This is a genomic window from Hallella faecis (genome assembly GCF_018789675.1).
GTDB lineage: Bacteria > Bacteroidota > Bacteroidia > Bacteroidales > Bacteroidaceae > Prevotella > Prevotella faecis.
The window spans coordinates 1-57,671 of the sequence record NZ_JAHKBE010000012.1 but is presented as its reverse complement, the minus strand read 5'-3'; the positions used below and the strand labels follow the sequence as shown (position 1 = coordinate 57,671).

Genomic DNA, 57,671 nt, shown 5'->3' with positions numbered 1-57,671 from the left:
GTGGTGCTCTTCCTCTACGCATTGTGCATTGTATGGGTGCAACCCCGCTCCATCACCGGCTGGCTGCTGACGCTCGCCGGCGCCCTGCTGCTCTTCGACGTTTACATCACCAAGAAGATACGCTGGCAGTGGTGGAAGACTGCCGAAGGCCCTGTGCGCTTCATCATGAGTTGGGTAGACGCCCTCGTGTTCTCACTGGTGGCCGTCTACTTCATTAACCTCTTCCTCTTCCAAAACTATGTCATCCCTTCGAGCTCGCTTGAGAAGTCGTTGCTGACGGGCGACTACCTCTTCGTTTCGAAGGTGAGCTACGGACCACGCATCCCGCAGACGCCGCTCACCATGCCGCTGACACAGCACACCCTGCCCCTCATACAGGCCAAGAGTTACATTGAGTGGCCCCATTGGGACTACCGACGCATGAAGGGATTGGGAAAGGTGCAGCTCAACGACATCGTGGTGTTCAACTATCCCGCCGGCGACACCATCGTGACAGAGCCGGCCTACCAGTCGTTCGACTACTACGGCATGGTGTACAGCCTGGGCCAACAGATCTACGAGCAAAACTTCGCCGACACGGTCAGCCCTGCCAACCTAAACCGACAGGAGCAGTACGACTACTTTAAGATGATCTACAACCTGGGCCGCAACTACATTGCCAACAACCCCAACACCTACGGTTCCATCGACTCGCGACCCACCGATCGCCGCGAGAACTATGTGAAACGATGCGTGGGACTGCCTGGACAGACGTTGCAGATCAAGAACCGCATCATCTATCTCAACGGCAAGGCCAACAAGGAGCCCGACAATGTGCAATACACCTACTACGTGAAGCTCAAGGGCAACCTGCCCGACGACTTCATGCACGACCTCGGCATCTCAATGGAGGACCTGACAAGCCTCAACCAAAACGGCTACCTGCCGCTCACCAAGAAGGCCGCCAAGGCGCTCAGCGCACGCAAGGACCTCGTGGCAAGTGTTCGCCTGAACACCGACCAGTATGTGGGCGACCTCTATCCGCTCAACGCCGTGACGGGATGGACACGCGACAACTATGGTCCGGTATGGATTCCGCAGAAGGGCAAGAGCATTCGCCTGACCATGGACAACATCGCCGTTTATGAGCGCCCGATACGCATCTACGAGGGCAACGACCTCGAAGTGAAGAACGGACACATCTACATCAACGGCAAAATCGCCAATAGTTATACTTTCAAGATGGACTACTACTGGATGATGGGCGACAACCGCCACAACTCTGCCGACTCGCGCTACTGGGGCTTCGTGCCCGAGGACCACATCGTTGGCAAACCCATCTTCATCTGGTGGAGTTCAGATCCCGACAGAAAGGGCTTCGAAGGCGTACGCTGGAGCAGGCTCTTCAGATGGGTTGACAACATCAAATGAGGCAACTCGCCAAGTTTATCGTAGCATTGGGCGCCTTCACGGTCATCCTATTGGCCGTGCGCGCCTTCGCCTTCGCCATCTACAGCGTCCCCATGGATGTCGCGCCGACACTCCACAAGGGCGACCGTGTGGTGGTGAACAAGGTGTCGCATGCCACGTTCAAACGAGGCGACCTCATGGTTTTCAACCAGCCTGGACGACTTATTGGCGCTGTAGAGGCCGTGCCGGGCGATACCATCACGGTAGACAGCGCAACTTATCGCATTCCCTACCGATGCTGCAGGCGCTGCACATGCCGCAACTGTAAGCTCTATCTTGTCAACACGGGCCAAAGCCGCGTCTTGGTGCACTTGCACCAGGTGGAGGGAAAGGCCACAAGACTCTATCATCTGCCATGGTGACCATCGCACAACACGAGGCTGCAAACAATTCGGTAGCCCTGCTTTCGTCTACTTATTTTGGGCCGGTGCAATGGTACCAAAAGCTGAACCGCTACGGCCTTTGCCTGCTGGAGCGGCACGACCATTTCGTGAAACAGACCTACCGCAACCGTTGCCTTATCGCCACGGAGGCGGGACAACAGGCACTCACGGTGCCAACGGAGCATGGAGAGAGCTCAAAGTGCGCCATGGCCAACATGCGCGTAAGCGACCATGGCAACTGGCGCCACCTGCATTGGAACGCCTTGCAGTCGGCCTATGGCGAGAGTCCGTTCTTCGAGTATTACGCCGACGACATCAAGCCTTTCTTCCAACAGCGTTGGGACAACCTGTTCGATTTCAACCTGGCCATCACGCTCAAACTTTGCGAGTTGCTCGACATCAGGCCCAACCTGCAGCTTACCGACCAGTATGCCGACGCCGACAAGCTACAGGCCGACGACTTCCGCGATGCCATTCGCCCGAAGAAACCGTTGCCCGACCCTTCGTTCGTAGCCACTCCTTACTATCAGGTGTATCAGCAGAAGCACGGCTTCCAGCCCAACCTCTCCATCCTCGACCTATTGTTCAACGAGGGCAATGAGGCCATTTTTTTCCTTTAACCCAATGGATCGTTAGACCGAAAGGGAAGATTGTTAGAAGGTTATTGGTTCAGCTTCCACCCATTTCATCGGTGATTTGCATCTTCATAGCGCCCTTATCGCACATTTCATCGCGACAAGGGGGTGAGACTTCGGCATGCACACTACGAAGCTATTATCTCGCGAAAGCCGCCAAGGCGTCCTTACGCCACGCAAAAAACCTCGAAGGGGGCTCGGGGCAAGTGGCGGCCAAGGGGCTACCGCTTGCGTGAAGCACGCCTTCGAGGGCTTTTAACTCAAATGATTCTGTGTATTATTTGTCTGACGCGGAACGGAACGTCACGGGCGTGACGTTGTCGTTCTTCAGCACATCGAAGATGTCTTGGGGCTTGGTTGTCACCGGACCACGCATGAAGATGGTTACGTTGTAGCTCTTCATGAACTGGTGGTAGAAGTCGGGATCGCGCTGCGGCACCACAAAAGCCTTTGAGGGCTTGCCGTCTTTGTCGATGTGGGCGATGTAGGGACGGGTGTAGACGCCATCGTCGCGGCGGGTTGAGAAGATGATCCAGCGACCGTTGGACGACCACTCATGGTAGCTCTCCACGTTGTTGGAGTTGGCCGCCGTGAGCGGACGACTCTCAAGAGTGGTGAGGTCGGTGACCCAAAGGTCGGCGTCGCGGTGCCAGATATGGAAACATCCCCATCCGCCCAAGCTATAAAGCAGGAATCGACCATCGGGCGACACACGAGGGAACGTGGCGCTCTTGCCCATCCCGGCGGCGTCGAACACCATCTCGCGAGAACCGAACGTGCGTGTCTTCTCGTCGAAAGGCAGGCGGTAAATGCTATATTTTATTTCCTTGGCACGGGCTATGGCCTCCTTGTCGTGGTCCACCGTGTCGCGGTATTCGAAATGGGCGCTCGAATAATAAAGGTACTTGCCATCGGGCGACCAGCAGGGGAACACCTCAAACTCGTTGGGATCGTTGAGAATGGTCGACACCTCGTTCTTGTCGGGATCGAAGAGGATGAGGTCGCTCTGCGAGTCGAGCACCTCAATCTTGTTGATGTCGCGCGTATGGAAACTCTGCATGGTCTTGTTGGTGGAATAGGCCAAGAGCTTCAGCGTAGGGTGCCAAGCGGGATAAACACCGGCTGAAAGGATGCTGTCGCTCTTCATGTTCACCTTCTGCATCTTGCCATCATACTCGATGAACGTACCGCCATGGTACTGGCGAGCATGGAACTGATAGCGGTCGGGGTTGTAGTTTTGTACGTTGTGGCAGTTGATACACTGTCCGTCGCTGTCGTTGGCCGCAAGCATGTTGTTGTAGATCACCGATTCGTCGAAGTTCTCCAAGCAACGCTGGTTGATGGTGAGCTCCTCGTAGGTGACGTAAGATGGTGCAATGAGACGATAGGAAATATACGGGTCGATGCTGTCGGGACTGACGCTAATGGCGAAGGGCTTGTAGTGGGTCCACTGCCCTTGGTTCTGGGCGTAGATGTCCACGCGGATATCGTGGCCCTTGGCTGCGGCTGCCAAAGCCTTCCATTCGTCGAGATCGGGCTGTGCCTTCAGTCCACCACAAAGGATCTCCTGGTCGCCGAAGCTATAGCGCGTAACCATGTCCTCGGCAGGTGTGGTGAGCTCCATGGTGAGCGGTGCGATGTTCACCGGCACCGTCACGTTGGTGTAATCGGGGTAAACGGCTGGCAACTTAGCGGTCTCGCTATACTGCGCGGGCACCTCCACCTTGCTGCATGAGGCGAGGAAGAGCGACAAAATGAGTAACAGTGTGAGGGCGGCGCGATGGTGAAGGCGCAAGCCCATGGGATATGTTGTCTTTCTGAGTTTCATTTCTTCAGTGTTGATGTTGTGTAAATCCATTGCGAAGTGGTCGCGTCACGAGCATCAATAGCTCTTCAGACCACGGATGAGGAAGTACTCGTAGTAGAACGTTCCGCCAAATCGGGGATAGAGCAAGGGCTTCATCTGCTCCTCGGTCATTTCGCCCATCTCCTGCGCTGCGGCCATGAAATCGTCATAGTTCTTCTTCACCTCCTCATCGAAAGGCATGTGACTGATGTCTATCTTGTTCTCCAAATGGCCATAAAGGTAGGCGGCCTCCTGGTAGTGTATGGGCATACGCTGGCCATTGTGCAGGTTGGCATACTTAGAGAACTGGGTCCAGAACACGGGTATCTGCTTCGACTGCAAGGCTGCCTGTAGACACGCCTCCTGGTAGACGGGGTCGTTGGAGTTGTCGTTCGAGAAGTTGTTGATGAGGTAGAGCTCCACAAGCGAGTTGTCGGAAGTGAGCTCATCGGGGCCGCTCAGGAAATGGAGGATGGGCTTCATCTCCACATCGTTCTTCACAAGACTGCGATTGGTGAGGTAAGGCTCATAGTGTTCCGCATAATCCTTATAGTATTTTGTCGACTTGAGCAGGTCGATATACTTCTTGGCCACCTTCATCTCGCCATTGAGGATGGAGCATTTGAGCATGTATTTCAGGTAGTCGACGCACCAGCCATACTCCACACCGTCCTCCAAGCACCAACGGTAACAGAAGTTGAGCTTGCCGTAATGATAATAGATGAGCTTGGCACCCGTCTGCGAAAGGCGCACCTGGAACGGCGCATCAGGGGCGGCGCTGCCGTTCTTGTAGTGGTACATGTTGTCGCCGGCGGTGCCTTGGCGGAAGAGGGCGAGGTTTTTCAGCATCCACATCATGCGGGTGGGCTCCTCGTTCTCGCCAAGGGTCTGATAGGTTTGTAGCACCTTATCCCAGTCAAGGTCTTCCACGGCGTGGGTCATGATGAGCTCGCGGCGGAAGTTGTTGTCCTTATACCAACCCATCCAGGCACCCACCACGAGGATAGCAAGCACGGCAATATTGCCCAAAACAACGTAGCTACGGCGTACCGTTTTGCGCCACGAACCATAGGCAAGCGCAAAGAGGGCGAGCACAAGTGTGAGCAACTCGAAGGGCAGATAATAACTATTGTGTTCGCCATAAAAAGTATAGATAGGTAGGGCGGTGGTGTAAATACCGCTCTCTGGTGTCTGACAATACACGTAACGATAGCACACAAGAGGCACAAAGATGATGGCCACAACGGCCACAATGGTGGCTACAACCTTGCTGAGGAGCTGGTCACGCAAACCATTTCCCATTCGCCAAGCCAACAAGGCCATGAGACCTGTGGCCATCAAGCCGTAGTAGCCCAGCAGGGGATAGGCCACCACTGTGCTGAGAAGCATGAACAGGTTGCGCAATTGGAAACGGCCCGAAAGGACGCGATAGAGCCAAACCAATCCGACGGCTACAGTGGTGCCGATGGTGGCGGCAAACACGTGTCCGCGAAGCTTCAGGTAGAAAATCCAGTAACCCATGTCGACCACGGTGATGAGCAGCATCACCACGGGCACCAAGAGCAGGGCCGACGCATAGGCAGGCAGGCGAAACGCTCGCTTGGTGAACCACATGAGCAACATCCACCACAGGCTCAGCAACGCAACACCAAGCCAAGGATGGTAGAAATACTGTGTGAGATAAGTGCCCAACCAGGTGAGGAAGCCTCCCGAAACCACCATCTGTTGCTCAAAGAACAGCGGGGTGTAGAGAAACAGGTTGAGCTCTTGCACTCGGAACAAGAAGTCGGAGTCGTAAGCAAGGAGGGCTACGGCAATAGCCACTAATCCCAATACGGGGAGCACCCAACCGATCACGGTGCGCGTCAAGGGCGACAAGCCACTCTGCGCGACAGGTGCTGACGAGGCCGAACGGCCGTGGTGAGAGGTCGATAGGTGGGTAGCAGCGTCGTGAGCCTTGACTGATTTGTCTTTCTTTAGTTTCTTATCATTCATTTCATTCAGGTCATTTGAACCGTACAAAAGTACTAAATAAATGTGAAAAGTATGTAGATTTCAGTAAAAAACAAGTATAAGCACAAGTAAATTAGCGCGAATCAAATAATCAACAAGGCACACCTATGGTCGCAATCCACCTAAGCAACGCATGGCGCTCGTCTGAGAGGAGCCTATATAATAAGGTGTGTTTTCTCACGTCTGGTGTGAGACGAGCCATCTCATTATGCCCATTGCGCCAACCCTGCGAGCGACTTATCGCTTTGCTTCTTCCCAGCAAGCCGCTCTCCCACCCTCCATTGCGCCAACCCAGCGGGCGGCGTAACATAAAAAGCCCGGCTGCATAACACATGCGGCCGGGCCTTATGGGGTTATGTGGTGGGCAACAAGATGTTGTGCCCATCACCTTGGGGCAACTTACTCTGCTGCCTCGTTGTTCTCCTGATGGTTGTTGTGGCGGGGCTGACGCTCACGACCGCCCTCACGGCGAGGACGACGCTCGCCACCCTCACGACGGGGACGGCGCTCACGCTCCACGTAACCCTCGGGCTTCTCCACCAACACACGGTGAGAGAGCTTGTACTTGCCAGTCTTAGGATCGATCTCAAGGAGCTTCACCTGGATGTGGTCGCCCTCCTTGATACCAGCCTCCTCAACGGTCTCCAAGCGCTTCCAAGCAATCTCAGAGATGTGGAGCAGACCCTCCTTGCCAGGCATAATCTCTACGAAGCAGCCGTAAGGCATGACGCTCTTCACAACGCCGTCGTACACCTCGCCCACCTCAGGGATGGCCACGATGGCACGAATCTTCTGGATGGCAGCGTCGATCGACTCCTTGTTGGGAGCGCTCACCTGCACGTGGCCTACGCCATCAGCCTCATCGATGGTGATGGTTGAGCCGGTATCCTCCTGCATCTGCTGGATGATCTTACCGCCAGGGCCAATCACGGCACCAATGAACTCCTTAGGAATATCGAAGGCCTCAATACGCGGAACCTGAGGCTTCATCTCAGCGCGAGGCTCAGAGATGGTCTTCATCATCTCGGCCATGATGTGCTCACGGCCAGCCTTGGCCTGCATCAGAGCGCGCTCAATAACCTCGAACGACAAACCATCGCACTTGATATCCATCTGAGTGGCGGTCAGACCGTTCTTCGTACCAGTGGTCTTGAAGTCCATATCACCCAGGTGATCCTCGTCGCCGAGAATATCAGAAAGGATGGCGAACTTGTCCTCACCAGGGTTGTGGATGAGACCCATGGCAATACCTGCCACAGGATTCTTGATGGGCACACCGGCGTCCATCAAGGCGAGAGTACCGCCGCAGACGCTGGCCATTGATGAAGAACCGTTCGACTCGAGGATGTCGCTCACCACACGAACCGTGTAGGGGAAGCCCTCGGGAATCTGACCCTTCAGAGCACGCCATGCCAAGTGGCCGTGGCCAATCTCGCGACGGCCGGGACCGCGCTGGCTCTTTGCCTCTCCTGTTGAGAAGGGAGGGAAGTTATAGTGGAGCAAGAAGCGCTGATAAGCACGTGTCACAGCACCATCAACGAGCTTCTCGTCGAGCTTTGTGCCCAAAGTAACGGTGGCCAGAGACATGGTCTCACCACGCTGGAAGTAGGCTGATCCATGAGGCATGGGCAGCGGAGACACCTCGCACCAGATGGGGCGAACCTCATCGGTCTTACGGCCGTCCATACGCAGGCCCTCGTCAAGGATGCAACGGCGCATGGCGTCGCGCATGGTGTCGCCCCAATAGCGACCTGCCTCAGCGTGCTTCTCCTCGAGCTCCTCCTCTGAGAGGTCGGTGTGGGCAGCGTCGTACTTCTCCAGGAAGTCGGCGATAGTCTTGTCGAAAGCATCGTTGCGCTCCTGCTTCGGAAGCGTCTGATGGATGATGTCGTAAGCGGGCTGGTACAACTCGGCGTGGATCTGCTTGCGCAGGTCCTCATCGTTGATCTCGTCGTTGTACTCGCGCTTCACATTTGTGCCGAGCTCCTTGGCCAGCTCATCCTGCAGGTCGCACATCGGCTTGATAGCCTCCTGGGCAGCCTTCAGAGCGCCAATCAGGTCTTGCTCCGACACCTCGCTCATCTCACCCTCAACCATCATCAGGTTGTCCTTGGTGCAACCAACCATGATATCGAGGTCGGCGTCCTTCATCTGGTCGAATGTCGGATTGATGACATACTCGCCATTGATGCGAGCCACACGGCACTCAGAGATGGTGTGCTCAAAAGGTATGGTGGAGCAGGCCATGGCAGCAGAAGCTGCAAAGCCAGCGAGCGCATCGGGCTGATCCTTGCCGTCGCTAGAGAGCAACCAGATCTGCACGAATACCTCACAGTGGAAATCAGAGGGGAACAAGGGGCGCAAGGCACGGTCCACAAGGCGTGAGACGAGGATCTCTTCGTCGCTGGCCTTACTTTCGCGCTTGGTGAAGCCGCCAGGGAAACGGCCTGTGGCATAATACTTCTCCCTGTAGTCTACTGTCACCGGCATGAAATCGGTGCCGGGAACTGCTTCTTTGGCTGCCGTAACGGTGGCGAGCAGCACGGTGTTGTTCATGCGGAGAACAACGGCACCGTCGGCTTGCTTGGCAACCTTTCCGGTCTCAATTGAGATGGTCCTTCCATCTGGCAATTGAACGGTCTTTGTAATTACGTTCATCGAAAATCTTAAAAAAATCTTATTGTTTTGACTAACATCTAAAAAATCTGCGGACAAAGATACCTATTAAAAATGAAACTGACGAAGAAAACAATACTAAAATTTACCCAAGAAGGCGTTTTTAGTTTTTTTACGATATTTATTAGGGTAAACGTTTGCGTCAGTCTAAACTTTTTCTTACTTTTGCACCCTGTAACTACTATCTAACTTTCACAAGCTTATGAGAAAATTTTACAAGCATCTACTGATTGGATTGCTTCTCTGTTCTGCTACGGTTACGCAAGCAGCGACAATGAGTTTCACTACCAACAAGGCAGTGGGCGAAACCTTCGCCATCGCCATGAACCCCGGACTGACGGTCACCGTCACATGGGCAAACGGAGAAAAGGAGACCTTTGTCACCGATGGATCGATGCAAACACTAACGTTGGCGTCGTCTGCGTTCACCTTGGAGACCGACACAGAAGTGACCTCTCTTTATGTTGCTGGTAACGGCCTGACAAACATGGACCTTACCAACATTAGCAGTTCGTTGAAGAAGCTCTATTGCGGCAACAACGAATTGGTAACCCTGAACCTCACTAACTTCAAGAACCTCGCTGAGATCGACGCCCAAGGCAACAAGCTGACCACCTTCAAGGTCTACGGCCCTCAGATTGTCAATGGTTCCGACAACCAGTTGGCCACCTTCGCCGTCTCACTGCTTCCCCGCCTGAAGCAAGTCTATTTGGCCGACAACCAGCTGAAAGGCCTTGGCGTTAGCTCGATGACGGGAGTGGAGCAGCTCTTTTTGCAGCGCAATGCCATAAAGACGCTGAAGCTCAACAAGTGCACATCGCTCAAGGTGCTTTCGGTTTCCAACAACGACCTGACCGCCTTAGACACCAAGGGCCTGAACAACCTGACAGACATTTGGGCCGGCGACAACGAGCTCAAGCAGCTCGATGTTACATCGTGCGGCAGCCTGCAGAGCCTCGTGGTGCCCAACAGCGGCCTGACCACTGTGACTTGGAACGAGGATTGCAAGAAGACATTGTCGCTCGTCGACCTGAGCAACAACAGCCTGTTCTACAACTCTTTCCCCACCACTCGTAACAACAAGGTGCTCACCACCGCCATTCTCGCTCCCCAGAACCCCTACCCCCTGGTAGAGGAAGGATATGTTTACACCAATGAGGAGTACAACTGGGGCAACGGGAAATACGAGCCCATGTCGACCAACGGTTGGGGCCAGTCGTCAGCTCCGATGATCAGCATCATCGACAGCAACAACAACGAGCTGACCGAGAGCAAGACCGCCGAGGGTGGCGACTACAAGAACTACATTCGCCGCATCACATTCTGGGATTCAGCCTTTGGCAAGACCGTCAGCATCAAGGCCACATCGTCCTATTATCCCGATATTGTCTTGACCACCACTCCGTTCCTCGTAACCACACCTACGGGCATCAACGGCGTTACCACCGACAACAACCAGGAGAAGCCTGCAGTTTACTACAACCTCAACGGACAGCGTGTTGACAAGCCTACTCACGGCATCTACATCGCGAACGGCAAGAAAGTCATTATCCGATAAACAGAATCACCATGAACAAACATAAGATTTTTGCTACCGCCGCTGCTGTCCTTTTGTCACTGACAGCCAGTGCGCAAACCAAGCTTAATAACACCACCAACGCCGCCAAGATCATGCTTCCTGGCGACACCATCACCTTGGGCTACAACAACGACTTCGCCGTTGTGCCCATCAACGCCACTTGCGACTACACGGTCAACTCGCCCGAGACATGGGTGAAGGTGCAGAAGGACGCCAACGGCAACCTCGCCATGTTCTCAGAGTTTAACGTCAGCGGTGTGGACCGTTACGCCACCGTGACCCTGACCAGCATCGACAGCTCCTACACCGCCCAGTTTGTCATCGACCAGCAGCCCAACACCATGGAGGGCGCCGCATCGAGAAGCACCGACCGAAAGATCAACATCGGCTCGGCCACCGACAACCAGCACATGGACGGCTATGGCATCGAGAATTCGTACGACAGCAACCCTAACACGTTCTACCACTCACCTTGGGGCGGCACATCGACCAAGTTCCCCGTGGTGCTCACCTATCGCCTGTCGATTCCCGGCCATGTAGACTACGCCGTCTACACTCCGCGCCAAGACGGCAACAGCAACGGTAACTGGGGTAACGTCACTATCGAGTACCAGCTGTCCGACAGCACATGGGTAACCCTTGGCAACTACAACTTCGGCCAGGTGGGAACCGACACGAAAGTGAAGTTTGGCGATGAGGGCATCGATAACATTTGCGCTGTGCGTTACACCATCTCCGACGGTGGCGCCGGCTTTGCCAGCTGCGCCGAGATGGCCTTCTACCAGCGCGACAACTCTACCACCGAGTACCTCCGCCAGTTCTTCGCCGACGACCTCTGCACCACGCTGAAGCCGGGCATCAACAAGGAGACCGCCGTTAAGATCAAGGACCAGTTTGTCAAGCGCTTGGTTTACACACTGCTCGACGGCAACTACTCTACCAAGTTCCGCGTGGGCGAGTTCCGCGCCTACAAGCCCGTATCTTCATTGCAGCAGGAGCTGAAGACCTCTCATAGCTATTGCAACCACGAGAACCCTACTGGTATCTTCGTAGAAAAGGGTGAGCGCATCGCCGTCATCGTCGAGGGCATCACCGACTACGCTGTGGGCATGAAGGTTCGCAACTTCGGTCCTACCGTGTTCGCCGAGAGCAACTACACCCTGTCGAACGGTGTGAACATCATCACCGTGAACAACAGGGGTAACATCTACGTGAACTATTACACCAACGACTATGCCAAGGCTCCGAAGGTGAAGATCCACTTCGCCATGTGCACAGAGCATGGTTACTTCGACCTCACAAAGGGCATGACCAATGAGGACTACAACGCCATCATCAACAACACCAACGGCGATTGCACCGACCTGCTGGGCTACCACTGCCAGATCAACTTCCCCACTCAGACCCTGAAGCAGAACTGTAAGGATGCCGTGTGGCTCGTCAACACCTACGACAGCATCGTATCGTCTGAGTTCACCATGATGGGTCTCTACAAGTACAACCGCGTCTACGGCAACCACCAGACCGTGATCTGCGTAGCTAAGTCGGCCGGTCTCTACCACGCCAGCAACGACGGCATGTGCGTTCCTGTCAACGCGCTCAGCCAGCCTTCCTCATCTAATCCCGACTACTTCGACTACTGGGGTGCCGGCCACGAGCTGGGTCACAACAACCAGACCGACGGTGTGATTTGGATTGGTCTCACCGAGGTAACCAACAACCTCCTGGCCGCCTTCGCACAGGACCGCACCCAGGAAAGCGGCTTCCACCGCATGGAGAACGAGGGCAATGGCGATAAGGCTTACGGCTTTGTGAACAACATCATCAAGCCCAACATGATCAACCCGAACAGCACCTTCCATCAGAGCCACAACGTATGGTCGACAATGATGGCCTTCTGGGGCATCCATTGCTACACCTACGGAGCAGGCGTCGACTCAACCGCTTATCCGAGAATCTTCGAGAGAATGCGCACCATGGATCTTCCCAGCAAGAACAACGGCATCGGCCAGAACGCCGACTACACCGCCGACGGTGAGCAACAGCTCAACTTCGTAAAGCAGGTTTGCGACATTACCAAGACCGACTACACCGAATACTTCCGTCTCTGCGGCATGATGATGCCTCACAACGAGATTATCGGCGACTACGCCAACCGTCGTCTGCAAATCACACAGGCCATGGTCGACGAGCTTCAGAGCTACATCGACAGCAAGCATTACCCGAAGGCTCCCGCCGGTTTGTACCTGATCAACATCTACAACACCAAGCCTTTCCGTGAGAAGCTCACCGTTCCCGAGGGCATCGCCGTTGGCACCGGTTGCAGCGTTGCAAGTGGCAAGATCACCATCAAGCACTCAGCATGGCCCAACGTCATCGGCTTCAAGGCTTACGACGCCAACGGCAAGCTGGTTGAGATCTACAGCTACGGTATCGGTTACGTAGGCAGCAACAAGAACTACCGTCCGTCATACACAAGCGTTACACTGGGCAGCAACGTGGCCTACATCAACGCTGTGAGCTACGATGGTAGCGAGACGCTCTGCTACAAGAAGTAATCAGCACCACAATCCTTGGGCGTTCAAGGCGCAAACCCTAACGCCCAAGGATTGACCAACCACCACGAGGGTTACCCACCATGGCGCTCGCCATTCCAAATTGGCGCACACCCCCTATCCAAGTAACCCGCGACCCATTAAACCCCAATCGGTCTTTAGACCGAAATCTAACGACCGATTGGAGTTAAATAGGGGAGGCTTTGCACCACATGGCAAAGCCTCCCCTATTGGTTTTTAACCCAAAAATCCTATGGATGCTCCATTCATCACACAATAATCCCCCCACTGGGTTAGCCCTTCTGCTGACTGTTGGTCACAATCCAAGCGCTCAGCAGCACCAAAGCCAACGACACAGGCTTGTCCCAACTCAACAGGTCCTGGCCAATGGCGATAGCCACAAACGACGCCACAATGGGTTGCAGGTTGGTATAAACCGACACAGTGGTGGTCTTCAGATAGCGCAAGGCGAACGGGATGGCGAAGAAACCGGCCACCGTGGCAAACACCACAATAAAGGCCATCTCGGCCACACCGCTCCACGCCCATTGGCTTGAATAGAGCCGCGAGGCTTGCAAGTCGGTCCATGAGAAGGGCAACACGGCGAGGGTCGACACCAAAAACACCCATTTCATCTGCGTCACGGCCGTGTATTTCACCGACACCTTTCGCGTAATGATGAGGTACACAGCCCACGTCAACAGCGAGAGCACCGCCAGCCCTATGCCCAACAGGTCGTTCATTCCCGAGCCACCCTGCCAGCCCACCATCACCATGAGCAGCGCGCCCACCACACCGATCGCCACTCCCAAGGCACCACGCAGGCTAAGGCGCTCGCCAATGAGCAAGGCTGCGCATACCATGGTGGCCACAGGCGTGAGTGTGGCGATGATGCTAAAATATACAGGGGTGGTAAAATGCAAGGCCCATGCGGTGAGCGTTTGCGAGACCACGAAGCCCAACAAGCCCCCACCCATGATGACCAGGAGGTCGCGACGCTCCACACGCTCGCGTGGCATGAAGAGCGAGATGAGCCAAAATATGGCGGCGGCGCCCATGCAGCGCGTGGCCATATAAGCCATGGGCGACACCCATTCGTCGAGAAGCAACTTGGTCACGGGCACTCCGAGACCGAAAATCACATTGGCCAACAACACGGCAGAGTGGCCTTCTATCTTATGTTTGTCCATCATGCGTGCAAAGTTAACGCTTTCGTCAGAAACAGAAACACCCCACCGACAATAAGATTCCCTTCTACCAAGTTTATCGACATTTTGTCGCCCTAAGCGTTCCAAGGACCGCATTTTCCATCCATTTGCGAACACCTGCGAACCCAACCCCCATATTGCGCACAATTGCAAACCCCATTTCTTGCTTTCTTAGCATAATTCAACTATCTTTGCCAGCGTAAAAACCAAAAAACAAATGCCGCATGACGAGTTACGACCTACTTCCCTTCGCACCCTTCACCACCCGCGAGTGGTTTCTGGTGGGCATCTTCCTGGTTACCTACGCCGCCCTGTTGGTGGTAACCATACAAAACAGCCGGCGCAAGATGCAGATACTCAGAGACCGCCTCGACAAGGCCCGACAGATACAAGCCGACCAGCAGGCCATGAGCCAACAGAGCCTTGAGGCCAACCACAAGCGAGTGGCCGAACTGGAAGAGCTCATCCAAAAGCTCGACGATGAGAACGACGTACTGCGCCTGGAGCTGGAGGAGAAGAAAGCGCGACTCGACTACAACAACAAGGTTGCGGTCATCGAGAACGAGAAACGCAGCAAAGCCGACCACATCATCTTCTCATCACCAGTCTACATCCGCCTGCAAGACCTGCTCGACCGGGGCGAGAGCATGAGCAACGAGGAACAGTCGCAGCTCGACAAAGTAATCAACTCGGTCTATACGGGCTTCACCTCACAACTCTATGGCCTCTACCGCATGACCTCACAAGAGTATGCCGTGTGCTTGCTCATCAAGGCTCGCTTCGCCCCAAAGGACATAGCCACCCTCACGGCCCATAGCAAGGAGAGCGTGGCCAGCACGCGCAGCCGCCTTTTCCACAAGGTGTTTCAGCGCAAGGGAACCACCAAGGAGTGGGACGACTTCGTGCTCTCCCTCTGACCCTCACACACACCTCACCATTCCACACCGATCATACCAAACAGAACATCATAACCCATACCACTATGTTAGACTACATCACATCCAACCTTTGGCAGCTCTGGACGGTCCTCGCCGTCGGTTGTCTTATCATGGAACTTGTCTCTGGCGGTTTCTTCATCATCTGCTTCTCGGTAGGAGCAGTGGCCGCTGCCCTCACCACCCTTATCGGCGGACTGGGCCTGCAAGTGTTTGCCTTCGTTGTGTTCTCGGCTCTCAGCATCTTCTTGGTGCGCCCCTTCGCGCTCAAATACTTGCACGACGACAAACCTGCGCCCGTGAGCAACGCCGACGCCATCATCGGGCGCATAGGCCGCGTCAGCGAGACCATCACCGCCGGACATTTCGGACGTGTGGCCATCGATGGCGACGACTGGAAGGCGCAAGCCTCAACCACCAAGCACGACATCAGCGTCGGACAACTGGTCAAGGTGGTAGGACGCGAGAGCATCATCATCGACGTGGTGCCCGCAACCACCCCCAACCCCACCAACAAACCCGCGTAACAATCAGCTTATTTACAAACCTCTAACACATAACTACCATGTCTTACGTACTTATTGCACTCGTGGTGTGCGTGTTGATCTTCGCCAAGATGGCGTTGGTCATCATACCACAATCGGAAACCAAGATCGTTGAGCGTCTCGGCCGTTACTACGCCACGCTCAACCCCGGCATCAATGTCATCATTCCCTTCATCGACCGCGCCAAGGAGATCGTCACCATGGCCAACGGCCGCTACCTCTACACCAGTCGCATCGACCTCCGCGAGCAGGTGTTCGACTTCGCCCGCCAGAACGTTATCACCAAGGATAACATCCAGATGGAAATCAACGCCCTGCTCTATTTCCAGATTGTCGACCCCTTCAAGGCCGTCTACGAAATCAACAACCTGCCCAACGCCATCGAGAAGCTGACGCAAACCACCCTGCGTAACATCATTGGCGACATGGAGCTCGACCAAACACTCACCTCGCGCGACATCATCAACACGAAACTTCGCGCCGTCCTCGACGACGCCACCAACAAATGGGGCATCAAGGTAAACCGTGTGGAGCTGCAAGACATCATCCCACCCGCAAGCGTGCTGCAGGCCATGGAGAAGCAGATGCAGGCCGAGCGCGACAAGCGCGCCACCATCCTCAACTCGGAGGGCACGAAGCAGGCCCAAATCCTTCAGTCGGAGGGTGAGAAGCAAGCCAAGATCAACCGTGCCGAGGCCGAGAAACAACAGGCCATTCTCTTGGCCGAGGGTGAGGCGCAGGCCCGCATCCGCAAGGCCGAGGCCGAGGCGCAAGCCATCGATCGCATCACCGAGGCCGTAGGAAAGACCACCAACCCCGCCAACTATCTGTTGGCCAAGAACTACATCGCCATGATGAAGGAGGTGGCCTCAGGCGACAAGGCGAAGACCGTCTTCCTGCCTTACGAGGCGTCTAACCTCATGGGAAGCCTGGGCGGCATCAAGGAACTGTTCAATCAGTAGGAAGCCATCAGCAATCCATACATTTTCTCTTAATCATAATGAGGCGCAAACCCGGGAGCAACTCCTCCCAAGGGCTTGCGCCTTTTCGTTTTCGTCCCATCACAACTAATAATCCCCAATCGGTCATTAGACCGAAATAAGGAAAATAGTAGGATGTTATGGTTTCTTTCCAACTCTTGTCAGCGTTTCTTTCGGCATCTTGCTTCCATTCTCGTTTCGCCATAGCCCGCTATGGCTTCAACGAGAATGTCGCAACCTGCTCGAAACAAACACTAACAACAATTGAAATCTAACGACCGATTTGGGATAATCCTTTACAAAACGTCAACTTAAAAGTATTGGCGTAAAATATGGGACATAATCTTACGATTTGAAAGCAATAAAGAAATGTTAGATTCTAACTTTGTTGTTTTTTTTAGATAGATTGCAACATCTGCAAGTGTTCAAAACGAAAGTAAAATGTTATTTTTGCAACCACTTTGATAGGAAAAGTTATTGTTTTACTGATTAATTGTAATTTCTATGGGGAAAGGATTGTATAATGCAGCCTACGAGCACGACGCTTGTGGTGTGGGCATGGTCGTGAACATCCACGGCAACAAGAGCCACGATCTCGTCGACAACGCGTTGAAGGTTCTCGAGAACCTACGCCACCGTGGTGCCGAGGGCGCCGACGGCAAGACGGGCGATGGTGCTGGCATCTTGCTGCAAATACCACACGAGTTCATCTTGCTTCAAGGCATTCCGGTGCCCGAGAAGGGAAAGTATGGCACCGGCTTAGTGTTCCTTCCGAAGGAAGCCAACTGCCAACAGCTCATTCTCTCAATCATGATCGAGGAGATCGAGCGCGAGGGCCTGTCGCTCACCCACCTGCGCACGGTGCCCACCAACCCGGGCTGTCTGGGCGAGGCTGCCCTGGCTACCGAGCCCGACATCAAACAGGTGTTCATCACCGGCGTCACCGACGACAAGGTGCCGACATTCGAGCGCACATTATACATCATCCGCAAGAAGATCGAGAACCGCGTGGCCCAGTTGGGCGCCCAGCATCCCGAGATGCCCATCAACGACTTCTACGTATGCTCCCTGTCGAGCAAGAGCATCATCTACAAGGGTATGCTCTCCAGCTTGCAACTGCGGCAGTACTATCCCGACCTCACCAACAACTACTTCACCAGTGGCCTGGCCATTGTCCACAGTCGCTTCTCCACCAACACATTCCCCACGTGGAGTCTGGCGCAACCCTTCCGCATGGTGGCCCACAACGGTGAGATCAACACCATCCGAGGCAACCGTGGATGGATGAAGGCGCGCGAGTCAGTGCTGTCGAGCGAAACGCTGGGCGACATCCGCAACATCTCACCCATCATACAGCCGGGCATGAGCGACTCGGCGAGCCTCGACAACGTGTTCGAGTTCTTCGTCATGAGCGGTTTGTCGCTTCCCCATGCCATGTCGATCATGATTCCCGAGAGCTTCAACGACAAGAACCCCATATCCGAAGACCTGAAGGCCTTCTATGAGTACCATTCCATCCTCATGGAGCCTTGGGATGGCCCCGCCGCGCTGCTCTTCTCCGACGGACGCTTCGCCGGCGGCATGCTCGACCGCAACGGTCTGCGCCCAGCGCGTTACACCATCACCAAGAACGACACGATGGTGGTGGCGTCGGAGGTCGGCGTCATGGACTTCGACCCCACGGAGATTGCCGAGAAGGGTCGTTTGCAACCCGGAAAGATTCTGCTCATCGACACCCAGGAGGGCAAGATCTACTACGATGGCGAGATTCGCGAACGATTGGCCAACGAGCATCCTTACCGCCAATGGCTCAACACCAACCGCATCCAGCTCGAGAAGATACGCAGCGGACGCAAGGTGAGCAACGCCGTCGACAACCTCCAGAGCAAATGTGTGGAGTTTGGCTTCGGTCGTGAAGACATCGAAGACACCATCGTTCCCATGGCCGTGAAGGGCCAGGAGCCCACAGCCTCGATGGGCAACGACACACCGCTTGCCGTGCTCAGCGACCGCCCGCAGATCTTCTTCAACTATTTCCGCCAGCAGTTCGCGCAGGTTACCAACCCCGCCATCGACTCCATCCGCGAGAATCTCGTCATGAGCCTCACCGAGTACATCGGTCGCGTGGGAACGGGAATCCTCAATCCCAACGAGTCGAACTGCAAGATGGTGCGCCTTCCCCACCCCATCCTCACCAACACCCAGCTCGACATTCTGTGCAACATTCGCTACAAGGGTTTCAACACCATCAAGTTGCCCATGGTCTTTGAGGCCAAACAAGGTGAGAGTGGTTTGCGCGACGCGCTCGACCGCCTTTGCCACGACGCCGAGAAGAGTGTCGACGAAGGCTACAACTACATCATCCTCACCGACCGCGACGTCGACACCACGCATGTCGCCATCCCATCGTTGCTGGCGGTGAGCGCCGTCCACCATTACCTCATCTCCGTGGGAAAGCGCGTACAGACGGCCCTTATCGTCGAGTCGGGCGAGATACGCGAGGTGATGCACGCCGCCCTTCTCCTGGGCTATGGCGCGTCGGCTCTCTGCCCCTACATGACCTACGCCATCCTCGACGACCTCGTGAAGCAGCGCAAGATACAAGAAGACTATCCCACGGCCGAGGCCAACTACATCAAGGCCGTGAAGAAGGGCCTGTTCAAAATCATGGCCAAGATGGGCATATCCACCATCCGCAGCTATCGGGGAGCTAAGATATTCGAGGCCATCGGCTTGTCCGAGTCGCTGCTGAAGACCTATTTCGGCACCGACCACAGTTCCATCGGTGGCGTGGGCCTGAAGACCATCGCCCACGACGCCATAGCCCTTCACGACGAAGCGTTCCGCGAAGAGGAGGCGAGCATGAAGCCTTCCTACATAGAGAAGCCCCTTCCCACGCTCGGACAGTTCCATTGGCGCCGCGACGGCATTCGCCACGCCTGGAACCCCGACACCATCGCCACGTTGCAACTGGCCACCCGCCGCGGCGACTATCCTCTGTTTAAGAAGTACACCCAGATGGCCGACGACAAGGAAGAGCCCATCTTCATTCGCGACTTTTTCGACTTCAAGCGCGCCGCCACGCCCATCGACGTGGCCGAGGTGGAGCCGGTAGAGTCTATCGTCAAGCATTTCGTCACCGGCGCCATGTCGTTCGGCGCCCTGAGCAAGGAGGCCCACGAAGCCTTGGCCCTGGCCATGAACAAGCTCGGCGCACGCTCCAACACGGGCGAGGGCGGCGAGGATGAGGAGCGCTTCCATACCTCGGTCGATGGCATCTCGCTGTCGAGCAAGACCAAGCAGGTGGCCTCCGGCCGCTTCGGTGTCACCACCGAGTATCTCGTCAACGCCGAGGAGATACAGATCAAGGTGGCCCAAGGTGCCAAGCCGGGCGAGGGCGGCCAACTCCCAGGCTTCAAGGTCAACGAGATCATCGCCAAGACCCGCCACTCCATTCCAGGCATTTCGCTCATCTCGCCCCCACCTCACCACGACATCTACTCCATCGAAGACCTGAAGCAACTGATCTTCGACTTGAAGAACGTCAATCCCCGCGCAGCCATATCCGTGAAGTTGGTGGCCGAGAGCGGTGTGGGAACCATCGCCGCCGGTGTGGTGAAGGCCAAGGCCGACCTCATCGTCATATCGGGCGCTGAGGGCGGAACGGGCGCCAGCCCTGCCTCCAGCATGCGTTTTGCCGGTATCTCTCCCGAGATCGGACTGGCCGAGACGCAACAGACATTGGTTAAGAACGGTCTCCGTTCGCTCGTTCGCCTGCAGGTGGATGGCCAGCTCAAGACCGGTCGCGACGTCATCATGACGGCCCTGCTCGGCGCCGAGGAGTATGCCTTTGGCACAGCAGCGCTCATCACCTTGGGATGTGTCATGATGCGCAAGTGCTCGCAAAACACCTGTCCCATGGGTGTTGCCACCCAAGACCCGAGGTTGCGCGCCCATTTCATGGGCACCTACCAGCACGTGGTCAACTTCTTCACCTTCCTCGCCGAGGAGGTGCGCGAGTATCTGGCACAGATGGGCTACCGTCGCCTCGACGACATCATCGGCCACACGGAGCTCATCGTGCGCAAGCCGTTGGAGGCCAAGGCCGCCACACCGCTTGCCGCCGACAAGGCCAAGGCGGCTGCCGTCACACGCAAGTGGAACGCTCTCGACTTTACCCGCCTGCTGCACCAGGAGCATGGCGACACCTCGTTCTACTGCACCAAGGCGCAGGAGCACGACCTCGAAGGGGTGCTCGACGAGCAGATGATCAAGGCCGCCGCCAACACCATTGAGACGGGTGGCGAGATCGACCTCGACTATAGCATACGCAACACCAACCGCGCCGTGGGTGCCATGCTCTCGGGCTACATGGAGCATCAGCGCACCGAGAAGATCGAGCGTGAGATGCACGCCACGGGCGAGAGCGTGAGCGCCGTGGTCGAACGGATGGCAAAGGCCCGCAGGGCGCAAATCAACGTGAAGTTCAAGGGGTCGGCCGGACAGAGCTTCGGCGCATTCCTCGTCAGCGGCGTCGACTTCAAGCTCGAGGGCGACACCAACGACTACTTCGCCAAGGGCCTCTCAGGCGGTCGCGTATCGATACTGCCGCCCATCCGTTCCAACTTCGCCGCCGAGGACAACATAATCGCCGGAAACACCGGCCTCTACGGAGCCACCAGCGGAGAGCTCTATGTCAACGGCAAGGTGGGTGAGCGGTTCGGTGTGCGCAACTCGGGCGCCATTGCCGTCGTGGAAGGCGCAGGCGACCACTGCTGCGAGTATATGACCGGCGGACGCGTGGTGGTGCTCGGCGAGACGGGCCGCAACTTCGCAGCCGGCATGAGCGGTGGCGTGGCCTACGTGTGGGACAAGAACCACAACTTCGACTACTTCTGCAACATGGACATGGTGGAGATCAACCTCGTGGAGGAGAGCAGCTACCGCAAGGAACTGCACGAACTCATCCGCCAACACTACCTCTACACTGGGTCGAAATTGGCCCGTACCATGCTCGACGACTGGAACCGCTACATCGAGGACTTCATCCAGGTGGTGCCTATCGAGTACAAGCGTGTGCTGCAAGAGGAGCAGGTGCGCAAGCTGCAGCAGAAGATCGCCGACATGCAGAGAGACTATTGAGGCCACATGGCCGAAGGCCATAACGCCACATGCGGCACACCTCATTCAACGCAGCCGAAGGCGACAAAGCTTCACGCCACATTGCCGAAGGCGACAACCCAACATTCAACCATCAACAATCAACATTTGGAATCATGGGAAATCCAAAAGCATTTCTTACAATAGACCGCAAAGAGGCCGGCTACCGGCCCATACACGATAGAATACACGACTATGGCGAGGTGGAGCAAACCCTCAACTCGCACGACCGCCAGTTGCAGGCGAGCCGCTGCATGGACTGCGGCGTGCCCTTCTGCCACAGCGCCTGCCCGTTGGGCAACAAGCCACCCGAGTGGAACGACGCCCTCTACAAAGGCGACTGGCGACTGGCTTACGAGTTGCTCAACGCCACCAACGACTTCCCCGAGTTTACGGGCCGCATCTGCCCGGCCCTCTGCGAGAAGGCGTGTGTGCTCAACCTCATCGAGCACCAGCCCACCACCAACCGCGAGGACGAGGCCGCCATCACCGAGCATGCCTGGGAGGAAGACTACATACGCCCCGTCGTTCCCGAGCGCAACGGCAAGAAAGTGGCGGTCGTAGGCGCTGGTCCCGCTGGTCTGGTGGCCGCTAACCGCCTCAACCGCATGGGCTACAAGGTAACCGTTTACGAAGCTCGCGAGAACGCCGGCGGCCTGCTGCGCTACGGCATCCCCAACTTCAAGCTCAACAAGGAGGTCATAGACCGCCGCCTACGCCTACTGCGCGAGGAGGGCATCGAGTTTGTGTTTGGCGTGCATGTGGTGAGCGACAAGAAGGCTGTGGGCGACATTCAGAACGACCCCACGCTGAGCGCCGACAAAGTGATGACATTCGACGAGCTCTCCACTGCGTTCGACGCCGTTGTGGTGAGCACCGGAACACCGCAGGCACGCGACCTCAAGATCCCAGGACGCGACCTCAAGGGTGTGTATTTCGCCCTCGAGATGCTGGCCCAGCAAAACCGTGTGCTGGCCGGCGAGGAGATCAAGAAAGACCAGCTTGTCAACACTAAGGACAAGGATGTGCTGGTCATCGGCGGTGGCGACACCGGTTCCGACTGCATCGGCACGGCCCACCGACAGGGCGCCCGCAGCGTTACGCAGATCGAGATCATGCCCAAGCCGCCCGTGGGTCCCGACGACCCGAAGAACCCCTGGCCCAACTGGCCACGCACGCTGAAGACCACCTCGTCGCACGAGGAGGGTTGCGTGAGGCGTTGGAACATCAATTCGCTGGAGTTCCTGGGCAAGGATGGCAAGCTCACGGGGGTGCGCGTGCAGCCCATCGACTGGAAGCCCAACCCTGAGGGGGGCCGTCCCATCATGGTGGAGGCTGGCAAGCCCGAGGTCATCAAGGCACAGGTCGTGCTACTGGCCATGGGCTTCCTGCGGCCTGAGCAACCACAATTAGCAAGCAATGTTTTTGTCGCCGGCGACGCGGCCAGTGGCGCAAGCCTCGTGGTGCGCGCCATGGCCAGTGGTCGCGACGCAGCCAAGAAGGTCGATGTTTTCCTAAGCCCAAAAGAATAGTATTCAGGCCATAACAATAGACGGTAACGATTTTCCTATCATTACTTGTTCGGGGCATTCCTCCAAGGTCAGTTGTGACACAGGGGAATGCCCATTTTTTGTCGCCACACCACGCCAGTAAGAAATCAATGGCCACAAAACAATAATTGGCACCACACCGACGTTTAGATAACATGCAGTGGACTGACAGAATACGACAGGTGAAAATCATCCTTGTTGTCGCGGCCATCTTGATCGCCGTAGGCTCACTCGTCGTGTCGAATTTTCTGACACACGACCTCGAACAACAAGAACGCTCGCGCATGGAGGTGTGGGCCGAGGCCATGCGCTCGCTCAACAACGCCGATGAGAACACCGACCTCGGACTGGTGCTCACCGTGCTCAACGAGAACAACACCATTCCCGTTATCGTCATCGACTCGCATGGCAAGGTAACCGACTTCCGCAACGTGGACATACAGACCGACAACTACGCCGACAGTCTCGCACGCGCCACCCAGGAGGGCCACCGCCTACTGGCCGCACACCGCAACATACGCATCACGCTCGACGAGCACACGCACGACTATATCGACGTTTGCTACGACGACTCGCTGGTGCTGAAACGACTGGCCCTCTACCCCTACGCCCAACTGGGTGTGGTGCTGCTCTTCGTGGTGGTGGCCATCTTCGCCCTGCTCACCTCCAAGCGCGCCGAGCAAAACAAGGTGTGGGTGGGCCTATCCAAGGAAACGGCACACCAACTGGGCACACCCATCAGCAGTCTTATGGCTTGGGTGGAGATTCTGAAGGAGCAATATCCCGCCGACGACCTCATACCCGAGCTCGACAAGGACGTGAAGCGCCTGCAACTCATAGCCGACCGCTTCTCGAAGATAGGATCGCTGCCCGAGCCCGTACCCACGAGCCTCAACGAGGTGATGGATCATGTTATCGACTACATGGACCGCCGCACGAGCAAGCGGGTGAAGATGGTGAAGCAGTTTCCCGACCACGACATCACGGTGAACCTCAACGCCTCGCTCTTCGAGTGGGTCATTGAGAACCTCTCGAAAAACGCCGTCGACGCCATGGGAGGCGAGGCGGGCACCATTACGCTCCACGTAGAGGAAACGCCCACCAAAGCCATCATCGAGGTGAGCGACACCGGCAAGGGCATACGAAAGAAAGACTTGAGCAACGTGTTCAAGCCCGGATTTACCACCAAGAAGCGTGGATGGGGACTCGGCCTGAGCCTCGCCAAGCGCATCGTGGAGGAGTACCACAAGGGGCGCATCTGGGTGAAGAGCTCCGAGGTGGGCCACGGCACCACATTCCGCATAGAACTCAAAAAGTAACGTTCCGCCTTGGGACACACGCCACGTGTGGCAGAACGGAAATGAAAAACCCTGTGTAAATTCGCAACAATCTACATATCAATCTACACACTTCTTTTCCACGACGAAAATATTTGGCCGAAATACGCCATTCTCAGCGCATTTACGCAATTGCCTTACATTCAGCGCCTTACATTCAAAAACAAACATTTCACACCCCTCATTCCACCTGACGCCTTGCGAAAGATGGCCTTTCGCACCGCGAAACATGCCCGATCGCACCGCCAAACATGCCCGATCGAGCCAAGGTTAGGCATCTTCCGCAACTCGAAACATGCCCGATGGCAAAACCAACGGGCTGTTTCGACGATGAAATGGGGAAAAAACGGCGGTTTCATACGCTGGTTCATCAAAAATCCCGAACCAACTTTTTTACCAAAATACCCAACAAACCAGGGTTTTCATCCCAATCCAACTTCAATAAGTTACACTCTTTTGACTTGAAAGAAAGAACATACAGAAAAAACAACTACCTTTGCACAAAGACAACCACGCGCTACTTCAAGCAGCACTGTGGCTCCACGCCGAAGCACTATTTGCAACAGGTGCTGCCGGTGCCGACCCCATCATCAAAGAATAAACACACTAACAACCTAAATAGATCATGAACAAGATGATTTGCATGGTGGCGACCCTCGTGTCGCTTACCTGCGCCACCAACGCCACGGCGCAATCGAAGAGATTGCAGGAAAAGGTGAAAGGCTTCTTCCTACAGTCGTTGACCACACAACAGAAAACGCTCGAGAACGACGGCCGAGAGGCTTTCGTGAGAAACCATCCGACCGACACCCAACTGCAAACGCCGATAGAGGGCAACAATGTGGCCAACTACCAAGCGATGGTTTGGACGGCTTGGTGTGAGGCAAACAAGGGGCTACAGGAGGAAAAACTCATAGCGCCCGACGACCTCCAACAGGAGAAGCACAGCGCATGGAACCTGCCCACCTGCCTGGAACCCAACGCCACGATGCCTTATTACTACGGCCGCAAGGGTGCTTCGGCAGAGAACGGGGCAACCACAAAGGCTCCGCTCTTCCTCTATCTGCATGGGTCGGGACCCAAGCAAACGGAATGGGCCAATGGCATCAAACTGGGCCAACGGTTCCAAGACGCACCTTCCATCTATTTCATCCCACAGATTCCCAACGAGGGCGAGTATTATCGCTGGTGGCAACTGGCCAAGCAGTATGCGTGGGAAAAACTGATTCGGCAGGCCTTGGCAAGCGGTGAGGTCGACGCCAACCGGCTCTACGTGTTCGGTATCAGTGAGGGCGGATATGGCAGTCAGCGCCTGGCGTCGTTCTACGCCGACTATTGGGCGGCAGCGGGTCCTATGGCGGGCGGTGAGCCACTGAAGAACGCGCCTGTGGAAAACTGCGCCAACATCGGTTTCTCGTTCCTCACGGGCGCCGACGACAGGGGGTTCTACCGCAACCAACTCACCTGGTACACGCAAGTGGCGTTCGATTCCTTGCAGTTGGCCCGGCCGCTGTCGGCAGACAAGCAGCCGCTCTTCCGGCATCGCATACAGCTCCTTCCTGAAATGCAACATTACGTTCCCTACGGTCTCACCACTCCGTGGCTCAAACAATTTGTGCGCAATCCCTACCCCAAGACGGTGCTATGGGAGGACTATGAGATGGACGGACGCCACCGCTCAGGCTTCTACAACTTGCAGGTTTTGGAGCGCCCGTCGGAGGCAAGAACCTTTTACGAGATGAACATCGACAACAACCGCGTCGACATCAACGTGAGCAACGTGGAATACGTCACCACGCAGAAGGACAAGCAGTGGGGCATCGAGATGAAGTTTAACCGCAACTACACGCCCGCCACAGGCGGCAAACTGAGGGTTTACCTCAACCATGAGCTGGTGAACCTCAATGAGCCCATCACCCTTACCATCAACGGCAAGCAGGTGTTTCAGGGCATGGCCAAGCCCAACCTGCAGGCAATGGTCAACAGTTGCGCCGAATACTTCGATCCCTGCCGCATCTTCCCCGTGGCCATCGACGCCATCTACTAAGCCCAAACAACCACAACAACCAAAAGCGGAGCGTGATTTCACAACCACGCTCCGCATCACTTAAACAACCAATAAAAGAAATAGATTGTCTGTTTCTTTTAGTCTTATATTTAATTATTGCCTTTTGGCTTATCTCACGAACAACAGTTCGCGATACTTAGGCAAGCTCCAAAGCTCATCGGCCACTACCAACTCGAGCTTATCGATCTGGTAACGGATGGGCTGGAAGAACGTCTCCACGGTGTCGTGGTAGGCAATAGCCTTCTCGCGCTCATTCTGAATCTTGTTGGCTACCTTGCGGGCCTCAACCATTGCCTCCACATTCTCCTCAATGACGGCAGTGCGCTCGGAAATCTGCTCGATAATGTTCATGATGCGCTCCGACAGTTTCTTACCCTTCTCGGCTCCGTAGATGACCATAAGGTTCTGCACATCCTTGGCAATCATCGACTGGTAGTGGGTGGCCACAGGGATGATGTGGTTGAGCGAGAGGTCGCCCAGCACACGTGCCTCAATCTGGATCTTCTTGGTGTAGGTCTCCCATTTCACCTCGTTGCGGGCCTCCAGCTCGTTCTTCTTCATCACACCGGTCGACTCAAACATCTTGATGGTCTCGGGGTCGAGATAACGATCGAAGATGACGGGGGCCGACTTCTCGGTGTCGAGACCGCGCTTGGCAGCCTCCTCAACCCACTCGTCGGAATATCCGTTGCCATCGAAGTGGATGGGCGCGCAGGTCTTGATGTCGTCGCGAACCACGCTGAGGATGGCGGCAAACTTATCCTCGCCCTCGGCAATGAGCTTGTCCACACGGGCCTTGAAGTCGTTGAGTGCCTCGGCCACAGCGGTATTGAGCACGATCTGGGCGCTGGCGCAGTTGGCGCTTGAACCCACAGCACGGAACTCAAAGCGGTTGCCGGTGAAGGCGAACGGACTGGTGCGGTTGCGGTCGGTGTTGTCGCGCATGATGTCGGGAATCTCGGGGATGTCGATCTGCACACCTTCCTTACCCGTGATGACAAGCGCATCCTTGTCGGCCTGCATGATATGCTTCAGCACATCGCTCACCGTGCGACCCAGGAATGAGGAGATAATGGCGGGAGGAGCCTCGTTGGCGCCCAGTCGATGGGCATTGCCGGCATCCATGATAGAGGCCTTCAGCAGGCCGTTATGACGATATACGCCCATCAGGGTCTCCACAGTGAACACCACGAAGCGCAGGTTGTCCTCGGGGGTCTTGCCTGTTCCATGGAGCAAGATGCCTGTATCGGTAGAGAGCGACCAGTTGTTGTGCTTTCCCGAACCATTGATGCCATCAAACGGTTTCTCGTGGAGCAGCACCTCAAAGCCGTGCTTGTGGGCCACGCGCTTCATGAGGCTCATGAGCAACATGTTATGGTCGACAGCCAGATTGGTCTCCTCGAAGATCGGGGCACACTCAAACTGGTTGGGGGCCACCTCGTTGTGGCGGGTCTTAACGGGGATGCCCAACTCCAGGGCCTGTATCTCCAGGTCTTTCATGAAAGCCACCACACGCTCAGGGATGGTACCGAAATAGTGGTCGTCCATCTGCTGGTTCTTGGCACTCTCGTGACCCATCAGCGTGCGACCGGTAAGGATGAGGTCGGGACGGGCGGCATACAGATCCTCGTCGACGAGGAAATACTCCTGCTCCCAACCCAGGTTGCAGGTAACCTTCTTCACATCAGGATAGAAGTAATGGCACACATCCGTAGCGGCCACGTTCACAGCGTGGAGGGCACGGAGCAACGGAGCCTTGTAGTCGAGGGCCTCACCCGTGTAGGAAATGAAGATGGTGGGGATACAAAGCGTGTCGTCGATGATAAACACAGGCGACGTAGGGTCCCAAGCCGAGTAGCCGCGAGCCTCAAAAGTGGAGCGGATACCACCTGAGGGGAAGCTCGAAGCGTCGGGCTCCTGCTGCACCAGCAACTTGCCAGAGAATTCCTCGATCATGCCGCCCTTGCCGTCGTGCTCCACAAAGGAGTCGTGTTTCTCGGCCGTTCCCTCGGTCAGCGGCTGGAACCAGTGGGTGTAATGGGTCACGCCATTCTCGTCGGCCCACTGCTTCATGCCCTTCGCCACCTCGTCGGCGATGCTGCGATCGAGCTGTGCGCCATTGTCGATCACGTCGATGAGCTTGCTGTAAACATCGGCGGGAAGATACTTATACATCTTCTGGCGGTTAAACACTTTCTTAGCGAAATACTCCGATGGTCTCTCTACTGGAGTCATCACGGACACAGGCTTCTTCTTGGAAGCGTCGGCTACTGCCTGAAATCTTTGATTTTCCATACTTACTTGATATTTCTTTTGCTTGTTCGTTATTCTCTGTTACTTGTTCATCCACTTACGGATTCGCTCCATGGCCTCTATGCAGTTGGCACGATCGCCAAAGCTGGTGAGTCGCACAAAGCCCTCGCCCGATGGACCGAAGCCCACGCCCGGCGTGCAAACGATCTGCGCTCCGTAGAGCAATTCCTCGAAGAACTGCCAGGAGGGGGTGTTGCCAGGGGTCTTCACCCAGAGGTAAGGAGCGTCGGTTCCACCATAGACCTTGAAGCCCAACTGGCTCAACGCCTCATGCATGATGCGGGCGTTCTCCATGTAATAGTTGATGGTTGCTTGCGTTTGTCGCTTACCCTCGGGTGTGTAGATGGCCTCTGCGGCGCGCTGCGATATGTAGCTGGTGCCGTTGAACTTGGTGGATTGGCGGCGCAACCAGAAGGGATTGAGCGGCAGACGGTTGCCGTCCATGGTGGCTGCGGTGAGCTCCTTGGGCACAACGGTGTAACCGCAACGCACTCCAGTGAAACCGGCTGTTTTCGAATAGCTATGGAATTCGATGGCCACCTTGCGGGCGCCACGGATCTCGTAGATCGAATGGGGTATGTTCTCATCGCGGATGAAAGCCTCGTAGGCTGCATCGTAAAAGATGATGGAATCGTTGTGGATGGCATAATTGACCCACTTGCGCAACTCCTCGCGAGTGATGACCATGCCTGTGGGATTGTTGGGATAGCACAGGTAGATCATGTCGACACGATGGTCGGGAATGACCGGGACGAAGTTGTTGTCCTCGGTGCAGGGCATATACGTGACGTTGCTCCAATGTCCGTTCTCAAAATAGCCCGACCTTCCGTTCATCACATTTGAGTCTACGTAAACTGGATAGATAGGATCGGTTACGGCCATGGAGTTGTCCCACCGCACCAACTCACCGATATTTCCCGTGTCGCTCTTAGCTCCGTCGTTCACAAAGATCTCGTCGGGGTCGAGGTGCACGCCTCGCGGCAAGAAGTCGTTCTTCACAATGGCCTCACGAAGCCAGAGGTAACCCTGCTCGGGACCATAGCCATGAAATGTATCCTTGTGCGCCATGTCGTCGACAGCCTTATGCATCGCCTCAATGACGGCGGGACAAAGCGGCTGCGTAACATCACCAATGCCCAGGCTGATAACATCGGCCTTCGGGTGGGTAGCCTTGAAAGCATTCACCTTCTTGGCTATGTCGGCAAAGAGATAGTTCTTCTGTAGCTTTAAGAAATGCTCGTTGATTAATGCCATATTACCTATTCCTTTTATGTTGTTGTAAGTCTGTGTTGTCGTTGTCCTGATGGTTTGCCACGACGGCGTGAGATTTCTGCCATTGCAACCTGCGACTTCCGCCATTACTTCTTGCTACTTCCGCCATTGCAACCTGCGACTTCCGCCATTGTGGCGAGCAAGCTATTCCTGCGAGGCAAGCGTTCTACCGACCGCGCCTTCTGGCCAATCAGCCCATTGGGATGTCGCCTTCGAAGACAAATGCGGCCGGGCCTGTCATATAGATATGGTCGTCGTTGGCCGACCATCGGATGTCGAGCGTACCACCATCCATGAGGACGGCGGGATGGCGCGAAGCCAAACCGAGGCTTGCCGCGGCGGCTGCCGTGGCGCAAGCGCCCGTGCCACAAGCCTGAGTGATGCCGCTGCCACGCTCCCAAACCCTTGTGCGGATCTGGTCGTTGCCCACAAGCTGCGCAAACTCAATGTTGCAACGCTCGGGGAACGCCTCGTCTCTCTCTAACAATTTGCCGGCTCGGGCAATATCGAGTCCTTCCATTCTGTCCACAAATATCACGTAGTGGGGATTGCCCATCGACACAAACTTGGCCGCGACAACATGTCCGTCGAAGTCGGCCGGCAGTTTGATTTCAGCTCCAGTGTACTGCTCGGACTGCTCGAACCGCGGCTCCAGCATGTCGACTGTAACACTCTCCACCTTGTCGTCAGCCGTGAGGTGCAGTTGCAAGACCTTAACTCCCGAGAGTGTTTGCAGCCTGATGACAGGCTTATGAAACACGCCCTTCTCGTATAAGTACTTGCCTATGCAGCGACTGGCGTTGCCGCACATCATCGCCTCCGAACCGTCGGCGTTGAAGATGCGCATCGAAAAATCTGCTTGTGTGTTGTCGTGAGGTCGGCCGATCAATACCAATCCGTCACTTCCGATGCCCGTATGGGGACGGCTCCAAGCTATGGATTGGGCTGCGGGATTGGGCACATCATATAAAGAGGTGTCAACGTAAATATAGTCGTTACCCGCGCCATGCATCTTTGTGAAGTGAACTAACTGTGTCATTTTGCGTCAAATTATAACGTTTCAATCAACCTTTTGTCTGAAATACGTTGCAAAGGTAAAACAAAAAGTTAGGATATTCGTTACGCAAACACAGTTTTCTACCTTTTATTTTAGTTAAAATACGAATTTGAAAGCATCAGCCGTTGCTTTGCAAGCAATCTGTAAGGCTACAATCTCCAAATGCTTACACTTTGGCGAAAAACACAAAATCAAACTTTCAAATAGTAGCTATTGTTAATATAATATTGACAAAACGTCGTACTTTTGCGCCTACAATATAACAAAAAGAAAGCAATATTGCGTATTAACTCACAACTTTAACAACCATGTGCGGAATAGTAGGAATATTCAATATCCAGGAGCAGACCCCTGGTTTGAGACAGAAAGCATTGCGAATGAGCCAGAAAATCAGGCACCGCGGACCTGACTGGAGCGGCATCTACACGGGCGGATCGGCCATCCTTTGCCACGAACGCCTGAGCATTGTGGACCCCGAGTCGGGACGTCAACCGTTGTTCTCGCCCGACAAAAAGCAGGTATTGGCCGTCAATGGCGAGATTTACAACCACCAAGCGCTGCGCGCTGAGTTTGCCGATTACCAGTTTCAGACCGGTTCCGACTGCGAGGTGATCCTGCCCTTGATGCGTAAGGGCGACATCGTGGATGGCTTAAACCGCCTCTCGGGCATCTTTGCCTTCGCGTTTTACGACCGCAACGACGACTCGTTCCTCATCGCCCGCGACCCGATAGGCGTCATCCCACTTTATATAGGCTACGACAACGACGGCACGGTCTATGTGGCTTCTGAGTTGAAAGCCCTCGAAGGACAGTGCGATCGCTACGAGCCTTTCCTGCCTGGGCATTACTATTGGAGCAAGGACCCTGGCATGAAGCCCTACTACAGCTTCACTGGCGAAGGCGGCGCACAAGGTTTCAAGGATGTGGAATTTGAAGGAAAGCCCGTGTCGGAACTGAGCTACAACGATAGCGTGCGAGCCGTGCGCAAGGGCCTCATGGACGCCGTGAAGCGCCAGTTGATGAGCGATGTGCCCTACGGCGTGCTGCTTTCGGGCGGTCTCGACTCGAGCGTCATCTCAGCCATCGCCGAGAAATACTCGGCCAAACGCATTGAGAACGATGGAGAGACGGCCGCTTACTGGCCACGCCTCCACTCGTTTGCCGTGGGCCTGAAAGGCGCTCCCGACTTGGCCAAGGCCCGTTTGGTAGCCGATCACATTGGAACCGTGCACCACGAGATCAACTATACCATCCAGGAAGGTCTCGACGCCATCCGCGATGTCATCTATTTCATCGAGACCTACGACGTCACCACAGTGCGCGCCTCTACCCCCATGTACCTGCTGGCGCGCGTCATCAAGTCGATGGGCATCAAGATGGTGCTCTCGGGAGAGGGCGCCGACGAGATCTTCGGCGGATACCTTTATTTCCACCGCGCGCCCAACGCCACCGAGTTTCATAAGGAGACGTTGCGCAAGCTCTCCAAGCTCCACCTCTACGACTGCCTTCGCGCCAACAAGAGCTTGTCGGCATGGGGCGTGGAAGGGCGCGTTCCGTTCCTCGACCGCGAGTTTCTCGACGTGGCGATGAGCCTCAACCCCGAGTACAAGTTGTGCCCCGGCCACACCATTGAGAAGAAGATTGTGCGCGACGCGTTTGCCGACCTGTTGCCCGAAGAGGTGGCATGGCGACAAAAAGAGCAATTCTCCGACGGAGTGGGCTACTCGTGGATCGACACGCTGAAGCAGATCGCCGCGAGCAGTGTGAGCGACGAGCAGATGGCGCACGCCGCCGAACGGTTCCCCATCAACCCACCCCGCAACAAGGAGGAATACTGCTATCGCTCCATCTTCGCTGAGCATTTCCCGAGCGACTCAGCCGCCCGTTCAGTGCCAAGCGTGCCAAGCGTAGCGTGCTCCACAGCCGAAGCCTTGGCTTGGGACGCCTCGTTCAAAAACCTGAACGACCCCAGCGGTCGCGCCGTGAAGGGCGTGCACGAGCAAGCTTACTAATCCAACAACAATACAACCAATTGCCTTTTACCCAAAAACCAGACGAGTCGGTCAGTCACCATAGGCTCACTCGTCAAACAACGCAAGGCACCCTTAGCGGCCATTCATGGTAGCAAGGGTGCCTTCGCATGACAGCAGGGACCAACATAGGTGGCAACAAGAGAGCCTTCGCATGACAGCAGGAACCAACATAGGTGGCGCATACATAAATCATTTCCAAAATATTGTAACACGAAAGACGCTTTTGCATTGTAAATTTGCAACCGCAAACACAAATAAGCCATGAGTGGCGTAACGGCCTTTCGCGCCCCACGCCACCCCAAACATCATGACAACATGACACACAACATCCGCAAATTACACACTGCCGCCATCTGCATGCTGGTTCCCGCCTACGCCATGGCGCAAGCGCCCAACACCAACCATGCCACGCCTGCCGACACCCTTGGGCACGCCACACAGCTCCACGAGGTCGTCGTAAGCAAAGGAATGATGACCTCACGCCGCCTGTCGGGAGCAGAAAACTCACTTTACATCGGTCGCGACGAACTGTTCAAGGCAGCTTGCTGTAACCTTGGCGAGAGCTTCGTCACCAATCCCAGCGTCGACGTGAACTACAGCGACGCCACCACAGGCGCCCAACAGATCAAGCTCCTCGGCCTGAGTGGCACCTACGTGCAGCTCCTCACCGAGGCGCAACCCGCCTACCGGGGCGCCGCCCTGCCCTACCAGCTCAGCTACATACCAGGCAATTGGATGAAGAGCATACAGGTGTCGAAAGGCAACTCGTCGGTGAAAAACGGCTATGAGGCCATGACCGGGCAAATCAATGTGGAGTATCTAAAGCCTGAGGAAGACACCGGCGCCGACCTCAGCGTTTACGGCAATACGATGACCCGCCTCGTTACCGACGCCGACGCCAACTTCCACATCCGAGGAAACAAGAACCTCAGCACCGAACTGCTGGGCCATTTCGAGAACAACTGGAGCCACCACGACGGCAATGGCGACGGTTTCCAGGATGAGCCCAACGTGCGACAATACAACCTGCAAAACCGTTGGTACGCCAAGGCGGGCCGCTACCTGTTCCACGGCGGCGTGGAAATGATCCACGAGAAACGGTCGAGCGGTCAGGTGGAAGGCCACGCACAAGCCATGGAGGACATGGGGCTGTACCACATCGGCGTGGAGAACAACCACTATGGCGCCTACATGAAGCACGCCTTCATCACCGACGCGGCCCACGGCGGCAACCTTGCGCTCATGGGGCGCATGTCGATGCACCAGCAAGATGCGGACTACGGTCTACGGACCTACAACGTTAACGAGAAGAACGCCAACGCCCAACTGATGTACGAGACAGGCATCGGATCCGACCATAACCTGTCGGCCGGACTGAGCCTGAACTACGACTATCTTCACCAAGACTACAACCTCGGCGACGCGCCCGCCCGCTTAATCGTGAGCGAGACCACCCCCGGCGGTTACGCCCAGTACACCTTCAACCACCACAACCGCCTCATCGCCATGGCCGGCCTGCGTGTGGACCACAGCAATGTGTACGGCACGTTTCTCACACCGCGTTTCCACCTGAAATGGCAAGTCAACAACGTTCTCACCCTTCGGCTGAGCGCCGGCAAGGGTTACCGCTCGCCCCACCCTCTTGCAGAGAACAACTACCTGTTGGCAAGCGGTCGGCAGATAGTCGTGGACGAGCCTCAGCAGGAAGCCGCATGGAACTATGGCACCACCATTGCGCTCTATGTGCCCGTGGCCGGCAACACCCTGAAGATCAATGCGGAATATTACTACACCCACTTCACCCGCCAACTCGTTATCGACTACGACAGCGATCCCCACACGTTGCACCTCACCAACCTCAATGGGCGCAGCTATTCGCACACCATCCAAGTGGACGCCTCCTACCCCGTGGCCCAAGGGTTGGACGTTACAGCGGCCTACCGCTACAACCTCGTGAAGTCGACGTATGGCGGCCAACGCCTGTGGAAACCGCTGCAGAGCCGCTACAAGGCCCTGGTGAGCGCCTCCTACCACGACCCGTTGGAACTCTGGCAACTGGACGCCACCTTCGCCCTCAACGGCGGCGGCCGCCTGCCCCGCCCCTACACCACCAGCGACGGCACGCCCTCGTGGGGCACCCACTTCAGGGCCTACGAGAACCTGACCGCCCAGGTGACGCGCCACTTCCGCCATTTCTCGCTCTACATAGGCGGCGAGAACCTCACCAACCACAAGCAGAAACAGCCCATCATTGGCGCCGACAACCCCTGGGCCCACACCTTCGAGCCCACACTGGTCTACGCTCCCATCACGGGCATCACTGGATATATAGGCATAAGAATTAACATAGGACACAGATTATGAGAAAAGTTATCATGACGCTGGCCATCACCCTGATGGGTGTGGCAGCACAAGCAAAAGACATCAAGACCGTCATCTTCACCACCCAGCCACAAATGCACTGCGCCAGCTGCGAGAAGAAGATCAAGGGCAACCTCCGCTACGAGAAGGGCGTGAAGCGCATCGACACCAGCGTGGAGCAGCAGAAGGTCACGGTGAAGTATGACGCCGACAAGACCTCAGCCGAGAAGTTGCAGAAAGCATTCAAGAAGTTTGGCTACGAGGCTCGCCAGGTGAAGGCCAACGAGAAGGTGAAGCGCGACAACACCCAGAGTTGCAGCAACATGTAAGTCAAGCACATAAGCACTTCACACACGACAAAAGGGCGGAATATCCTTCAACGGAACATTCCGCCCTTTTGTCGTTGGAAAAAGAAAAATGAAAAAAAAGTGCTTGTTTTCATGTCACAATCCACCTACCTTTGCGTATTATAAGCGAACAAAAGAAAGAAATGACGCCCGAAGAATTCCAAAACGAAGCAGCCCACCTGCGCCAGAGCCTGGTAAGCGAAGCCATGCAATATGTCCGCCGCGCCGACGTGGCCGAGGACATTGTGCAAGACTGCCTGGTGCGCCTGTGGGACATGCACGGCGACCTGCGCTCCCCCATGGCTGCGTTGGCGAGGATTGTAACCCGCAACCTCTGCCTCGACTTCGTTCGCCGCACGCCCCACACCGAGGACGTGGCGCAGCTCCCCCAGGTCGACGAGGCCGACGGAACCGCCGAGCGCCACGAGGCCGTCGACCGCATGATGGACATCGTTACGGAGCTGCCCTTGGTGCAACAAACGGTGCTGCGCATGCGCCACATCGAAGGGCGCGACATGGCCTACATAGCCCACACACTGGGCATGAACGAGGCCACGGCCCGCAAAGCGCTCAGCCGGGCGCGCATGGCCGTAAGAAACGAATATGTGAAACGCTATCAAGAAAAAGCAATATGAATGAGACTAAAGCAACACAGCTGATCGATAAGTTCTTCGAGGGTGCCACCACGCTCAGCGAGGAGCAACAGTTGTACGACTATTTCACGTCGCCCAACGTCGGCCCCGAGCTCATGCCTGTGCGGCAGATGTTTCTCGACATGTGCCAGTTGCAAGGTTGCGAGCCCACGCCCAAGGCCCAGGTGGCCACGCTCAAGCCCCGCCGCCGTTGGCGTCGCATCGCCGCAGCCGCCGCCCTCGTGGCCACGGCGGGCATCATCGCCACGCTATGGTTCAGCCAGCGCAACACCAGCGACTATGAGATTGTGGCCTACGGCGTGCGCCAGACCGACCGCGAGACGGTGATGAACGAGGTGGAACGCACCCTCGGCGACGCCAAAAGCGCCGCACCCAATGTAGGGGCTGAACTGAAAGACGCATTCGGACAATACTAAAAATACCATATATCATGAAACTCAAATTCGTCATATCGCTATTGCTAACCCTGTCGGTGACCCTGGGCCACGCCCAATCGGCCAACCTGAAGGTGAACCAAATATTCGACGGCAGGGTTGTTCCCAAGGAGCGCATGGTGCTTACCAGGGTGAAGGGACGGTCGCTCAGCAAGTATGGCCTCACCTACTATCGCAGCGCGCGCTTCGTGGCCACGCGATGGGAGCGCGACCAGTGTATCGCCATCGTGGAGAACGACATGGCCAACAACAGGCTTGGCTCATCCACGAAACGGTCGGAAAAGCACACGTCGATCACCCTCATGCTCAAGCCCAAAGGCACCACCAACCGCTTCATTAGCTTCGTTTGCTCCAAGGAGAGCAACAACCAGTACAACACCATCGTCATCTACATGGAGGGAACGGTGAAGAACATCGCCGAACTCAAGAAGAGAATAAACAATTAAAACGCAACATAAAAATGAAAACAATGATTCTCATGGCAGCCCTGCTGACCGCCTCGATTGCACAAGCCGCAGAACCCGAAGACACCGTAACGGTATACAACGCCCATAAGGTAACCGTTGTGAGCAACGACTCACTGCTCCAAGTGGAGGTCGACGGCACCGACCGACAGCCCGACTACCACTACCAGACCACACTTCGCAACACCGACGGCAACTACGAGAGCACGTCTGTCACGGGCGACCTCTTCAGTTTCGGGTTTGGCAACAAGTTTAGCAAGAAGCGCGCACGCCGCCCATTGTACGACTCTGAGTTCCACATGTTCCTCGGTTTCAACGGCGCCACAGGCAACAACGATGTGGTGAAGACCAACCTTTGGGGCGGCGCCAACATCGGCATGTACGTAGACTGGGGCATACACCCTTGGCGCGACGGCAACCGTTTCTCCTTCGGCTGTGGTGTGGAATGGAGCAACTGGCGCATGACCAACCGCAACCAGTTTGTGAAGGCCAACGACGGAACGGTATCGGTGGTGCCACTGCCCGAGGGCGCCGACCCCAAATTCTCGCGCGTGAAGACCTTCAGCCTCATCTTCCCCATCATGTACAGCTACTCGAAAAAAGACTGGGGCTTCTCGCTGGGTCCGGTCATCAACTGCACCAGCCACTCGTCTGTCAAGACGCGCTATCGCCTCGACGGTGAGAAACACAAGGACAAGTACAAGGACCTTCACCACAACCCGGTCACCATCGACCTCATGGGAACCATCACCACGCCCGTTGTCAACTTCTACGTGAAGTACAACCCTTGCAACATCCTCGACACCGAGTATGCGCCCAAGTTCCAAAGCGTGTCGTTGGGATTCATGATTTAACCCCAATCGGTCATTAGACCGAAATAGGTAAAATTGTAGGTTGTTATTGATTCTTTCCAACTCTTGTCAGCGTTTCTTTCGGCATCTTGCTTCCATTCGCGTTTCGACATAGCCCGCTATGCCTTCTACGCGACTGTCGCAACCTGCTCGAAACAAACACTAACAAGAATTGAAATCTAATGACCGATTTGGGGTTAACCCACCACAAACACACCATTTCTCCACATTCTCTCTTCCCTGCCACCTCCTCGGCGCCCCCATCGGCGCCAAACCAAGGACTTGGCAGGGATTTTTTTGTGTCGACGAAAGGGTTGGCAAGCACAAACAAGCACTGGAATCTAATGAGCTATTTGGGATAAACGGCAGGTGACAAAAAAAATTAAAGGAGCTAAAGTTTTGAACTTTAACTCCTTTAGATGCGCTCCAGGATGGGCTTGAACCAACGACCCCCTGATTAACAGTCAGGTGCTCTAACCAACTGAGCTACTGAAGCTTGATAAGTAATTCATTTCTGAATTGCGGTTGCAAAGGTAGTGACTTTCTGTGAAACCACCAAATATTTCGAGAGATTTTTTATCAAAAAAGTGGTTTTTTCTTGTTTTTCCCCCCTTAGAGGGCCTTTTAGGGGGTATATATGGATAAAAAGCACTAATTTTGCACCCTTGAAATCGGGCACCGTTACGCCACACATTCATTCCAAACAAGAACATGAAATTTTATCCATACCATTACCGATCGCTTCTCTCCCTGGGTCTGCCCATCATGATTGGGCAGTTGGGAATGATCATCCTGGGCTTTGCCGACACCATGATGGTGGGGCACCACAGCACCACGGAGCTGGGAGCGGCCTCGTTTGTCAACAACATCATGAACCTCGTCATCATCACCGCCACGGGCTTCTCCTACGGCCTCACGCCCATTGTGGGCGGCCTCTTCGGACGAGGCGAACTGCCGCAGGCGGGCAATGCGCTGCGCTGTGCGCTCCTGGCCAACACCCTGGCGGGCCTGCTGATGATGGTTGCGCTGGTGGTGCTCTTCTTCAACCTGGGCAACATAGGCCAGCCCGAGGAGCTGATGCCCTACATGCGCCCCTACTACCTCGTGCTGTTGGCCTCGCTGCCCTTTGTGATGTTGTTCAACGCCTTCAAGCAGTTTACCGACAGCATCACCGAGACGCGCACGTCGATGTGGATCCTGCTCTCGGGCAACCTCATCAACATTGTGGGCAACTACCTCCTTATATATGGTAAGGCCGGGCTGCCCGAGATGGGCGTGCTGGGCGCCGGTGTGGCCACCCTGCTCTCGCGCGTGGTCATGGTGGGCCTGTTTCTCGCCGTGTTCTTCATGCGCAAGAGCATGCGCCCCTACCGCGAGGGTTTCTGGAGCCTTGGCTGGCCACGCCAATTGATACGCCGCATGTTCACGCTCGGCACACCCATCGCCCTTGAGATGGGTATGGAGACGGCTTCGTTCTCGCTGTCGATCATCATGGTGGGATGGCTCGGCACCATCGCCCTGGCCTCCCATCAGGTGATGAGCACCATATCGCAGTTTACCTTCATGGTGTATTACGGACTGGGGACCGCCGTGGCTGTGCGCACGAGCTACTTCAACGGCCAGCGCGACCACAAGAACATGCTCCACACGGTGACGGCGGGCTTGCACGTCATGGTGGCGCTTGAGCTGGTGCTGAGCGGCATCATCTTCTTGCTGCGCAACCATATCGGCGGTTGGTTCACCGACTCGCCCGAGGTGTCGGCCACGGTGCTCACGCTCATGTTGCCGTTCTTCATCTATCAGTTTGGCGACGGCTTGCAGATCAATTACGCCAACGCCCTGCGTGGCATAGCCGACGTGAAACCCCTCATGATCATTGCGTTCATCGCCTTTTTCATCATCTCGCTGCCCGTGGGCTACCTGTGTGGCTTTGTGCTCAAGTTTGGCTTGGTGGGCGTCTGGATGGCGTTCCCCTTCGGCCTTACCTCGGCGGGCATCATGATGTGGTGGCGGTTCAGGCAAATGACCCAGCGCCAACCCACACCACGCGCATAGGCCAACGGCCTTCCATCTTACCCGCACCCGCCCTACGGTACAAACGGCCCGTAAGGCGGGTGCTTCCTTTTTTACCTTATGGCAACGCCACTTGTTGGGTTATTTGGCCAAAAAGTTGTGTCGTGATTTTGCGTGAACCAGAGTGCCGGCCCGCCGTTTTTTCCCCATTTTGTCGCCGAAACCGCCCGGCGCGTTTGCCGTTAGCCATGTATCGAGTTGCCAAACATGCCAAACGGTGACGCGAAAGACCATGTATCGCATTGCGGAAAGCCATCTTTCGCATCACGAAAGGCCATCTTTCGCAAGGCAAAACGCAGAGCACGATGCGTAAAGCGTGGGGTTAAAAACATAAGACGCTGAATATTAAGACATTGCGCAAACTCACCGAGAATGGCGTATTTCGGCCAAACATTTCCGTCGTTGAAAAGAAGTGTGTAGTTTTCACTATAGTTTGTTGCGATATTTACCGCAAGCCACGAATGGCGACAGGGGCTCCCAAAGCGTCAAGCAAGGGGTGGATGGGGATGCGCCAACTACCGTGTCGGATCACAAAAGCTATGGGGTGCGCACAGGAGTTTTGTGATCTGACAGGGCCGAAAAGTAGGAATTTCGTGATTTCACATCCTAAAAACCATGGAATTTTGTGATAAGCAGAGGTTAAAACCATGGAATTTTGTGATTTTTCGACTCAAATCCTTTGGAATTTTGTGATACTGTCCTATCTTTGCAATTAGAAATCCCCATAAACACATTGACTATGAAGCTTTTGCGAAGAAAGATAGACCATTATCTCAAGGAGTGGAAGGAAAGCGAGCATCGAATGCCCCTTATTGTGAAAGGCGCCCGACAGGTGGGAAAGACCGCTTCCATCATGCAATTTGCCCACGACAATTACGAGCATGTAATTGCCATCAACTTTGTTTTCCAACCTAAATACAAGGCTATTTTCGAAGAAGGCTATGAGGTTGACAGCATTGTCAGAAACCTCACGCTCATTGACCCTTCACTTCAGTTTGAGCCAGGCAAGACGCTTGTTTTCTTCGACGAGATGCAGGAGTGTCCGGCATGTGCCACCTGTTTGAAAGCCTTCAAGATAGATGGCAGATACGACGTGATCTGCTCTGGTTCGCTCATGGGCATCAACTATCACGAGATCGAATCGAACAGTGTGGGCTACAAGGAAGACTACACCATGCACTCGATGGATTTCGAGGAGTTTTTGTGGGCCAAGGGCTACGATGCAGCTTTTGTGGAACACCTCTACGAGAAGATGGTGACGGTAACCCCGCTTTCCAACATCGAAATGGAAGTGCTGGAGGGCCTATTCCGCGAATATATGACGATAGGCGGAATGCCCGCTGTGGTCAATATGTTTATTTCCAACAACAATTACAGTGGAACGCTTAAATTGCAACGCCAACTGCTGCTCGACTATGAGGAGGACATCACCAAATATGCGCAAGGATTCGATAAGGGCAAAATTAAAAACGTGTACGACCATATCTCCGTTTTCCTGGGGCAAGACAACAAGAAATTCCTGATCAGCAAGATAGCTCACGGAGCGCGAAACCGCGAATACGTGGGTACGGTAGAATGGCTTCGCGACGCAGGCATCATCAATGTGTGCTATTGCTTGGCGCAAGTTTCCTTACCCCTGAAAGGCAACTACAACCCTAAGTCGTACAAACTCTATTATAAGGACACCGGCTTGTTGGTGGCCTCGCTCGATGAGGAGTCGCAAGAGGACATGAGGGTCAACAAGAACTATGGCACCTACAAAGGGGCCATCTATGAGAATGTGGTTGGCGACATGCTCGTAAAGCAGGGTTACAACCTCTATTTTTATCGCAACGAGAAGTCGACCCTCGAAATGGATTTCTTCATTCGCGACACCCAATCGCTCATACCCGTTGAGGTAAAAGCCACCGACCACGCCTCCCGGTTGTTGTCGAAACTGACGGCGCACGATGGCAAATATCCCGACATACGGTATGGCATCAAGCTCTGCAACAAAAACATTGGTTTCAATGGGCAGTTCTATACTTTCCCTTACTTCTTGACCTTCTTGCTCAAAAGGTTCGTGAAGCGTTGATGGGAAGTCTGCGAAACCCTCAGAACCTGAAGCCGAAGAAGGCTCTCACCCGCCACTTGTTTCTCATTACCTGCAGGTGGTCGTCGTCGCCGGCCACCGAGTAGTTGTAGATGGCTCGGGCGCCCATAAACTTATTGCGCCACGAATAGACCACGGCGCCACGGCAGGTAACGATGGCCGAGGGGAAGTGGTACTTCATGTTGGTGCGCTCGGTGGTGGGTTCAGCGTCCTCGTCGCTGGCGTTCTGTGGCTGCGTCTGCTTGGTATAGTCGTGCGAGTAGACGGTGAGGGTGGGCAATGCCGAGAGGTGGAAGAGCCAATGGGGGCGCGCCACCAGGTTGTAGCCGTAGCCCGCGCCCACGGCAAACTCGTTGAGCCGGATGGTGGTGTTGCCCAATGTGGTCTTCGAACCGTCGAAACTGGCGCCCACCATCCAACTGCCGGCGCTGCGCCTTTGTATGTAGCTCTGGCTGAAGGCGGCGGGGAAAGAGAACCGGCGGTGGTTGAAGGCGTAGTAGAAATTGAGGTTGAGCGCTTTCTGCGACACCTGTCCGCGGTCTATGTCGATTCGCTCGCCTCCCATCTCCTGATGGCCATGATAGGTTTTCGAGGCGAGGTAAACCACGTCGAAACCATAGCGGTTGCTGTAGGAGTTGAGGTTCAGCTCATAGTCCTTGCTCTTGCCCACGAGCTTGGCGGGGTTGACCGCCAGGCTCAGGCCCAGTCCGCGGTAAGCCACCGCCATGCTGAGCGTGCCCCTGAATTCGGCCAACAGGCGGGTGCGGTTGGTTGCGTCCTCCGTCTTGGCGCGCGTTTCCATGTGGGCGCCCGACAGGTTGCCGTTGAACTTCACCGTCCACCGCGCGTCGGGACGCGTGATGTAGGCCGTGTCGTATTTCACCTTGCGGTAGTTGGCGGCCAGGAGCGAGTCGCCCCGGAAGAGCAGCTTGTCGTAGCGCTCCAACTTCATGCGGCGCTTGGCATAGCGGGCCATAAACTTCTGTTTCTTCTTCTCGCTCATGTTGCTCTTCCTCACTTCCTCCATGACCAGCGAGTCGCCCCATTGCAACATGTGGCCCTTGTCGGCCGACTGTCTCAGCAGGAGCCGCAGGCTGTCGGCGCTCAGCAGTATCTCGCGCAGCGTCTTTCGGGGTTTCTTGTTTTGGGCCACGCTGCATAGCGGCATGGCCAACGACATGACCAGGAGGAGCAATCCCACCCGCAGGACCATGCCAGATGCCGCGAAGGAGGTGGGAAAGATGCGTCTTGCTTGCTTGAATGTCGCGGCCTTGAGGGCGCCATGGGCGTTGCCGAGCGTGTATGTCGATCTGTTGCTTGCCATGTTGTGTAATGATAGTTGATTACAAAGTTACATATTTTGCGTTGTTTCCGTAGGCAAAAGCGACAAAAAATCTACATATTGGCCGCTTGTTTTTAGCCCAAATCGGTCATTAGATTTCAATTCTTGTTAGTATAACATCCTACTATTTTCCCAATTTCGGTCTAATAACCGATTTGGGTTGAAGGTCATAGGGATTCCCCACCCCATCCATAGGGATTTGCACCTTGCGCTTTTTCGACAATTGCGCTACCTTTGCAAGCGAATCATAAAACCATAATCCCTCTCAAAACCACATAGCGTATGAAGAGAAACGAATGGATGGCGCTTATCGTCACAAGCTTTCTGATGCTGGCTATATGCATGTCGGCATCGGCCAACACCTATAATAACAACAAGACCGTGGAGCGTGGCATGACCAAGCGCGCGGTGATGCACCTTCTGGGCAAGCCCAAGATGCGCAGCTTCGACGCCACGGGCGACAGATGGGAGTATGTCAAGAATGAGTTGAGCCCCTTTAAGCCGACCGAGCTCATCACGGTGGTGTTCGACCGAAACGAGCAAGTGGTGGCCTATTATAGCCGCACGTCTGACAGCAACACCAACCGCCCCTTATACCCGGTGCTTCCCCCTTACGGCGACGACATCCTCCCGGATGGAACGGACCACTATAACGGCCCACTGAGCGACGACGCCTTCAACGTGCTCTATGGCAAGGTGCAGAAAGCGAGCTTCGCAGACAACAAGCTCGACCTGCTGGAGGTGGCCTGCCTGGGCTGCAACTTCTCGTGCGCACAGACGGCGCGCATCATCAAGCTCCTCTCTTTCAGCAGCGACCAACTGAAGGCCCTTAGCCTCATGGCACCCTACATCGTAGACCCGCAAAACGCCATCGACATTTACAACGTCTTCTCGTTTGAGAGCGACAAGCAAAAGGCCGCCGAGATCATAACCATAAGCACCAGCCAAGCCAACCGCGCCTACTAATCGCCCCCAACGGACGTTCTGCCATGCGGCGCCCACCACGCCACATCACACTTCTTACATCACCATATAACCCTAAAGCGTGAGCCGTCGCCAACGATGGCCCACGTTTTTTATGCCTTCGCTTGTAGCCCTCCACAACGATTTCTGCCGTTTTGTTTGGCTGCAAACGGTATTTTTCATAATTTTGCTTGTGGCTTTGATGGGCGATGAGCGCCATCGGGCCCTGCTACCTTGATCCGTTGCAAACAACTATTAATCATTCGATATGAACAAAAGATTCTTGATGGTGCTCCTGGCGGCTTTTATGTCGTTTGCAGGAGCCATGGCGGCCGACGACAACCGTGTGGCCGATTACAACGTGATACCTTTGCCTCAGGAGGTTACGCTCACACAGAAGGGGGCTTTCGTGCTGACTGGCGCCACACCGATCGTCTACCCCGAGGGTGACGAGCAACTGAAGAATGACGCACAGTTTCTGAGCGATTACATTGCCGACGTTACCGCATTGAGGCTCACCACCACCTCGGCAAAGGTGAAGAACGCCATCACCCTGCGCCTCAACAAGAAGGTGCAGAGCAAGGAAGGCTACGTAATTACGGTCGACAAGAAGGGGGTTGTGATCGAGGGTGCCACGGCAGCCGGCGTGTTCTACGGTGTGCAGACGCTTCGCAAGTCGATTCCCGTCGACAAGTCGCTGACCGAGGTGACGCTTCCCGGCGTGGTGCTGAAAGACGCTCCACGGTTTGGTTACCGCGGTGTGATGCTCGACTGCGCTCGCCACTACTTCCCCGTGAAGTTTGTGAAGCAGTTTATCGACCTCATCGCCATGCACAACATGAACGTCTTCCACTGGCACCTCACCGACGACCAGGGATGGCGCATCGAGGTGAAGAAGTATCCCGACCTGGCCAAGATTGGCTCGGTGCGTGAGAAGACGGTGCTGGGACACAACTCCGACGTGTTCGACGACACGCCCTATGGGGGCTACTACACCCAGGAGGAGGCTCGCGAGATCGTGAAGTACGCCGCCGACCGCTTCATCACCGTCATTCCCGAGATCGACATGCCGGGCCACATGATCGCCGCGCTCGCCGCTTACCCCGACATGGGTTGCACGGGCGGTCCTTATAAAGTGAGCCCGATTTGGGGCATCATGCCCGATGTGCTCTGCCTCGGCAACGAGAAGACCTACCAGTTTTGCGAGGATGTGCTGAGCGAGATGATGGACATCTTCCCCTCAGAATACATTCACCTCGGTGGCGACGAGACACCCAATGTGCGCTGGAAGGAGTGCCCCAAGTGCAAGGCGTTGATGGCCAAGGAGAACCTTACGCCGGGCAAGCTGCAAGGCTATTTCACCAATCGCATCGAGAAGTTTGTGAACAGCAAGGGCCGCCGCATCATCGGTTGGGATGAGATTCTCGACGGTGACATCAACCAAAGCGCCACCATCATGAGTTGGCGCGGCACCGCTCCGGGCGCCCGTGGCGCCAAGATGGGCCACGACGTCATCATGTCGCCTTCGTCGCACGTCTATTTCGACTACTACCAGACCCGCCAGGGCGAGTCGCAATGGGAAGAGCCTCTGCTCATTGGCGGCAACCTGCCCATTGAGCGCACCTATTCGTTGGAGCCTGTTCCCGAGGGAGCCGACGCCGAGACGGCCAGCCACATCATTGGCGTGCAGGGCAACCTGTGGACCGAATATATCGCCGGTCCGTCGTTGGCCGAGTATCAGGTGTTGCCACGCATGGGCGCCCTCTCGGAGGTGCAGTGGCGCCCACAGGGCCAGAAAGACTTTGAGAACTACAAGATGCGCCAAACCAGAATGCTGAAGCTCTACGACGCATACGGCTTGGTTTACGCCAAGCACATGTGGAAGCGCGACAAAAAGAAGTAAACACACAGGACAGGAACCTTCCAAAACTATTGATAAAAGCCAGCGTGGGCTTTCGGGCAAGAGGGGTGCAAGTATGCGCATCCTCTTGACTCGAAAGCCCACGCTGTGGTTAAGATAGTTCTTTCCCGCAAATCAGAATAAATCCCCCCTAATAATCCCAAATCGGTCATTAGATTTCAATTCTTGTTAGTGTTTGTTTCGAGCAGGTTGCGACAGTCGCTTTGAAGCCATAGCGGGCTATGGCGAAACGCGAATGGAAGCAAGATGCCGAAAGAAACGCTGACAAGAGTTGGAAAGAAACCATAACATCCTACTATTTTCCTTATTTCGGTCTAATGACCGATTTGGGATAATTCACCTGTTTCGTTCTAATGACCGATTGGGGGGGTACGGGCGGAGCCATTGGCTATTCGTTGTGGAACACCTTGTAGGGGTCCATCTGCTGCATTTTCTGCTTGATGCTCTCCTCTATGCCTTCTGTGGGAACCGGGCCGTTGCTCTCCATCTCGCGGGCGTAAGCCTCATCGGCGTTGGCGCCTTGGCTGTCGCCCAACTCCTTGCGCACCTCGCCACGCTCACGGTAAGCCTCGATGGAGAACGGGTTGGCGTCGATCACCTTGCCGTACGACACCTCGGCCTCCTGAAGATTTCCCAAGGCTTTCTCCACACGCGCCGTCAGCAGCAACACGTCCTCGTTGCCGTCGATATGCTCGTTGAGGTAGTTGGCGTCGAGCGCAGCCTTGTCGGGCTCGCCGCTCTCCAACAGCACATTGCCACGCAACAATCGGGCCGAGTCGAAATCGTCGTGCAGGTCGATGGCCTTGGTGAGCAGGTCCACGGCCTTAGCGGCGTCGTCCAGTCCCTTGCAAGCCTTGGCGTACATGAAATAGGTGTTGGCGTTCTCCTCGTCGAGTGGAAGTGCCTTCTGGCAAGCCTCAGCCATCATGGCGTAGTTTTCCATCATATAGGCCACCTCGGCCATGCGCAGCCACACCGCCACGTTGTCGGGCTCGGCCTGCGAGATCACCTCCAGTTGCCCGTAAGCCTTCTGCAGGTCGCCCGTGGCGATACAGGCCCGCGAAAGGTAGTCGCGGCACTCGAGGTCGTCGGCGTTGAGCTCAAGGGCGTGGTCAAAACACTTGGCGGCATACTCAAACTGATGCTGCTGGAGGGCGCGCACGCCGTCGTATTTGAACATCTCGAAATTCTTTTCTTCCTCTTGCTTGGGGTCGGTGGGAGCATCCTGAACGCCAAACAGCTTCTTTAAAAAGTTCATGTCAATCGGATTGTTTCGGTTTGAATTCTTATTTGTTGATGCGAAGTTAGCACAAAACCCTTAAACAAAAGAATCTTTCACCCCATTTTTTCATTCCACCCATGCCACAAGGCCCCACCCATGCCCGAGGGTCACCACAGGCTGAGAGCAATGGGGATGACGCACGGGAGCAAAGGGTTGGGAAGTTACGGGGCCGTGAGGTTTCTGGCATTATGCGTGGAAATCCGGATAAAATTGCCTAATTTTGCAGCGTTTTTTACCATAAGCCCAAGAAACAAGTATGATTTCAGTTGATGGACTGACCGTCGAGTTTGGCGGCACCACCCTATTCAAAGACATCTCCTTCCAGATCAATGAGAAGGACCGTATAGCCCTCATGGGTAAGAATGGCGCAGGCAAGAGCACCCTGCTCAAGATCATAGCCGGCGTGAGAACGGCCACAAGGGGTAGCGTTTCGGCTCCGAAAGATTGCGTCATTGCCTACCTGCCTCAGCACCTGATGACCGAAGACGGGCGAACCGTATTCGAGGAGACGTGCCAGGCATTTGCCCACCTCCACGAGATCCAGGCTGAGATCGACCGCATCAACAACGAGCTCACGACGCGCACCGACTACGAGAGCGACGATTACATGCAGCTCATCGAGAAGGTGTCGGTGCTCTCCGAGAAGTTCTACGCCATCGACATGACCCACTTCGAGGAAGACGTGGAGAAGACGCTCCTCGGACTGGGCTTCGAGCGCACCGACTTTGACCGTCCCACCAGCGAGTTCTCGGGAGGATGGCGCATGCGCATCGAACTGGCCAAGCTGTTGCTCAAGTCGCCCGACGTGCTGCTGCTCGACGAGCCCACCAACCACCTCGACATCGAATCGATAGGATGGTTGGAAGATTTCATCTGCAACAGTTCGAAGGCCGTCGTCGTCATCAGCCACGACCGCAAGTTTGTGGACAACATCACCACACGCACCATCGAGGTGACCATGGGACGCATCTACGACTACAAGGCCACCTACAGCCAATACCTGGAGCTGAGAAAGGAGCGCCGAGAGCAGCAGATGAAGAAATACGAGGAGCAGCAGAAGATGATCGCCGAGACCAAGGAATTTATAGAGCGATTCAAGGGCACCTACTCCAAGACGCTACAGGTGCAGAGCCGCGTGAAGATGCTCGAGAAGCTGGAGCTCATCGAAGTGGACGAGGAGGACACCAGCCACCTGAGGCTCAAGTTTCCACCAAGCCCACGCAGCGGCGCCTACCCCGTGCAGATGAGCGACGTGGGCATGACATTCGGCGACAAGAAGGTGTTTGGCGGAGTGAACCTCACCGTGGAGCGAGGCGACAAGATAGCCTTCGTGGGACGCAATGGCGAGGGTAAGTCGACGCTGGTGAAGTGTATCATGGGACAACTGCAGCACGAGGGCAAGCTCGAGCTCGGCCACAACGTGCAGATAGGCTACTTTGCGCAGAACCAGGCCTCGCTGCTCGACGGAGAGCTCACCGTGTTCCAAACCATCGACGATGTGGCTAAGGGCGAGATACGCAACAAGATACGCGACCTCCTCGGCGCATTCATGTTTGGAGGCGAAGACTCCACGAAGAAGGTGAAGGTGCTATCGGGCGGAGAGCGCACCCGACTGGCCATTCTCAAGCTCCTGCTGGAGCCCGTGAACCTGCTTATCCTCGACGAGCCCACCAACCACCTCGACCTCAAGACCAAGGATGTGCTCAAGCAAGCCCTGCAAGACTTCGACGGAACGCTCATCGTGGTGAGCCACGACCGCGATTTCCTCGATGGTCTGGTGAGCAAGGTCTACGAGTTTGGCCATGGACGCGTACGCGAACACCTGTGTGGCATCTACGAGTTCCTCGAAACGAAGAAGATGGAGAGCCTGCAGGAACTCGAAAGAAAATAGCCTCATCCCAGGCAGGCTGGCAAACGCCAACCTTCACCTTCCTCGCTACAGGAAAAACATCGGTCAAGCAAAGCCCCACCAACACCTTCGTTGGTCGGCCTTCGCTTGACCGATTGTCATTGGGGGCCATGCCACCCCAAACGGTTCTTCATATTCCTCCTGCCGACCCATAGCTCTTGCCGACCCGAAAGCGCATGGTGCCCACCAAACCAACCACGCCTAACCCGACCAAAGACGAAGAATTGCAACGGCCGCTCTCACACGAGCAGTCAGAATAAGCCACATATCATTGGGGCTGCTGTGAGACCAGCCAACGACATTCCGCCTTTTTGCCCCAACCTGAGCTTAGCATTTCTTATCACAAAGACTGGCGAAATAGATAAGGATGGATGTCATGTTATGGTTAAGAACCGTTAATAACTGTTGATAATCCTATACCTTATTCGTTAGTCTAATAAGCCCCAAGGAAGATATTGGGGTGAAACAAAAATTTGATTGCTTATGAGATATCTCTTAATCCAAATCGCACTCTTGCTATTCGGCAGTATCAGCTTTTGCCTTACCCTTGATGCACAAGTAAAAACAAAAGACTCTTTATCCATACAATTAAAGGAGGTGGTGGTTGAGGCCGACCAACAAAACATATCAGCCTCTGTTTCAACATATTTCCCCACTTCAAAACAGAAGAACGCCTCACAAAGCGGAATAGATTTACTGAACCGCATGGCGATTCCTCAGTTGGCACTTGGAGCAGGCACAACGATAAACACCGTGGGCAACAGACCTGTAGCCGTGTTCATAGACAGGCTTCCTGCTACTGCCGATGATTTAAAGAACATGAGAACTACCGATGTCAAAAAGGTTGAATATTATGACTATCCATCCGACCCAAGATTTCTTGGTAATGCACATGTTGTGAACTTTGTCATGAAACGGTATGAATATGGAGGATATTTAAAGGCTTTAGGCTCGGAACGCTTTATAGCCAATGACGGCCAACTTAACCTTTTCGGGAAATTCCAGTCAAAGAGATTCACCTTTGATTTGGGATTGGGAGCTTCGTATAGTAAATCAACACACGATTTCGCAGAAAGCTTCGAGACCTACCGTCTTCCTCAGAATGACGGCTCGGAAAAGACTTTCAGACGGACAGAATCGGTCATAGCTGCTGACAAGCACAACAGATTGTTGTGGCCTACCCTGAAAGTTGTCTACAATACCGACAAAATCACTATTAGCAACATTGTCGGAGCTGCCTTCGACCATACGCCTATCAACAACACGACGGGAACAGTCGGCATTAATCCCGACAAGACGGACTTGACAGCCTTCAACAAGACCGAAGCCATGCGTCAAAATTCGTTGTCATACTCGGGCAACTGGAATTTCATCCTGGGAAAGAGAAACACGATCAACTTCAACCCTGTTTACTCCTATACCCATTCACGGCAATCAAGCCTTTATAGGGAGGGGAGGGCTGAATTTCCAAATGATGCCGAAGACGATTCCCATTCCGTCCGCGCCAGACTGCAGTTCAACCACTCGTTCGGCAACTATGGAAACCTGAAGATCTTCTGTCAGGGTCTGTTTTACAGAGCTTCGACAAGATATTTAGGAACTGCAGACATGCGTGACCGACTCACTACATACCGTATAGGTCCGGGATTGGGTTATTCACTTTCAAGGAACAAATATTATATATATTTAGGTGTGGGATACAATTACGACCACTCGAAGTATAGACAAACCATAGAACATTCCACCCAACCTTGGGCGGACGCATCGGTTCAGTACTCATTCAACGGAAAGAATCATATCTCAGCCGAATTTCATCACATGACCTCCGTGCCACTCTCGTCTTACCGTAGCGAGGCTGTCGTACAGTCAAACCCGTTAATGAGCTATACTGGCAATCCTGCCCTAAAGCCCTACAAGAGTTTCGACTATGGCATAACCTACACCTGCATACCGAATAGCAATTTCAGTTTTTCAGTCTACGCCACGGCATGGTCTGTACGCGACCGATACGCCTTTGTATACACCCCATCCTCAACCGGAATATTACGAACAATAGAACAGCCTATGGGCGGTTTCACATCATTGACAACGGGAGCCTACGGACGAGTGAGACTGCTACAAAACAGGTTGCAGATTGCAGGACTGATAGCAATGCCTTTCTGTCATAACGGTGAACCTTTCAACTCGGATCATGTAGATATGAACTACTCGCTGCAAGCTTATTGGTATTTCGGTGGATGGAATATAGGTGCTCATTATTTTTCAGACAAGAGCGCACCGGGAAGTGAAATAAATGGATTATGGACTAAGCATCAAGAAACCTACTCCTTGAGTATAGGATGGGGAAACTCATCATGGAATGTATTGGCCCAGATTGCAAATCCATTCACATGGAACTGGAAGAATTCGAGCAATGAGATGAACAGCAGGTATTTCGACCGCAAGCAGTTTGGTTATGGAGTGGACAGTCATTGCTATGTAAAATTGGGCGCTTCTTATGTGTTCGGCTTCGGCAAACACGTAAAACAAAACAATGAGGCCTCACGGCAAAATGGTGCCGGGTCGGCGATATTGGAATAATGCAAATGAACAAGGGCTAGCGCATGTTTCATTGGTCATAATACGCTACAACATACTTGCCTCAATAAAAAGAACACTCGACTATGACACCATAGGAGGACTGTTCGGTGACATGTATCTCGGAGTACACGAACTGACGGTGGTTGAAAAGATATGGGCAATCATAATAGAGGTGGTAGCCATCGTTTCTGAACTCATTGGTGCTGACTCCGATGAACTAACCATCCAAATTATTGAGAATGACAAGAGATTGGCTGCACTTAGAGAGTATGCTCAAACGGCTTGAATTCTAAATCCGAAACTTGAGTGTATATTTTTGATTATTGTACAAAAGTATTACATCAAACGGTAGGCGAGCACTAAAGTTAAATCTACAATAAAACGAGAAAGGAGGCCAACATTAAAGGCATCCTTTCTCGTTTTATCAAGATTATTTCTTCAAGAAGCCATAGTTGTACACTTTAGGCTCTATGTGAGCAGCAAGTAGTTTCATGGACTGTTTGAGGTCGGCAAGCAAGGCATTATAGGTTGCATCCTCGCTGGTGGAGTTCATCTGCACCTTTCCATTCTTCGTGGTCTTTGTACCTTGGAAGTGCATCTTTATGTCATAGTAAGAAGCATTAGGGTTGGCTCCTGCTTGTTTGTGATAGTAACGCCATAGCTCTCTTCCGGCATCCAATACAGCTTGTGCTTCTTGTGAAAACTTCAAGGGTTCGGTTGGAGTGAATGAACTGTCATCTGTTGTTTGAGAATCTTGTTCTGCGAATAGGTCTTGCATAGTTTCTTTTTGCTGAGGCTTTTCCTCTTTAACCTTGCCCATGATGAAGTCGTGCATAAAATGACTCTCGAAGTTGTCTTGTGCGCCTACCTCTTCCTCGCTGAATGGAATCCAATGGTTAGTGCCATGCTGGCTTTGGATTTTGTTGCTGTTGCTAAATAGGGTGAAGACAAGACAGTTATTTTGAAAATCTCTATCACTCTTCCATTCATCGTTAGGATAAAGGAATTGGTCTCGGTCATTGAGCCATGTGGCTTCTATACTGTGTCTAACAGCAAGAAAGATACTTATAATGATAAAATTAAATGGTGTAACCCACCAACCTCTAGGGGTTGGCATTTGTTCTTTCTTATTTATTAAGTATACCAACTTTTGGTTTTGAAAGTCATTTCTACCATTGCTCATAAAACCAATTTTATCCTTGTTTGCATCGTTTCGAAAAGAATTAACCCATTTACCAATATTGCCATTAGTGTTGTCATATGAGTATACTCCTTTTTCTCCCAAACAGTCACCGTTCTTGGCATAGACATCACTTGTAGTATGCTCAAATGTCACTTTTTCCTCTGTGTGCCAGATGAAGAAACCTATAGGGAATTGTCCCTTTACATTGTCGAAGCTATTGGCAGGAACTATAAAATTTCGACCGAGCTTCGCTCGGAAAGCCTGGCGGAAATCACGGAAGTTCGGTGCTTGCAGAGTTTTCAAAGTTGAAAACTCTGCAAGCACCGATGTAGGGATTTCATCATAGATTCTCATGAAGAATTGAGCAAACAGCTCACGTCCTGCAATTCCAATGACTGGTAAATACTTTTGGTAAGTCATGTTAGTTACAGCTACGTTAGTCTTATTCTTTGATGTTCCACTGAGTTGTCGTGTTTCACCTGCCTCAGCATAAGGAGGGTTAATGTACACGACAAGTTTACGACGCCTTTCAGGGTCGTTGATAATGTCTTGTAATGACTGAGGAAGTTTGTCGAAAGAGTCATTGAGGAAGTCAAACTGGAATACATGGCTGTCGAGCAAATCGAGACTTTTCTCCTTGATTCGCTCATGCATTACCTGTACATCAGCATTGTCAAGCGTTGAGGCATAGACACGATACTTCTCTGTGAGACCAAAGAGCAGATTACCAGTACCTGCGCAACAATCCCACACATAATATTCTTTTTGCCAATCTTCGCCTAATTCCATAGCTAAATATTCTTGTGACTTTTGTACCCACTGTGGAGGAGTAAAGAAAGCTCCTTGATAACGACGGAGATCTTGTGGAATAAGCAAGTCTCGACGCTTGAGAATCAAGTCAAGATATTCTTTTCTTGGTGGACGTACATACTTATTCCAAAACTGATTGTATGCAGTTTTACCATCATTGAATGTAGCTTCGCTAAACAATTGAGTTGCCCCTTTGAGAATATTTTGTAGAATGCGGTATTTGTCACCACGAAGTACTACAGCAAGTTCTTCTCGTAATGTATAATCATTGCGAGATATAAGGTCAGCATAAAAGAAATCGACAACGCTGGTCTTGGGTACATCGTCCCAATTTACGGCAATAGAAGGCTTTACTTCTTCCACCCAACGTTGGAAAACAAAAATGAAGTTGTTCTTTGTGATGTTGATACCATTGGTACGTTGCTTCCCCAGCTTGAAATTAGAGCGAATAAACTTTCTTAGCTCCTTCTCATCCTTACGTAGGTCGAAAAGGCTGATTTCCTTTTTGAGTTGCTCATGCAGTAAGTCATAGAGCATGTGGAACTCCTTAGTGCTATGATTGGAAGGGGTGACGTTCCAGTTGAAGTCATTTTGATAGAATACACTTACAATGTGATGGTATTCGATAAAGGCAATCTTTTCTTCATCGAATGCTCCAAGATAACGAGGTGGCAAGTATGATTCATGAGTGTGAGCTTTTCCTATGGTAATGATGAGTTGCACGAAAGATGCATAGATGTCTTCTGTGTTTCCTGCTTTAGCTTCTGCCCATAAGAAATATTCTTGGTCGGATAGCTCGTCCTTACTTGATTTTTTTGTTGTTACAGCAAAGTCTATGTCGCCCAAGATAGGTGTCGCATCATAGTCTTGAAAGAATTCTTGGCGAATTTTATTCTTTACTTCCTCTTCACGTATTTTATTTGTTGCCATAATTATTTGTCATTAAGTTATTCAAATAGTTTTCTTAGATCCATGTTCAAGAAAACTTCTGGTAAGATACCTTTCTCGCCTACGATAAATGTTGCCGACGGATGGAATAGATTGCGGAAACGCTCTAAGCCCTTGGTATAAGCCTCTCCATTACTTTTTACTTCTATAGCAATAATCTTCCGATTCTTCTTGAGGATGAAGTCAACCTCGTCGTTGCCTTCTCGCCAGTAAAAGACTTCAAAACGATGGGTAAAAGCTTCGCTTAATATGTAGGCTCCTATGGCGGATTCAAAGAATTGTCCCCATTGCTTACTATCAGAAACGGCTTCTTGAAATGTTAAACCTAATTGAGAACTCAATAAGGCATTGTTGTACACTTGGTATTTAGGAATGCTGGCACGTTTGCGGGCTACATCTATAGAAAATTTCTGTAGTCCTGTGACAAGTCCGCTATCGCTCAAAAGATTTAGATAGCCTGCCAATGTAACTGTGTTGCCAGCATCTTGCAATATTCCCAGCATTTTTGTTAGTGAAAGTATCTTACCCGAATAAGCTACACTCAATTCGAAAGTTTGACGAAGCAGAGCAGGCTTTCCTATTGGAGAATCCATCAAGATGTCCTTGTTTATAGTAGCATCAATGATGGCTCCGCTAACATAGTTCTTCCAACGTTCTTCGTCACCAATAAGCATGGCAGCTCCTGGGTAGCCTCCAAAATAGATGTATTGTTCAATAGTCATTCCAAAGGCTTCTTTCATTTCTGGATAACTCCAATGGCTCATTCTGATTTCCTCATATCGTCCCATGAGAGATTCTGCCAATCCTTTTTCTAATAACACCCTTGACGAGCCTAATAATGCCACTTTGATGTTGATGTGATTTAGACTATCAGCGTCCCATTCTTTCTTTACATATTCACTCCAGTTTTTAAGTTTTTGTATCTCGTCAATAACCAAGATCATTTCTTCAAGTCCTTGTGTGCGCATTTGAAGACGCGCATTATTCCAGCAATCGCTAATCCAAGTGGAAGATGTTGAAGGTATGGTGTCGGCAGAATAGAAAAGAAACGGTTTACTTAAATCATCCAATACTTGCTTGATAACGGTAGATTTTCCAATCTGTCGTGGTCCCATGATTACTTGGATGAACATTCTTTGTTCACCTAATCTCTTGATGATGGTATCATATATCTTTCTTTTGTACATGATCTGTTGCTTATAGATGATAATGTGATATGTATAGTCTAATTATATTTAATTGGGGCTTTTCAAGCTGTTTTACTCAGCATAATGAATAGTTTTACTCAGTCGGCTGAGTAATTCTACTCAACAGGCTGAGTAAAATTCCATCTTTCGATGGCAAATATAGAACTTTTAGCTGAAATAACCGCATCTGGCATGTATATTTTACATTATTTTACAAAAGTATTCTTTGGAAGTAACTATTCAGCGGTAGCGCTGCACCCTTAATCCATAATTGAAATATGGCGCACCCGACAAACCCTGTGGAGTGCTGTGCAGATGCTAACCCAAAAACTATGTTGCCAAACGATACATGATTGTCCAAAAGTAGTACCTTTGCACTATGAATCAGAATGACAATATAAACATGTATGAAGGCCTCGCCTCATATTTCCTCCCCGAAGGAGTTCTTAAGTATTTTGAGGTGACAGACTTTGCAACACAGCGTACTTTGGACAAGGATGTTCTTTACACAACAGAGCTTCACATCTATCTGGATGAGCGCGACAATCGCACACCAGACATGAAGGATTCCGTGAGCAATGGTTTTGGGGCAGAATCATGTTTACTTGACTATCCAGCCCGAGACAAGAAGGCGGTACTTCACATACGAAGAAGGCGTTGGACAATGCCGGATGGCA

General features: G+C 53.8%; 38 protein-coding genes and 1 tRNA gene (1 of these 39 running past the window's edge). 27 read left to right on the top strand and 12 right to left on the bottom strand.

All coding sequences use genetic code 11. The annotated features are described in order from the left end of the window. The 3 genes in view from lepB to KM934_RS04735 are tightly spaced (each overlapping or abutting the next) and all read left to right on the top strand, a layout consistent with a single transcriptional unit that may run on beyond the window. On the top strand, positions 1-1,410 hold the 3' portion of the coding sequence (lepB, locus tag KM934_RS04745; RefSeq protein WP_215759476.1) for a signal peptidase I. 57 nt of this gene lie to the left of the window's left edge; the window shows 1,410 of its 1,467 coding nt (coding positions 58-1,467); its start codon lies off the left edge, out of view; it ends in the stop codon at positions 1,408-1,410. Beyond that, complete coding sequence (locus KM934_RS04740) at positions 1,407-1,811, top strand: S26 family signal peptidase (protein ID WP_215759475.1); 405 nt, start codon at positions 1,407-1,409, stop codon at positions 1,809-1,811. Before lepB ends, KM934_RS04740 begins: the two co-directional genes overlap by 4 nt. Beyond that, positions 1,805-2,452, top strand: a complete 648-nt coding sequence (locus tag KM934_RS04735; protein ID WP_215759474.1) for a WbqC family protein — start codon at positions 1,805-1,807, stop codon at positions 2,450-2,452. Before KM934_RS04740 ends, KM934_RS04735 begins: the two co-directional genes overlap by 7 nt. 292 nt (positions 2,453-2,744) lie before the next feature. On the opposite strand, the gene KM934_RS04730 is transcribed toward KM934_RS04735, so the two are convergent. From KM934_RS04730 to pnp, 3 genes are all read right to left on the bottom strand, one after another. Next, a complete protein-coding gene (locus KM934_RS04730; RefSeq protein ID WP_215759473.1) occupies positions 2,745-4,295 on the bottom strand; it encodes a TolB family protein in 1,551 nt (516 codons plus the stop codon). Between the two features lie 54 nt (positions 4,296-4,349). Beyond that, entirely contained in the window at positions 4,350-6,308 is a 1,959-nt protein-coding gene (locus KM934_RS04725) for a DUF6057 family protein (RefSeq protein WP_215759472.1), read from the bottom strand. A gap of 417 nt (positions 6,309-6,725) precedes the next feature. Continuing rightward, positions 6,726-8,984 (bottom strand): polyribonucleotide nucleotidyltransferase, encoded by a 2,259-nt coding sequence (gene pnp / locus KM934_RS04720; RefSeq protein ID WP_215759471.1) that lies wholly within the window; start codon positions 8,982-8,984, stop codon positions 6,726-6,728. A gap of 220 nt (positions 8,985-9,204) precedes the next feature. Between pnp and KM934_RS04715 the strand changes: the two genes are divergently transcribed. Continuing rightward, positions 9,205-10,560, top strand: a complete 1,356-nt coding sequence (locus KM934_RS04715) for a leucine-rich repeat domain-containing protein (RefSeq protein ID WP_215759470.1) — start codon at positions 9,205-9,207, stop codon at positions 10,558-10,560. A gap of 11 nt (positions 10,561-10,571) precedes the next feature. After that, positions 10,572-13,139, top strand: a complete 2,568-nt coding sequence (locus tag KM934_RS04710; RefSeq protein WP_215759469.1) for a M60 family metallopeptidase — start codon at positions 10,572-10,574, stop codon at positions 13,137-13,139. 290 nt (positions 13,140-13,429) lie between these two features. On the opposite strand, the gene KM934_RS04705 is transcribed toward KM934_RS04710, so the two are convergent. Further along, the gene (locus KM934_RS04705) at positions 13,430-14,329 is read right to left on the bottom strand and encodes a DMT family transporter (protein ID WP_215759468.1); all 900 of its coding nucleotides are present in this window, start codon (positions 14,327-14,329) and stop codon (positions 13,430-13,432) included. Positions 14,330-14,568: 239 nt separating this feature from the next. Here KM934_RS04705 and KM934_RS04700 point away from each other — a divergent pair, with 239 nt between their 5' ends. The 7 genes from KM934_RS04700 to KM934_RS04670 all read left to right on the top strand — a co-directional run bounded on the left by KM934_RS04700 (position 14,569) and on the right by KM934_RS04670 (position 26,898). Then, a complete protein-coding gene (locus KM934_RS04700) occupies positions 14,569-15,261 on the top strand; it encodes a hypothetical protein (protein WP_215759467.1) in 693 nt (230 codons plus the stop codon). Positions 15,262-15,326: 65 nt separating this feature from the next. Beyond that, positions 15,327-15,806 carry an NfeD family protein gene (locus tag KM934_RS04695; protein WP_215759466.1) on the top strand — a complete coding sequence of 160 codons (480 nt, stop codon included), beginning with the start codon at positions 15,327-15,329 and terminating at the stop codon, positions 15,804-15,806. A gap of 38 nt (positions 15,807-15,844) precedes the next feature. Beyond that, entirely contained in the window at positions 15,845-16,786 is a 942-nt protein-coding gene (locus KM934_RS04690; protein ID WP_215759465.1) for an SPFH domain-containing protein, read from the top strand. Between the two features lie 522 nt (positions 16,787-17,308). After that, the gene (gltB, locus tag KM934_RS04685) at positions 17,309-21,946 is read left to right on the top strand and encodes a glutamate synthase large subunit (RefSeq protein ID WP_215759464.1); all 4,638 of its coding nucleotides are present in this window, start codon (positions 17,309-17,311) and stop codon (positions 21,944-21,946) included. Between the two features lie 134 nt (positions 21,947-22,080). Further along, positions 22,081-23,496 carry a glutamate synthase subunit beta gene (locus KM934_RS04680; RefSeq protein ID WP_215759463.1) on the top strand — a complete coding sequence of 472 codons (1,416 nt, stop codon included), beginning with the start codon at positions 22,081-22,083 and terminating at the stop codon, positions 23,494-23,496. 173 nt (positions 23,497-23,669) lie between these two features. Then, positions 23,670-24,833, top strand: a complete 1,164-nt coding sequence (locus KM934_RS04675; protein ID WP_215759462.1) for a sensor histidine kinase — start codon at positions 23,670-23,672, stop codon at positions 24,831-24,833. A gap of 643 nt (positions 24,834-25,476) precedes the next feature. Further along, positions 25,477-26,898: a carboxylesterase family protein gene (locus tag KM934_RS04670; RefSeq protein WP_215759461.1), complete on the top strand. Its 1,422-nt coding sequence runs from the start codon at positions 25,477-25,479 to the stop codon at positions 26,896-26,898. Between the two features lie 129 nt (positions 26,899-27,027). On the opposite strand, the gene KM934_RS04665 is transcribed toward KM934_RS04670, so the two are convergent. The 3 genes from KM934_RS04665 to dapF all read right to left on the bottom strand — a co-directional run bounded on the left by KM934_RS04665 (position 27,028) and on the right by dapF (position 31,543). Further along, entirely contained in the window at positions 27,028-29,214 is a 2,187-nt protein-coding gene (locus KM934_RS04665; RefSeq protein ID WP_215759460.1) for a glutamine synthetase III family protein, read from the bottom strand. Between the two features lie 39 nt (positions 29,215-29,253). Then, positions 29,254-30,486 carry an LL-diaminopimelate aminotransferase gene (locus KM934_RS04660; RefSeq protein ID WP_215759459.1) on the bottom strand — a complete coding sequence of 411 codons (1,233 nt, stop codon included), beginning with the start codon at positions 30,484-30,486 and terminating at the stop codon, positions 29,254-29,256. A gap of 208 nt (positions 30,487-30,694) precedes the next feature. After that, entirely contained in the window at positions 30,695-31,543 is an 849-nt protein-coding gene (gene dapF / locus KM934_RS04655; RefSeq protein WP_215759458.1) for a diaminopimelate epimerase, read from the bottom strand. Between the two features lie 326 nt (positions 31,544-31,869). Between dapF and asnB the strand changes: the two genes are divergently transcribed. The 7 genes from asnB to KM934_RS04620 all read left to right on the top strand — a co-directional run bounded on the left by asnB (position 31,870) and on the right by KM934_RS04620 (position 38,707). After that, positions 31,870-33,573 carry an asparagine synthase B gene (gene asnB, locus KM934_RS04650; protein WP_215759457.1) on the top strand — a complete coding sequence of 568 codons (1,704 nt, stop codon included), beginning with the start codon at positions 31,870-31,872 and terminating at the stop codon, positions 33,571-33,573. A 336-nt stretch (positions 33,574-33,909) separates the two neighbouring features. Beyond that, positions 33,910-35,958 carry a TonB-dependent receptor plug domain-containing protein gene (locus tag KM934_RS04645; protein ID WP_252344895.1) on the top strand — a complete coding sequence of 683 codons (2,049 nt, stop codon included), beginning with the start codon at positions 33,910-33,912 and terminating at the stop codon, positions 35,956-35,958. Further along, positions 35,955-36,284 carry a heavy-metal-associated domain-containing protein gene (locus tag KM934_RS04640; RefSeq protein ID WP_215759456.1) on the top strand — a complete coding sequence of 110 codons (330 nt, stop codon included), beginning with the start codon at positions 35,955-35,957 and terminating at the stop codon, positions 36,282-36,284. The genes KM934_RS04645 and KM934_RS04640 overlap by 4 nt, the downstream gene beginning before the upstream one ends. 161 nt (positions 36,285-36,445) lie before the next feature. Further along, positions 36,446-36,937, top strand: a complete 492-nt coding sequence (locus KM934_RS04635) for an RNA polymerase sigma factor (RefSeq protein WP_215759455.1) — start codon at positions 36,446-36,448, stop codon at positions 36,935-36,937. Further along, positions 36,934-37,371 carry a hypothetical protein gene (locus KM934_RS04630; RefSeq protein ID WP_215759454.1) on the top strand — a complete coding sequence of 146 codons (438 nt, stop codon included), beginning with the start codon at positions 36,934-36,936 and terminating at the stop codon, positions 37,369-37,371. The genes KM934_RS04635 and KM934_RS04630 overlap by 4 nt, the downstream gene beginning before the upstream one ends. A gap of 14 nt (positions 37,372-37,385) precedes the next feature. Continuing rightward, complete coding sequence (locus tag KM934_RS04625; RefSeq protein ID WP_215759453.1) at positions 37,386-37,835, top strand: DUF6108 family protein; 450 nt, start codon at positions 37,386-37,388, stop codon at positions 37,833-37,835. Positions 37,836-37,849: 14 nt separating this feature from the next. Next, a complete protein-coding gene (locus KM934_RS04620; protein WP_215759452.1) occupies positions 37,850-38,707 on the top strand; it encodes a hypothetical protein in 858 nt (285 codons plus the stop codon). Positions 38,708-39,126: 419 nt separating this feature from the next. Here KM934_RS04620 and KM934_RS04615 read toward each other — a convergent pair. Next, positions 39,127-39,200, bottom strand: a tRNA-Asn gene (locus KM934_RS04615). A gap of 215 nt (positions 39,201-39,415) precedes the next feature. Between KM934_RS04615 and KM934_RS04610 the strand changes: the two genes are divergently transcribed. Both KM934_RS04610 and KM934_RS04605 read left to right on the top strand, forming a co-directional pair. After that, positions 39,416-40,759, top strand: coding sequence for an MATE family efflux transporter (locus KM934_RS04610; RefSeq protein WP_215759451.1), 1,344 nt, complete (start codon positions 39,416-39,418; stop codon positions 40,757-40,759). 757 nt (positions 40,760-41,516) lie between these two features. Further along, entirely contained in the window at positions 41,517-42,851 is a 1,335-nt protein-coding gene (locus KM934_RS04605) for an ATP-binding protein (protein WP_215759450.1), read from the top strand. Between the two features lie 19 nt (positions 42,852-42,870). Here the strand turns inward: KM934_RS04605 and KM934_RS04600 are convergent, their stop codons facing one another. Continuing rightward, positions 42,871-44,193, bottom strand: a complete 1,323-nt coding sequence (locus KM934_RS04600) for a DUF4421 family protein (protein WP_215759449.1) — start codon at positions 44,191-44,193, stop codon at positions 42,871-42,873. Between the two features lie 300 nt (positions 44,194-44,493). Between KM934_RS04600 and KM934_RS04595 the strand changes: the two genes are divergently transcribed. Both KM934_RS04595 and KM934_RS04590 read left to right on the top strand, forming a co-directional pair. Beyond that, positions 44,494-45,177 carry a DUF4476 domain-containing protein gene (locus KM934_RS04595; protein ID WP_215759448.1) on the top strand — a complete coding sequence of 228 codons (684 nt, stop codon included), beginning with the start codon at positions 44,494-44,496 and terminating at the stop codon, positions 45,175-45,177. Positions 45,178-45,442: 265 nt separating this feature from the next. Further along, positions 45,443-47,077, top strand: a complete 1,635-nt coding sequence (locus tag KM934_RS04590; RefSeq protein ID WP_215759447.1) for a beta-N-acetylhexosaminidase — start codon at positions 45,443-45,445, stop codon at positions 47,075-47,077. Positions 47,078-47,483: 406 nt separating this feature from the next. On the opposite strand, the gene KM934_RS04585 is transcribed toward KM934_RS04590, so the two are convergent. Next, complete coding sequence (locus KM934_RS04585) at positions 47,484-48,353, bottom strand: tetratricopeptide repeat protein (RefSeq protein WP_215759446.1); 870 nt, start codon at positions 48,351-48,353, stop codon at positions 47,484-47,486. Between the two features lie 280 nt (positions 48,354-48,633). Between KM934_RS04585 and KM934_RS04580 the strand changes: the two genes are divergently transcribed. The 3 genes from KM934_RS04580 to KM934_RS04570 all read left to right on the top strand — a co-directional run bounded on the left by KM934_RS04580 (position 48,634) and on the right by KM934_RS04570 (position 53,152). Continuing rightward, positions 48,634-50,268: an ABC-F family ATP-binding cassette domain-containing protein gene (locus tag KM934_RS04580; RefSeq protein WP_215759445.1), complete on the top strand. Its 1,635-nt coding sequence runs from the start codon at positions 48,634-48,636 to the stop codon at positions 50,266-50,268. Positions 50,269-50,769: 501 nt separating this feature from the next. Continuing rightward, positions 50,770-52,866, top strand: coding sequence for a TonB-dependent receptor (locus tag KM934_RS04575; protein WP_215759444.1), 2,097 nt, complete (start codon positions 50,770-50,772; stop codon positions 52,864-52,866). 31 nt (positions 52,867-52,897) lie between these two features. Then, positions 52,898-53,152 carry a hypothetical protein gene (locus KM934_RS04570; protein ID WP_252344894.1) on the top strand — a complete coding sequence of 85 codons (255 nt, stop codon included), beginning with the start codon at positions 52,898-52,900 and terminating at the stop codon, positions 53,150-53,152. A gap of 144 nt (positions 53,153-53,296) precedes the next feature. On the opposite strand, the gene KM934_RS04565 is transcribed toward KM934_RS04570, so the two are convergent. Together KM934_RS04565 and KM934_RS04560 are read right to left on the bottom strand one after the other, a co-directional pair. Next, on the bottom strand, positions 53,297-55,789 hold the full coding sequence (locus tag KM934_RS04565) for a hypothetical protein (RefSeq protein ID WP_215759443.1): 2,493 nt from the start codon (positions 55,787-55,789) through the stop codon (positions 53,297-53,299). Positions 55,790-55,806: 17 nt separating this feature from the next. Beyond that, positions 55,807-56,994, bottom strand: a complete 1,188-nt coding sequence (locus tag KM934_RS04560) for an ATP-binding protein (protein WP_215759442.1) — start codon at positions 56,992-56,994, stop codon at positions 55,807-55,809. A gap of 379 nt (positions 56,995-57,373) precedes the next feature. Here KM934_RS04560 and KM934_RS04555 point away from each other — a divergent pair. Next, positions 57,374-57,671: ISAon1 family transposase N-terminal region protein (locus KM934_RS04555; RefSeq protein WP_431835202.1), on the top strand; the 298-nt coding region annotated here is incomplete at its 3' end.

What these genes read in the sequence shown, in the direction of transcription:
- KM934_RS04740 (WP_215759475.1), top strand. Translation starts at nt 1,407, where the DNA reads ATGAGGCAACTCGCCAAGTTTATCGTAGCATTGGGCGCCTTCACGGTC.
- KM934_RS04735 (WP_215759474.1), top strand. Translation starts at nt 1,805, where the DNA reads ATGGTGACCATCGCACAACACGAGGCTGCAAACAATTCGGTAGCCCTG.
- KM934_RS04730 (WP_215759473.1), bottom strand. Translation starts at nt 4,295, where the DNA reads ATGAAACTCAGAAAGACAACATATCCCATGGGCTTGCGCCTTCACCAT.
- KM934_RS04725 (WP_215759472.1), bottom strand. Translation starts at nt 6,308, where the DNA reads ATGAATGATAAGAAACTAAAGAAAGACAAATCAGTCAAGGCTCACGAC.
- pnp (WP_215759471.1), bottom strand. Translation starts at nt 8,984, where the DNA reads ATGAACGTAATTACAAAGACCGTTCAATTGCCAGATGGAAGGACCATC.
- KM934_RS04715 (WP_215759470.1), top strand. Translation starts at nt 9,205, where the DNA reads ATGAGAAAATTTTACAAGCATCTACTGATTGGATTGCTTCTCTGTTCT.
- KM934_RS04710 (WP_215759469.1), top strand. Translation starts at nt 10,572, where the DNA reads ATGAACAAACATAAGATTTTTGCTACCGCCGCTGCTGTCCTTTTGTCA.
- KM934_RS04705 (WP_215759468.1), bottom strand. Translation starts at nt 14,329, where the DNA reads ATGATGGACAAACATAAGATAGAAGGCCACTCTGCCGTGTTGTTGGCC.
- KM934_RS04700 (WP_215759467.1), top strand. Translation starts at nt 14,569, where the DNA reads ATGACGAGTTACGACCTACTTCCCTTCGCACCCTTCACCACCCGCGAG.
- KM934_RS04695 (WP_215759466.1), top strand. Translation starts at nt 15,327, where the DNA reads ATGTTAGACTACATCACATCCAACCTTTGGCAGCTCTGGACGGTCCTC.
- KM934_RS04690 (WP_215759465.1), top strand. Translation starts at nt 15,845, where the DNA reads ATGTCTTACGTACTTATTGCACTCGTGGTGTGCGTGTTGATCTTCGCC.
- gltB (WP_215759464.1), top strand. Translation starts at nt 17,309, where the DNA reads ATGGGGAAAGGATTGTATAATGCAGCCTACGAGCACGACGCTTGTGGT.
- KM934_RS04680 (WP_215759463.1), top strand. Translation starts at nt 22,081, where the DNA reads ATGGGAAATCCAAAAGCATTTCTTACAATAGACCGCAAAGAGGCCGGC.
- KM934_RS04675 (WP_215759462.1), top strand. Translation starts at nt 23,670, where the DNA reads ATGCAGTGGACTGACAGAATACGACAGGTGAAAATCATCCTTGTTGTC.
- KM934_RS04670 (WP_215759461.1), top strand. Translation starts at nt 25,477, where the DNA reads ATGAACAAGATGATTTGCATGGTGGCGACCCTCGTGTCGCTTACCTGC.
- KM934_RS04665 (WP_215759460.1), bottom strand. Translation starts at nt 29,214, where the DNA reads ATGGAAAATCAAAGATTTCAGGCAGTAGCCGACGCTTCCAAGAAGAAG.
- KM934_RS04660 (WP_215759459.1), bottom strand. Translation starts at nt 30,486, where the DNA reads ATGGCATTAATCAACGAGCATTTCTTAAAGCTACAGAAGAACTATCTC.
- dapF (WP_215759458.1), bottom strand. Translation starts at nt 31,543, where the DNA reads ATGACACAGTTAGTTCACTTCACAAAGATGCATGGCGCGGGTAACGAC.
- asnB (WP_215759457.1), top strand. Translation starts at nt 31,870, where the DNA reads ATGTGCGGAATAGTAGGAATATTCAATATCCAGGAGCAGACCCCTGGT.
- KM934_RS04645 (WP_252344895.1), top strand. Translation starts at nt 33,910, where the DNA reads ATGACACACAACATCCGCAAATTACACACTGCCGCCATCTGCATGCTG.
- KM934_RS04640 (WP_215759456.1), top strand. Translation starts at nt 35,955, where the DNA reads ATGAGAAAAGTTATCATGACGCTGGCCATCACCCTGATGGGTGTGGCA.
- KM934_RS04635 (WP_215759455.1), top strand. Translation starts at nt 36,446, where the DNA reads ATGACGCCCGAAGAATTCCAAAACGAAGCAGCCCACCTGCGCCAGAGC.
- KM934_RS04630 (WP_215759454.1), top strand. Translation starts at nt 36,934, where the DNA reads ATGAATGAGACTAAAGCAACACAGCTGATCGATAAGTTCTTCGAGGGT.
- KM934_RS04625 (WP_215759453.1), top strand. Translation starts at nt 37,386, where the DNA reads ATGAAACTCAAATTCGTCATATCGCTATTGCTAACCCTGTCGGTGACC.
- KM934_RS04620 (WP_215759452.1), top strand. Translation starts at nt 37,850, where the DNA reads ATGAAAACAATGATTCTCATGGCAGCCCTGCTGACCGCCTCGATTGCA.
- KM934_RS04610 (WP_215759451.1), top strand. Translation starts at nt 39,416, where the DNA reads ATGAAATTTTATCCATACCATTACCGATCGCTTCTCTCCCTGGGTCTG.
- KM934_RS04605 (WP_215759450.1), top strand. Translation starts at nt 41,517, where the DNA reads ATGAAGCTTTTGCGAAGAAAGATAGACCATTATCTCAAGGAGTGGAAG.
- KM934_RS04600 (WP_215759449.1), bottom strand. Translation starts at nt 44,193, where the DNA reads ATGGCAAGCAACAGATCGACATACACGCTCGGCAACGCCCATGGCGCC.
- KM934_RS04595 (WP_215759448.1), top strand. Translation starts at nt 44,494, where the DNA reads ATGAAGAGAAACGAATGGATGGCGCTTATCGTCACAAGCTTTCTGATG.
- KM934_RS04590 (WP_215759447.1), top strand. Translation starts at nt 45,443, where the DNA reads ATGAACAAAAGATTCTTGATGGTGCTCCTGGCGGCTTTTATGTCGTTT.
- KM934_RS04585 (WP_215759446.1), bottom strand. Translation starts at nt 48,353, where the DNA reads ATGAACTTTTTAAAGAAGCTGTTTGGCGTTCAGGATGCTCCCACCGAC.
- KM934_RS04580 (WP_215759445.1), top strand. Translation starts at nt 48,634, where the DNA reads ATGATTTCAGTTGATGGACTGACCGTCGAGTTTGGCGGCACCACCCTA.
- KM934_RS04575 (WP_215759444.1), top strand. Translation starts at nt 50,770, where the DNA reads ATGAGATATCTCTTAATCCAAATCGCACTCTTGCTATTCGGCAGTATC.
- KM934_RS04565 (WP_215759443.1), bottom strand. Translation starts at nt 55,789, where the DNA reads ATGGCAACAAATAAAATACGTGAAGAGGAAGTAAAGAATAAAATTCGC.
- KM934_RS04560 (WP_215759442.1), bottom strand. Translation starts at nt 56,994, where the DNA reads ATGTACAAAAGAAAGATATATGATACCATCATCAAGAGATTAGGTGAA.